The 56,395-nt window shown below is 50.2% G+C and carries 56 protein-coding genes and 11 tRNA genes (2 of these 67 cut by a window edge); 19 read left to right on the top strand and 48 right to left on the bottom strand.

What is annotated here, in order from left to right:
* On the bottom strand, window positions 1-254 hold the 5' portion of the coding sequence (locus KD147_RS14155; RefSeq protein ID WP_212548282.1) for a TlpA family protein disulfide reductase. 238 nt of this gene lie to the left of the window's left edge; only the first 254 of its 492 coding nucleotides appear in the window; the start codon lies at window positions 252-254; its stop codon lies off the left edge, out of view.
* A 219-nt stretch (window positions 255-473) separates the two neighbouring features.
* Here KD147_RS14155 and KD147_RS14160 point away from each other — a divergent pair, with 219 nt between their 5' ends.
* The 3 genes from KD147_RS14160 to KD147_RS14170 all read left to right on the top strand — a co-directional run bounded on the left by KD147_RS14160 (window position 474) and on the right by KD147_RS14170 (window position 1,929).
* Entirely contained in the window at window positions 474-920 is a 447-nt protein-coding gene (locus tag KD147_RS14160) for an Hsp20 family protein (RefSeq protein WP_105255005.1), read from the top strand.
* 164 nt (window positions 921-1,084) lie between these two features.
* Window positions 1,085-1,426, top strand: a complete 342-nt coding sequence (locus KD147_RS14165) for a Fis family transcriptional regulator (RefSeq protein WP_212548283.1) — start codon at window positions 1,085-1,087, stop codon at window positions 1,424-1,426.
* A gap of 11 nt (window positions 1,427-1,437) precedes the next feature.
* Window positions 1,438-1,929 carry a LabA-like NYN domain-containing protein gene (locus KD147_RS14170; RefSeq protein ID WP_212548284.1) on the top strand — a complete coding sequence of 164 codons (492 nt, stop codon included), beginning with the start codon at window positions 1,438-1,440 and terminating at the stop codon, window positions 1,927-1,929.
* A gap of 6 nt (window positions 1,930-1,935) precedes the next feature.
* Here KD147_RS14170 and KD147_RS14175 read toward each other — a convergent pair whose 3' ends face one another.
* From KD147_RS14175 to leuS, 21 genes are all read right to left on the bottom strand, one after another.
* Window positions 1,936-2,451, bottom strand: a complete 516-nt coding sequence (locus KD147_RS14175; RefSeq protein ID WP_212548285.1) for a hypothetical protein — start codon at window positions 2,449-2,451, stop codon at window positions 1,936-1,938.
* On the bottom strand, window positions 2,448-3,632 hold the full coding sequence (locus KD147_RS14180; protein WP_212548286.1) for a peptidylprolyl isomerase: 1,185 nt from the start codon (window positions 3,630-3,632) through the stop codon (window positions 2,448-2,450). Before KD147_RS14180 ends, KD147_RS14175 begins: the two co-directional genes overlap by 4 nt.
* Window positions 3,632-4,645, bottom strand: a complete 1,014-nt coding sequence (locus KD147_RS14185; protein WP_105255010.1) for a phospholipase C/P1 nuclease family protein — start codon at window positions 4,643-4,645, stop codon at window positions 3,632-3,634. The genes KD147_RS14180 and KD147_RS14185 overlap by 1 nt, the downstream gene beginning before the upstream one ends.
* Window positions 4,646-4,743: 98 nt before the next feature.
* A complete protein-coding gene (locus KD147_RS14190) occupies window positions 4,744-6,300 on the bottom strand; it encodes a cryptochrome/photolyase family protein (protein WP_212548287.1) in 1,557 nt (518 codons plus the stop codon).
* Window positions 6,301-6,313: 13 nt separating this feature from the next.
* Window positions 6,314-7,663, bottom strand: a complete 1,350-nt coding sequence (locus tag KD147_RS14195; protein ID WP_212548288.1) for a DASH family cryptochrome — start codon at window positions 7,661-7,663, stop codon at window positions 6,314-6,316.
* Between the two features lie 44 nt (window positions 7,664-7,707).
* Window positions 7,708-8,880 carry a type III PLP-dependent enzyme gene (locus tag KD147_RS14200; RefSeq protein ID WP_212548289.1) on the bottom strand — a complete coding sequence of 391 codons (1,173 nt, stop codon included), beginning with the start codon at window positions 8,878-8,880 and terminating at the stop codon, window positions 7,708-7,710.
* Window positions 8,881-9,037: 157 nt separating this feature from the next.
* Entirely contained in the window at window positions 9,038-10,012 is a 975-nt protein-coding gene (locus tag KD147_RS14205) for a DUF4382 domain-containing protein (protein WP_105255013.1), read from the bottom strand.
* 61 nt (window positions 10,013-10,073) lie between these two features.
* Window positions 10,074-10,667, bottom strand: a complete 594-nt coding sequence (locus KD147_RS14210; RefSeq protein ID WP_212548290.1) for a hypothetical protein — start codon at window positions 10,665-10,667, stop codon at window positions 10,074-10,076.
* A gap of 215 nt (window positions 10,668-10,882) precedes the next feature.
* Window positions 10,883-11,851 (bottom strand): lipoyl synthase, encoded by a 969-nt coding sequence (gene lipA, locus KD147_RS14215; protein ID WP_212548291.1) that lies wholly within the window; start codon window positions 11,849-11,851, stop codon window positions 10,883-10,885.
* Window positions 11,851-12,540 (bottom strand): lipoyl(octanoyl) transferase LipB, encoded by a 690-nt coding sequence (gene lipB / locus KD147_RS14220; RefSeq protein WP_105255016.1) that lies wholly within the window; start codon window positions 12,538-12,540, stop codon window positions 11,851-11,853. Before lipB ends, lipA begins: the two co-directional genes overlap by 1 nt.
* Window positions 12,521-12,799 (bottom strand): DUF493 family protein YbeD, encoded by a 279-nt coding sequence (gene ybeD / locus KD147_RS14225; protein WP_105190444.1) that lies wholly within the window; start codon window positions 12,797-12,799, stop codon window positions 12,521-12,523. Before ybeD ends, lipB begins: the two co-directional genes overlap by 20 nt.
* Window positions 12,800-12,953: 154 nt before the next feature.
* Complete coding sequence (locus tag KD147_RS14230) at window positions 12,954-14,117, bottom strand: serine hydrolase (protein WP_105255017.1); 1,164 nt, start codon at window positions 14,115-14,117, stop codon at window positions 12,954-12,956.
* Window positions 14,118-14,165: 48 nt separating this feature from the next.
* On the bottom strand, window positions 14,166-14,957 hold the full coding sequence (locus KD147_RS14235) for a septal ring lytic transglycosylase RlpA family protein (protein WP_212548292.1): 792 nt from the start codon (window positions 14,955-14,957) through the stop codon (window positions 14,166-14,168).
* Complete coding sequence (gene rodA, locus KD147_RS14240; RefSeq protein WP_105255019.1) at window positions 14,957-16,060, bottom strand: rod shape-determining protein RodA; 1,104 nt, start codon at window positions 16,058-16,060, stop codon at window positions 14,957-14,959. The genes KD147_RS14235 and rodA overlap by 1 nt, the downstream gene beginning before the upstream one ends.
* Entirely contained in the window at window positions 16,057-17,940 is a 1,884-nt protein-coding gene (mrdA, locus tag KD147_RS14245) for a penicillin-binding protein 2 (RefSeq protein WP_212548293.1), read from the bottom strand. The genes rodA and mrdA overlap by 4 nt, the downstream gene beginning before the upstream one ends.
* 9 nt (window positions 17,941-17,949) lie before the next feature.
* Entirely contained in the window at window positions 17,950-18,420 is a 471-nt protein-coding gene (gene rlmH, locus KD147_RS14250) for a 23S rRNA (pseudouridine(1915)-N(3))-methyltransferase RlmH (RefSeq protein ID WP_105200671.1), read from the bottom strand.
* A gap of 3 nt (window positions 18,421-18,423) precedes the next feature.
* Window positions 18,424-18,741, bottom strand: a complete 318-nt coding sequence (rsfS, locus tag KD147_RS14255) for a ribosome silencing factor (protein WP_105255021.1) — start codon at window positions 18,739-18,741, stop codon at window positions 18,424-18,426.
* A gap of 51 nt (window positions 18,742-18,792) precedes the next feature.
* Window positions 18,793-19,437, bottom strand: coding sequence for a nicotinate-nucleotide adenylyltransferase (gene nadD / locus KD147_RS14260; protein ID WP_212548294.1), 645 nt, complete (start codon window positions 19,435-19,437; stop codon window positions 18,793-18,795).
* A 2-nt stretch (window positions 19,438-19,439) separates the two neighbouring features.
* Complete coding sequence (gene holA / locus KD147_RS14265; RefSeq protein ID WP_105255023.1) at window positions 19,440-20,474, bottom strand: DNA polymerase III subunit delta; 1,035 nt, start codon at window positions 20,472-20,474, stop codon at window positions 19,440-19,442.
* Complete coding sequence (locus KD147_RS14270) at window positions 20,474-20,968, bottom strand: LPS-assembly lipoprotein LptE (protein WP_212548295.1); 495 nt, start codon at window positions 20,966-20,968, stop codon at window positions 20,474-20,476. Before KD147_RS14270 ends, holA begins: the two co-directional genes overlap by 1 nt.
* A gap of 1 nt (window position 20,969) precedes the next feature.
* Window positions 20,970-23,552, bottom strand: a complete 2,583-nt coding sequence (leuS, locus tag KD147_RS14275; protein ID WP_212548296.1) for a leucine--tRNA ligase — start codon at window positions 23,550-23,552, stop codon at window positions 20,970-20,972.
* 166 nt (window positions 23,553-23,718) lie between these two features.
* Here leuS and KD147_RS14280 point away from each other — a divergent pair, with 166 nt between their 5' ends.
* The 4 genes from KD147_RS14280 (at window position 23,719) to KD147_RS14295 (ending at window position 28,577) form a co-directional block, all read left to right on the top strand.
* Entirely contained in the window at window positions 23,719-24,177 is a 459-nt protein-coding gene (locus tag KD147_RS14280) for a zinc ribbon-containing protein (RefSeq protein ID WP_105255026.1), read from the top strand.
* Window positions 24,178-24,240: 63 nt separating this feature from the next.
* Window positions 24,241-26,649: a Lon protease family protein gene (locus KD147_RS14285; protein WP_105255027.1), complete on the top strand. Its 2,409-nt coding sequence runs from the start codon at window positions 24,241-24,243 to the stop codon at window positions 26,647-26,649.
* On the top strand, window positions 26,642-27,115 hold the full coding sequence (bamJ, locus tag KD147_RS14290) for a BamJ family beta-barrel-assembly machinery protein (RefSeq protein WP_105255028.1): 474 nt from the start codon (window positions 26,642-26,644) through the stop codon (window positions 27,113-27,115). Before KD147_RS14285 ends, bamJ begins: the two co-directional genes overlap by 8 nt.
* Before the next feature lie 157 nt (window positions 27,116-27,272).
* The gene (locus KD147_RS14295; protein ID WP_105255029.1) at window positions 27,273-28,577 is read left to right on the top strand and encodes an amidohydrolase; all 1,305 of its coding nucleotides are present in this window, start codon (window positions 27,273-27,275) and stop codon (window positions 28,575-28,577) included.
* 28 nt (window positions 28,578-28,605) lie between these two features.
* Here the strand turns inward: KD147_RS14295 and lnt are convergent, their stop codons facing one another.
* Genes lnt through miaB form a run of 5 tightly spaced genes read right to left on the bottom strand, consistent with a single transcriptional unit; the run spans window position 28,606 to window position 34,052 of the window.
* A complete protein-coding gene (gene lnt, locus KD147_RS14300; protein WP_105255030.1) occupies window positions 28,606-30,156 on the bottom strand; it encodes an apolipoprotein N-acyltransferase in 1,551 nt (516 codons plus the stop codon).
* On the bottom strand, window positions 30,131-31,012 hold the full coding sequence (gene corC, locus KD147_RS14305) for a CNNM family magnesium/cobalt transport protein CorC (RefSeq protein ID WP_105255031.1): 882 nt from the start codon (window positions 31,010-31,012) through the stop codon (window positions 30,131-30,133). The genes lnt and corC overlap by 26 nt, the downstream gene beginning before the upstream one ends.
* A gap of 60 nt (window positions 31,013-31,072) precedes the next feature.
* Window positions 31,073-31,534 (bottom strand): rRNA maturation RNase YbeY, encoded by a 462-nt coding sequence (gene ybeY / locus KD147_RS14310; RefSeq protein ID WP_105255032.1) that lies wholly within the window; start codon window positions 31,532-31,534, stop codon window positions 31,073-31,075.
* The gene (locus KD147_RS14315; RefSeq protein ID WP_105255198.1) at window positions 31,531-32,562 is read right to left on the bottom strand and encodes a PhoH family protein; all 1,032 of its coding nucleotides are present in this window, start codon (window positions 32,560-32,562) and stop codon (window positions 31,531-31,533) included. Before KD147_RS14315 ends, ybeY begins: the two co-directional genes overlap by 4 nt.
* Before the next feature lie 53 nt (window positions 32,563-32,615).
* A complete protein-coding gene (gene miaB / locus KD147_RS14320) occupies window positions 32,616-34,052 on the bottom strand; it encodes a tRNA (N6-isopentenyl adenosine(37)-C2)-methylthiotransferase MiaB (RefSeq protein ID WP_212548297.1) in 1,437 nt (478 codons plus the stop codon).
* A gap of 267 nt (window positions 34,053-34,319) precedes the next feature.
* Here miaB and KD147_RS14325 point away from each other — a divergent pair, with 267 nt between their 5' ends.
* A complete protein-coding gene (locus tag KD147_RS14325) occupies window positions 34,320-35,480 on the top strand; it encodes an FAD-dependent oxidoreductase (RefSeq protein ID WP_212548298.1) in 1,161 nt (386 codons plus the stop codon).
* A 164-nt stretch (window positions 35,481-35,644) separates the two neighbouring features.
* Here the strand turns inward: KD147_RS14325 and KD147_RS14330 are convergent.
* From KD147_RS14330 to lolB, 17 genes are all read right to left on the bottom strand, one after another.
* Window positions 35,645-35,729, bottom strand: a tRNA-Leu gene (locus KD147_RS14330).
* Between the two features lie 49 nt (window positions 35,730-35,778).
* Window positions 35,779-35,853: transfer RNA gene (locus KD147_RS14335), tRNA-Gln, on the bottom strand.
* A 46-nt stretch (window positions 35,854-35,899) separates the two neighbouring features.
* Window positions 35,900-35,984 (bottom strand) — tRNA-Leu (locus tag KD147_RS14340).
* 84 nt (window positions 35,985-36,068) lie between these two features.
* A tRNA-Gln gene (locus KD147_RS14345) sits at window positions 36,069-36,143 on the bottom strand.
* A 38-nt stretch (window positions 36,144-36,181) separates the two neighbouring features.
* A tRNA-Leu gene (locus KD147_RS14350) sits at window positions 36,182-36,266 on the bottom strand.
* 38 nt (window positions 36,267-36,304) lie between these two features.
* Window positions 36,305-36,381 (bottom strand) — tRNA-Met (locus KD147_RS14355).
* 1 nt (window position 36,382) lies between these two features.
* Window positions 36,383-36,457: transfer RNA gene (locus KD147_RS14360), tRNA-Gln, on the bottom strand.
* 38 nt (window positions 36,458-36,495) lie between these two features.
* A tRNA-Leu gene (locus tag KD147_RS14365) sits at window positions 36,496-36,580 on the bottom strand.
* Between the two features lie 18 nt (window positions 36,581-36,598).
* Window positions 36,599-36,673 (bottom strand) — tRNA-Gln (locus tag KD147_RS14370).
* A gap of 38 nt (window positions 36,674-36,711) precedes the next feature.
* A tRNA-Leu gene (locus KD147_RS14375) sits at window positions 36,712-36,796 on the bottom strand.
* A gap of 112 nt (window positions 36,797-36,908) precedes the next feature.
* A tRNA-Met gene (locus KD147_RS14380) sits at window positions 36,909-36,985 on the bottom strand.
* A 200-nt stretch (window positions 36,986-37,185) separates the two neighbouring features.
* On the bottom strand, window positions 37,186-38,277 hold the full coding sequence (ychF, locus tag KD147_RS14385) for a redox-regulated ATPase YchF (RefSeq protein WP_105255034.1): 1,092 nt from the start codon (window positions 38,275-38,277) through the stop codon (window positions 37,186-37,188).
* Window positions 38,278-38,305: 28 nt separating this feature from the next.
* Window positions 38,306-38,890, bottom strand: coding sequence for an aminoacyl-tRNA hydrolase (gene pth, locus KD147_RS14390; protein ID WP_105190424.1), 585 nt, complete (start codon window positions 38,888-38,890; stop codon window positions 38,306-38,308).
* A 19-nt stretch (window positions 38,891-38,909) separates the two neighbouring features.
* Window positions 38,910-39,533, bottom strand: a complete 624-nt coding sequence (locus KD147_RS14395; RefSeq protein ID WP_105255035.1) for a 50S ribosomal protein L25/general stress protein Ctc — start codon at window positions 39,531-39,533, stop codon at window positions 38,910-38,912.
* A gap of 245 nt (window positions 39,534-39,778) precedes the next feature.
* Window positions 39,779-40,726: a ribose-phosphate pyrophosphokinase gene (locus KD147_RS14400; RefSeq protein ID WP_105190422.1), complete on the bottom strand. Its 948-nt coding sequence runs from the start codon at window positions 40,724-40,726 to the stop codon at window positions 39,779-39,781.
* A gap of 123 nt (window positions 40,727-40,849) precedes the next feature.
* Complete coding sequence (gene ispE / locus KD147_RS14405) at window positions 40,850-41,707, bottom strand: 4-(cytidine 5'-diphospho)-2-C-methyl-D-erythritol kinase (RefSeq protein ID WP_212548299.1); 858 nt, start codon at window positions 41,705-41,707, stop codon at window positions 40,850-40,852.
* Window positions 41,704-42,288, bottom strand: coding sequence for a lipoprotein insertase outer membrane protein LolB (gene lolB / locus KD147_RS14410; protein WP_105255037.1), 585 nt, complete (start codon window positions 42,286-42,288; stop codon window positions 41,704-41,706). Before lolB ends, ispE begins: the two co-directional genes overlap by 4 nt.
* A 218-nt stretch (window positions 42,289-42,506) precedes the next feature.
* On the opposite strand from lolB, the gene hemA reads away from it, so the two are divergent.
* The 7 genes from hemA to kdsA all read left to right on the top strand — a co-directional run bounded on the left by hemA (window position 42,507) and on the right by kdsA (window position 49,155).
* Window positions 42,507-43,763, top strand: coding sequence for a glutamyl-tRNA reductase (gene hemA, locus KD147_RS14415; protein ID WP_212548300.1), 1,257 nt, complete (start codon window positions 42,507-42,509; stop codon window positions 43,761-43,763).
* Between the two features lie 7 nt (window positions 43,764-43,770).
* A complete protein-coding gene (gene prfA / locus KD147_RS14420) occupies window positions 43,771-44,856 on the top strand; it encodes a peptide chain release factor 1 (RefSeq protein ID WP_105255039.1) in 1,086 nt (361 codons plus the stop codon).
* Window position 44,857: 1 nt separating this feature from the next.
* Complete coding sequence (gene prmC / locus KD147_RS14425; RefSeq protein ID WP_502710231.1) at window positions 44,858-45,712, top strand: peptide chain release factor N(5)-glutamine methyltransferase; 855 nt, start codon at window positions 44,858-44,860, stop codon at window positions 45,710-45,712.
* Window positions 45,713-45,757: 45 nt separating this feature from the next.
* Entirely contained in the window at window positions 45,758-46,129 is a 372-nt protein-coding gene (locus KD147_RS14430; RefSeq protein ID WP_105255040.1) for a SirB2 family protein, read from the top strand.
* A gap of 94 nt (window positions 46,130-46,223) precedes the next feature.
* On the top strand, window positions 46,224-47,024 hold the full coding sequence (locus tag KD147_RS14435) for a tetratricopeptide repeat protein (RefSeq protein ID WP_212548301.1): 801 nt from the start codon (window positions 46,224-46,226) through the stop codon (window positions 47,022-47,024).
* Window positions 47,025-47,036: 12 nt separating this feature from the next.
* Window positions 47,037-48,290 (top strand): DUF819 family protein, encoded by a 1,254-nt coding sequence (locus tag KD147_RS14440; RefSeq protein ID WP_105255042.1) that lies wholly within the window; start codon window positions 47,037-47,039, stop codon window positions 48,288-48,290.
* A gap of 10 nt (window positions 48,291-48,300) precedes the next feature.
* Window positions 48,301-49,155: a 3-deoxy-8-phosphooctulonate synthase gene (gene kdsA / locus KD147_RS14445; protein ID WP_105190414.1), complete on the top strand. Its 855-nt coding sequence runs from the start codon at window positions 48,301-48,303 to the stop codon at window positions 49,153-49,155.
* A gap of 11 nt (window positions 49,156-49,166) precedes the next feature.
* On the opposite strand, the gene KD147_RS14450 is transcribed toward kdsA, so the two are convergent.
* The gene (locus KD147_RS14450; protein ID WP_212548302.1) at window positions 49,167-50,051 is read right to left on the bottom strand and encodes a hypothetical protein; all 885 of its coding nucleotides are present in this window, start codon (window positions 50,049-50,051) and stop codon (window positions 49,167-49,169) included.
* Window positions 50,052-50,195: 144 nt separating this feature from the next.
* Between KD147_RS14450 and KD147_RS14455 the strand changes: the two genes are divergently transcribed.
* The 4 genes from KD147_RS14455 to rlmM are packed head-to-tail and all read left to right on the top strand — an operon-like array spanning window position 50,196 to window position 53,179.
* Window positions 50,196-51,095: a transcriptional regulator GcvA gene (locus KD147_RS14455; RefSeq protein WP_105255044.1), complete on the top strand. Its 900-nt coding sequence runs from the start codon at window positions 50,196-50,198 to the stop codon at window positions 51,093-51,095.
* Window positions 51,096-51,722: an alpha/beta family hydrolase gene (locus KD147_RS14460; RefSeq protein WP_212548303.1), complete on the top strand. Its 627-nt coding sequence runs from the start codon at window positions 51,096-51,098 to the stop codon at window positions 51,720-51,722. It begins immediately after the preceding gene.
* On the top strand, window positions 51,719-52,084 hold the full coding sequence (locus tag KD147_RS14465; protein ID WP_105255046.1) for a DUF423 domain-containing protein: 366 nt from the start codon (window positions 51,719-51,721) through the stop codon (window positions 52,082-52,084). Before KD147_RS14460 ends, KD147_RS14465 begins: the two co-directional genes overlap by 4 nt.
* A 9-nt stretch (window positions 52,085-52,093) precedes the next feature.
* On the top strand, window positions 52,094-53,179 hold the full coding sequence (gene rlmM, locus KD147_RS14470; RefSeq protein ID WP_105255047.1) for a 23S rRNA (cytidine(2498)-2'-O)-methyltransferase RlmM: 1,086 nt from the start codon (window positions 52,094-52,096) through the stop codon (window positions 53,177-53,179).
* 19 nt (window positions 53,180-53,198) lie between these two features.
* Here the strand turns inward: rlmM and KD147_RS14475 are convergent, their stop codons facing one another.
* The 3 genes from KD147_RS14475 to KD147_RS14485 form a co-directional block, all read right to left on the bottom strand.
* On the bottom strand, window positions 53,199-53,606 hold the full coding sequence (locus KD147_RS14475) for a VanZ family protein (RefSeq protein WP_249319325.1): 408 nt from the start codon (window positions 53,604-53,606) through the stop codon (window positions 53,199-53,201).
* A complete protein-coding gene (gene cysZ / locus KD147_RS14480; protein ID WP_105255048.1) occupies window positions 53,606-54,337 on the bottom strand; it encodes a sulfate transporter CysZ in 732 nt (243 codons plus the stop codon). The genes KD147_RS14475 and cysZ overlap by 1 nt, the downstream gene beginning before the upstream one ends.
* Before the next feature lie 150 nt (window positions 54,338-54,487).
* Window positions 54,488-56,395 carry the 3' portion of a hypothetical protein gene (locus KD147_RS14485; RefSeq protein WP_212548304.1) on the bottom strand. Its footprint extends 12 nt past the window's final position, so only the last 1,908 of its 1,920 coding nucleotides appear in the window; its start codon lies off the right edge, out of view — the gene reads right to left on this strand; its stop codon occupies window positions 54,488-54,490.

The raw sequence follows: 56,395 nt of genomic DNA on the forward strand, positions 1-56,395 counted from the left end.
TCGCCCCGATCCATGGCTTTTTGTAGATTTGGCATAGATAACTTACACACGGTGCACCAGGGGGCAAAAAAATACAGCACGGTTTTTTGCCCTTGCAACTCCTTAATACTAAAGCGAGCGTCACTATGCAGTTGGGGCAGGGAAAAATACGGAGCCGGGCTGTGGTCGGCAGACAAAAGGTGGCGCTCCTGATAGGCACTCACCGCGAAAAATACCACCGCTATGACCACGAGTTGGAAAAAAAACTTTTTCATTAAAATCCTTTAATTTCAATTTGATACTTATTTTAGACCGGCTTTTCTAAGAAAAATGTGAAATTATTATCTTGAAATTAAAAGCACCGTCCATACATCAGATTATGAGGACGCCATAAAGGGTCCTAACCAAACTAAAGTTATTGATATTTATACATAAAGGTTGTTTGTTCAGCAGAAAAACAACCGCCAAATATTGCTTAAATTGAGGATATTATTATGCGTACAGTAGACCTTTCTCCACTATATCGTTCATTTATCGGTTTTGACCACCTGGCATCACTTATGGATGCGGCGGCACGCACCGATAAACAACCAAGTTACCCGCCTTATAACATTGAGGCTCTGGGTAAAGATCAGTACAGAATTACCATGGCCGTGGCCGGTTTCAGCGACAATGAGCTGACCATTGAGTCGGAGAATAACACGCTCAAGGTGACCGGAACAAAGGCCGATAAAGAATCTCAAGAAGAGCGCAAATTTATCCATCAGGGTATTGCCGAGCGCAACTTCGAGCGCAAGTTCCAACTTGGCGATCACGTCAAAGTATTGGCCGCAAGTTTGGAAAATGGCCTGCTGGTTATAGATCTAGAGCGTGAAATTCCAGAAGCCTTAAAGCCACGCAAAATTGAAATTGGCAAAGGCAACTTACTAGAAAGTAAGTAATCAGTTAAGATATCTCCCTGTGATGCGCCGCCCTTTTTGGGCGGCTTTTTTGTGTTTAATACCAATTCACTTAAATAGCTAATTATTCTAGCGGGCTAAATATTATGCTCTCAGCGCTATATCTGATCACATACTTAACAGAATTGGTATAAAAGGTGTTAACAATGACGAAAACAGACAAAAAACGCGATAAGCAATTGCGCGAGTTATTAACTGGGCTGTGTGAACAGCACTGTAAAATAATCAAGGGTTTTAGTTGGTTAACTCATCACATTGACTGGAAAAACCCGCAAGCAAGCGTCACACTCACGGTGGTTTTCGATAATGACACCAAGCGTGATGCATTTATCAGCTCAGGCGAGCGAGCACGACTTGAGCGCGTTATTCAAATTAGTTTAAAGTCGGTGGGGCTGAACCTGAAAAATGCCGCTAAACAACTCAGATATGACACCGAAGAGCAGTGCCAGTTACAGCACCAGGGTAATTGGGCCAAACGATTAAATTAGGGATATAACCGATGGACACCTCAAAACCCAGTGCTGCTATTTTTGTGGACGTGCAGAACATCTATTACACCTGCAGAGAAAGCCAAGGGCGTAATTTTGATTACAATGCATTTTGGCGTGAAGTGAGCAGCCAGTACGATATTCAGCATGCATTTGCCTACGCTATTGACCGGGGTGATGCAAAGCAGCGGGAGTTTCAAAATATCCTTCGCGCGATAGGATTTGAGGTCAAGCTAAAGCCCTTTATCCAACGCGCCGACGGCTCAGCCAAGGGTGATTGGGATGTGGGGATCACTCTGGATGCCATAGAGTATGGCTGCCAGACCGACACCATCATTTTACTTTCCGGCGATGGCGATTTTGACCTGTTAGCGATAAAGCTACGCGACGAAAAAAACAAGCGTGTGGAAGTGTATAGCTGTGAAAAGCTCACCGCTGCATCGTTAATAAATGCCGCCAGTTACTTTCGCGCCATTGACTCCAGTTTGTTGCTAGGCCGATAGGCTCGCCTATTTGTGGCCTGCCAGCTCTGCTTCGAGTTGTTGCTGCATCTGCTCTAAGGCATCTATCTTATTGCGTGCAAACTCAAGTTGCTCCGCGCTTATGCCTTCGCGCTCACCTCGTGCCAACAGGCTTTTTAACCCCGCGACCTTGTCCTGAGCAGCGTTTACATAAGCTCGTTTGAGGGCAAGCTGCTGTGCGCCCTGGTATTGCTGATAGGCTTGATGATCGTCGAGATCTCCTTGATAACCCGGTGTTTGCGTATTGTTTTTTGCAATTGGCGGCAGGTACTCGGGCGCCGAGTATTGAGCACTAACCGCTTCTACTTTGTTATCTGGAAGTGTCGTGCTCGGCTCTGCAGGTGCCATTGTCTTAGTGGGGGCCAAAGGTTTGCCTTTGGGTGTTTCGGATGGCGAACCAATAGCGGTTTTAACCTGGGGATCAGGCATCTGGTGCTCTGGGTAAAGGCAATAGAGTGCGATAGTCGCGGTGATTAATAGGGTGCTAAACAAGGTTTTCTTCATTCTTGTAACCCCAGATCTTTACGCCAGGCTAGGTATTGTCGCCGGTAGTTAGCCTGTGCTTGCTCCTTGGCGATGGCATTCATCGCTTGATAGCGCACGGTTTGTGACTGTGCTGGATAAAGGCCATACTCCTTATCCTGACAGTGAATAACCAGCCAGCGGCCTTTTGGTGTGCGTACCGGGCGAGAGATTGTCTGTGCCGGTAAGGTAAAAGCCAGTTGATAGGCAAACCCCTTAGCCTTGTCATCACGGCTAAGCTCGCCCTGGTGTTGGGTAAATATATCTTCATGCGTAGCCAAGGCCGCGGCAAATCCCACTTTCATGGCTTGCTCGTAGAATGCATGCGCCGCTTGTGCATCCTTAAAACGCACGCCTTGCGCGCTAACGCGCTCAATGTAGCGAAAGCTCTGTTGATGGCGCTCATAGTAGCGGGCGATTTGTGTATCACTGATTTCACCTTTAAGGCGCTCAAGCTCGGGGCTTTGCCCATGCAAGGTCTGTTGGACGCCAAGCTGGCCCAGTATGCTGGGTCGTAAAATATCCGCTAAGGCCATCTCTTCGAGTCGTGACAGCGTCAGTTGCTGCTGCTTCAACTTGGCCGCAAGCTGCTTGCTTGCCTCTCGGTACTTATGCCAGCGCGTTAGTTCGGCGATGAAGACGTCTAGGTCAGCGCGATGCAGGCGAAATTTAATTTGCATCGACATACTTTGATAAAAATCACCTAAGTTAAGCGCTGGCCAAGGGCCGTTTTCCGGCAGCAGTTCGACGCTGTTTAGCTGTGCAAGTCTGTCGGTGCTTAGCCGGCCATCGCTTGGGTAGCTGCCAAGGGTTTGGCTTAGCCACTGGGCTGTCCAAAAAGGAGTTTGCGGCAGTGCCGGCAGGGTGCTGGGGTCAAGCCAAGCATGCACTTGCCAGGCGTTTAGCAGGTAGCGGCGGACATGGTACTGATTATCAAACCCCACCTCGGCCTGGCGCAACAGGAGGTGAGGAAAGGTGTGCTGCGCCTGCACTAACAAAAACGCATTCTCAATAAGGCGCTCCCTGCTTTGCGCGGCTAACTCCTGGCTTTGTTGTTGGTAAAGCGTGCGCATAAAGGAGACTTCCTGAGGCGTGGGCAGTTGTGCATAAGCCCAAGAAGATAGGCCAAAAAGGCCTATCAAAATAATGGCTCGCAGTCGCATTAATGCTGCTCCATCGCGTGATTTAGCAGGTGCACCACCATGGCGATGGCATGGGGGATCACCATACGGCCAATTTGTACACGATCATAATGATCTTCAGAATTCAGCACTATGCCGCCCTGGGCATAGCTGAATGCCCCGCCTTGGGTTAGCAGTGGGCGGATGTCCTGACTTTGCGGGTCAAGGGCAGCGAATGAGGCCATGGCGTTGGAGACCAAAGTAAAGTCATTAAGCTGCTCTTGATCATAGTAGTCATTGACCCAGCTTTCCCAACTTGAGTGATTGAGGGCCGAGGTGGTCCAGGTATGATGCGGTTGCAGTAGATCTGTGGTGTGAAATACAAACCCTAATACCTGAGGGTTACCGCTTTGCAGGTAGCTTTGATACCAGTACTGACCCAAGTTATCTATGGGCTGGAACGGCATTTCCTCAAAGTCATCATACATGCTGTAGCTGGAGTAGCTATCGATGCGATAGTGTGCTTCGGTGATCCCATAGGTGTTGTACTGGCTGCTGTCGCCAAACCAGCCGCTGGCGCCGCCCTGACCGTCATCCAGGTAGTCGCCCTGCAACCAGGTAGCCGCCATATTGTCGATGTCGCCCCATACGGTGAGCTTTTCATAGTTATAGCCACCAAAGTCATTACCGTGCACATCCGCACCCTGGGTGTGGTTTTGGAAGTGCCAATAACTGGTGTATTTTACGATGCTCTCGGCGACTCCCCAGGCTGGAGCCTGAACACACGAGCCCGACATGGCACCGCAAAAAAAGGTGTCTTCGAAATCATCCACATCGTATGCCGCCTGGCCCAGCAGCTCGGCCAGGGCGGCCACCGACATATTGTGCTGTTGTGCGTATTGTTGCAATTTTGCATAGGCGGTGCTGTTTTGGTTTTGTTGCATATAGGCAATGGCATCAAGCACGATGCGCTTATGGGTTTGCTGACTAAATGCTTGGGCATCGGTGGTAATAGCGGCGATGAATAGGGCGCCGAAAATAAGGGGCTGCTTCATTTTGTTTCCATTTTAGTGTTAAAACAGCCTGTATTTAAATGGGTGCGCCTTACAATCTGGTTACTAAATTGTTAATTTTTAGTTCCTGTTTTGTGTCTTTATAAATCATCGACGTTGTCTAGGCACCACTGGGCTCTATCAAGCACAGCCTGACGGGCTTCATCACTTTGCTTATCCCAGTTTCGATAAATCATGCCAATGCGGTGGTTATTGCCAAAACGTGCTCTGTGCCGGTGTAAAAAGTGCCAATAGAGACTATTGAGTGGGCAGGCGAGGTCGCTGGTTTTTTCCTTGACCTTATAATGGCAGCCTTGGCAGTAATCGCTCATCTTATTGACGTAGTTGCCGCCGGCGCAGTAGGGCTTGGTGGCAATAATGCCGCCATCGGCGAACTGACTCATGCCCCGGGTATTGGGCATTTCCACCCATTCAATGGCATCGACATAAATACCCAGGTACCAGGCATCTACCTGGTCTGGGTCAACGCCCAGCAATAAACAGAAGTTGCCGGTGATCATCAGGCGTTGGATATGATGGGCATACCCATAGTCCAGGCTTTGGCCAATGGCGTGTTGCAGGCAGTTCATTTTTGTTTTGCCGTTCCAGAAAAATTGAGGCAGGGCATGGTGCGCCTCAAGGGCATTGCTGTGTGCGTACTTGGGCATATTGAGCCAATAGATGCCTCTGACATATTCACGCCAGCCGAGGATCTGGCGCACAAAGCCCTCAACCTGCGCCAGGGCGATCTCGCCTTGGGCTTGATGATAGGCGTCAACGGCCGCCTGAATGACTTGCAGGGGATGCAGTATTTTTGCGTTGAGCGCAAACGACAGGCGGCTGTGATATAAGGACCATTTGGCGTCGCTTTGGCAGGTCATGGCGTCTTGAAAGGTGCCAAATAGAGGTAGCAGGTGATTACAAAAGTGCTCAAGCAACTGCAATGCCTGTTTGCGTGTCACCGGCCACAGCGGGCTGACACCGCCTTTGCCTATGGTCTTTATTTGATGGCGAGCAAGGCGCTCGGCAATTGCCTTAACGTCGTTATCAAAGCTCAAGGGAGGGGGAAGCTGTTTAATATCCTCGGCCTTGAGCTTGTTACGATTTTCTTTGTCGAAGTTCCATTGGCCGCCAAGGGGTTTACCCTGGTCCATCAAGATATCGAAGCGCGTGCGCATCTTGCGATAGAATTGCTCCATGGTGTGGTGGGTATCCACCTGGAAATAGTCGCCTAGTTCTTCAAATCCGAGCATAAAATGCTCACTGTCATAGCGCCTTATCTCAACGCCGCTTAATGTCATCTGCTCCAGCTGCCGGCGCAGCCGATATTCATCCGGGAGCTGATAGCTAAAACGGTCGGCTTGATGCTCGGTGACACAGTGGGCAATTAACTCATTGAGCTGTGCAAACTCTTGGGTGTCGTCCAGAGTAAGGTGTAAAACCTGATGCCCCGCCTGGCTAAGGGCAGACGCAAAACGCTCCATAGCGGCAAAAAAAGCGAGCACCTTTTGGATATGGTGTCGGGTGTAATGCATCTCCTGATGGAGCTCGGCGATTAGGTAGAGCACATCGCTATGCTTGGTTTTAAACCAAGAGTGATTGGCATTGAGTTGGTCGCCTAAAATCAGGCGAACCTCTTTGTATTGTTGCTTGCTCATGCTCGCTCTCTTACTAGTGCCGTGGCCAGCCATTGTGGTCCCGCTCGTATACTTCGATACTGGCACCACCGTAGCGTTTAGTAAACTGGCCATCGGGGTCGAATAACTCGGATTGCTTGGCTATGTTGAAATGCCGTCCGCCGCGGGGGTCGGCTCCAACCCCGGCAATGTACTGCCAGTTGCCATAATTGCTGGCGACGTCGTAATCAATCAAGTGATGCTCGAAGTAGGCGGCGCCATAACGCCAATCAAGTTCCAATTCATTGACAAAACAACTGGCGACGATTTGCCTGCCTCTGTTGGACATCCATCCGCTGGTATTGAGCTGATGCATGAGCGCATTGACCAGCTCAAACTCGGTATTGCCATGACACCAGGCCTGATAGCGCTCGGGGTAAAAGCTCGTATTGGGTGCCGTGTCGCTCATGCCCTTAAAGAGAAACAGGGTGCGCCCTTGTTTTAAGGCCAGCCATTGAAAATACTCCCGCCACAAGAGTTCGAAGTAGATCCAGTAAGTCGATTCATTGGCGCCGCAGCGCTGCTCATAAGCAAGTAGGGCGCTATAGACCTGGCGAGCGCTAAGAGAGCCATTGGCCAGCCAGGGAGAGAGCCCGGTTGAGAACTTGTCGCCATGCAAAGCGTTGCGGGTTTGCTTATAAGAGCTGGCCGCTCGCGTGTGGAAATAGTCATTCAGTGCCTGGGGAGCGCTGTTATTAAACCAAGGCTCTACAAGTTCTTCACGTGAAGGCTCAAGGGGACTGGTCGGTAAATCGCAATGCATTGGTTTAGGTAAGGCGATGGGTTTTTGCAAAGTGGGTTCGATTGCCACCGAGTTTTCGGTTTTCTTGCGAAATTGGCTAAATGTCGCCGGTATATCAGACACAGAAAAGGGTAATTGCTCGGCGCTGAACAAGGTATGGTTATGGGCGTGCCAGAAGGTGAGGTGCTCCATGCGTTGCTTGAGTGTGCGCACCCTATTTATTTCCTCCCAGCCGTGCTGGAAAGCAATGCCGATATCCGTAACTCCCTGCGTTTTTATCAGTTGGGTGAGTTGTTCAAAGCGTTCGATGTGATAAAGGGAGTGGTCGTATGCCGCCAGCTGCTTGGCTAGGTTGGCGAGTGTCGCCTGAGTGAAGATACGCACGGGCTTGGAGTAGTGCTGGTGTGGATAGGCGCCGTGTGCAGATGGAATAAACGTTCTCAGTGGGCAGTAAACAAAAAGAATCTGTCCGCAACGCGCACTCATTAGTCGCAACAGGGCATTATCTTCTACTCTGAGGTCATTGCTAAAGAGATAAAGGCCGATTCGCATACCGATCACAAACAAGGAATTGGAGTCGATAGATACGTATGCGAATAGCATGTGGATCTCTGCCGATGCCTCGGCAGAGATTTAATGAGTCGGGATTAACCGACCTGGGCAACCATAAGTGAGGGCTGCAAGCTGATCAGGGTCGCCTTGGCGAAGAAGTTAAACTCGGTGCTGGTGGTCCAGGTATAGGCACCCATGTTTTCGGTAAACACCAAATCCCCATCCGCTAAGGCCGGCATTAAACAGTTATCGCTGATCACATCGATGCTGTCACAGGTCGGCCCGGTTAAAACACAGGGTTGCACATCTTCGTGTGCCAGGCTGTAAAAGCGCTGCTCGGGCTCACCATAAACTCGGCCACTAAAGGCGCCGTAGACACCATCGTCCATGTAGTACCAGGTAGTGCCACCACGCTGACTTTGGCCCATGACGCTCATTACATGGGTCATAGCCGAAGCAACGATAAAGCGTCCTGGCTCGGCGATAAATTGCACCGTGTCTGGCCAGTTTGCCAGCGCATCACGAATTGGCGCGCAATACTCCTTGATATCGATGGGCTGTCCCGAGTAGCTTACGGGGAAACCACCGCCAATATCCAAGGTATTCATGGCCCCTAGGCCTTCGGCAACAGCAGCTTCAAATACTTTTTTGCACTGTTCAATAGCATGAACATACTTGCCAGCATCCATGGTTTGCGAGCCAACATGAAACGACAAACCGCGCACCCGAATTCCCAACTCTTTTGCACGGGTCAGAAGTGGCAATGCAGCTTCGACCGTGACCCCGAATTTCTTCGACAAGTCGGCGGCCGCGTCTTTATTAGGGAAGCTTAGGCGCAGAAAAAGTTCGACTTGGTCGCGATAGGGCACAAACTTATGCAGCTCATTTTCACTGTCGAACACGAAAGTCGTGCAGCCAAAGTGAAGGGCATGCTCTATGTCACTGATGCGTTTGATCGGATGCGTGTGTATTACCTGTGTAGGTGATACGCCGGCCTGAGCTACCAGGTCCACTTCGCCATTGGTGGCCAAATCAAAACAGCCTCCAAGCTCATTTAATGTGTGTACCACATCAACATGAGGTAAGGGCTTAAGGGCGTAATGTAAGGCTACATTGGGTAACGCACTGGCTAGCTGCAAATAGTTTTCACGCACCTGGTTTAGGTCAAGTACCAGTAACGGGGTGCCGTGCTGCTTAGCAAGCGCAGCGCATAAGGAAAGGTGCTCGTTGTTTGTAGCAAAAGGCTGAGCAAGGGTAGAAACCGACATCATAACTCCAAAAGTTAATTTGGATAGTTACTCTTTCGCCTTGGCAAGAAATGCTGTACTAGGATTGGCTATCTAATAAAAAGTGGCGCAATAATAGCCAAATTATTGCGCCACGCAAGCTAAATTTTAAAAAAATTTATCGCTTTATTTCAGCTGCTTATTCAGCGATATCAAAAGTAACGTTGGCGTCTTCACCCGCTACTACAGTGACGTCCTGAATAGAGTACAGAGTAACCTCTTCATTTAGTACTTCTGCGTCATCAAGGTGTGCCGCACAGGTGTAAGCAAGCTTGTAGTTGCCCGCTGCAACGAAGCCGATCTCGAACTCGTTCATACCGGTTTCTTCGTTCATTACCACGCTAGCCGTAGCAATCGGCGCGTCGGCAGGTGAGGTTTCACCGTCTACGTAAAGGTCTTTAGGCTCAACAACGTCACCGCTGTACAGGTAAACCGCATGACCAAAGGTACCCGTTTCTGGAGCAAGAGCGATGTTGTCTGCCTCACAGGTCTCCATCATGGCGCTTGATACTGTGCCTTCAATGTCTTCAACTTCGGCAAGGTTTTCAAGACGGATACCGGTAGGTTTAAGGTTCACAACTTCGCTGTTGCTAGGATCAACCAGTGATTTTTTCAGGTCGAACTCAAGAACAAATTGGTTTTCGCCTACCGCTAGGGTGAAGTCGTTGATTTGGATCTCGCCGATACCGTCGCTGTTTTTACGGTTAACGACTAAAGGAGCCACGGTATCATCGTTGTATACGATGTGAGAAGTCATTTCGATATTGGCTTCATCACCGTTAATGATGTTGGCACGTAGCCACGCGTATTCACCCGGTGCTACAACTTCATCGTTGATAAGACCGAATACATCGCTACCTGTGAACTCCAACAGGTTAACCATTACCGGCTCACCATCTGCAGTGCGGGTTTCGAACGTTGGGCGCTCGCCGTCTGCGGCGTTGATAATGATGCTATCGAAAGCAACCCATACTTCTTTTGCATTACTGACCGGCGCATCCGATACACCTAGGGTAAACTGAGCCGTCATTGGCTCATTGTTATCATCACTTGAACCACCACAACCTGTTAGTAAGGTAGCTGAGATGGCCGTTGCTAGTAATAGTTTGTTCATAGTTATTGATTCCCTTTGTTTGCAGTATCTTCGAGCTTAACAAACTTGCCTGAACAGACATTTAACAAGCATTGGTCAATGATTGATAGATATGCTGAAAATGCCGTTTGTGCTGCTCAAAAAGGTACTGTCTCAGTTGTCTTTTATTCTCATTGGCGACAAAAGTGACGGCAACGAAGTTATCTTGCTGCCGGGTCTTTTTAAGCTTTATCGGTAGAGCATCATACTGAGGCAAAATAAGCTTCGCTATCGCACTTTGAGGTGGATTTTCAAGGGAAGTGATGTCTATTACGGCACCGGTTGAGGATAAAGAGCGTACCGGCCAAAGCTGGCCTTTTTGGTCTTTCAGTGTAATATCGCTGGGGTTATCGAAGCGCCAACTACGGTGGATCCCCTGAGCTTCAAAGATCTCTGGGGCACCGAGCTGTGGCTGAATGTCGTTATTCTCGGTGAGGTTGAGACTAAGGGGAAACCAAAGCTCAAAATGACCGACTTCTGCGAGCATATACAAGCCCGGGTTATCAAATAAGGGCGCGACATAGTCGGGGAGCGTGGAGCGCAAAGACAGGCCAGCCCCGCCTAGGTTGTCATTATCTAATGGCTTCTCACTGAACAACTGTTGAAAGAAGGCCACTTCTTGATCCGTAAACTCCATGGATTTTCCTCTGCGCACCGATTACGACTGTTAACAAAAAGATGCAAATGCTGGCGCAATGTAGCAAAATAGTACCAATGTTTAAAGATTAAACAAGCATATAGCCGCACTAAAGTGCGCGGTTGAAATAAGTGTAGGGGGTCGTAGGGATTGTGACAACTGTGTGTCTATAATAGGCACGGCACTTGCATTGCACAAGGCCGTGCTGCAATGGATTACTTAACTTCTTTACCCGCCGCTTGCTGGTCGGCATGGTAGCTGGAGCGGACGAAAGGTCCGCAGGCAGCATGAGAAAAGCCAATCTCGTCGGCATATTCTTTCAGGGCATCGAACTCTTCGGGTGGCACATAGCGCTTAACCGCAAGGTGGTGCTTCGAAGGCTGCAGATACTGACCCACGGTCAACATGTCGACATTGTGCTCACGTAAATCGCGTAACACTTCTTCGATTTCACTCATTTCTTCGCCCAAGCCCACCATTAGGCCTGACTTAGTGCGCACTTCTGGGTGAGCTTCTTTAAAGCGACGTAGTAGCTCCAAAGACCATTTATAATCGGCCCCCGGACGCGCGAGTTTATACAAACGCGGTGCGGTTTCCAGGTTGTGGTTAAATACGTCCGGTGGTGTTTCGCTTAGAATTTCAAGCGCACGTTCCATGCGGCCACGGAAGTCCGGCACCAGGATCTCAATGGTAATGCCTGGATTGTGTTTACGAATTTCACGAATACAGTCGGCAAAGTGCTGTGCACCACCGTCACGCAAGTCATCGCGGTCAACCGAGGTGATCACCACATAGCTTAACTTCATGTCTTTAATGGTGAGCGCCAGTTTTTCTGGCTCTGCGGCATCGGGCTTGAGTGGACGACCGTGCGCCACATCGCAAAACGGGCAACGGCGGGTACAAATTGCACCCAAGATCATAAAGGTCGCCGTACCATGGTTAAAACACTCGGATAGGTTAGGGCAGCTCGCCTCTTCACAGACCGAATGCAGGCCATGTTTACGCATAGCTTGTTTAATGCCATCAATGCGTTCGTTTGACTTAGGCAAACGGATTTTCAGCCATTGTGGCTTGCGCAGCATTTCTTCTTTTTCCGTCGGCAAAACCTTTACCGGGATCAATGCCATTTTTTCCGCGTCACGAAGCTTGACGCCTGGCTCCATACGTACAGATGATTTTGTCATTATTTCGCTAAACCTTGTTGGTACTCAACCTCTGCCGGGTTGAGTCGTTTAATTAATTGCTGCACCAGCCCTTGTCCGGCGCTCTCTACGCTTTGTGGACCGCCTAAGTCTTTACATTGCACCATTTGCAGGCCGGCGTAACCACAGGGGTTAATGCGCAGAAACGGGCCTAAATCCATATCGACATTTAAGGCGAGACCGTGGAAGGAACAGCCGCGGCGTACGCGCAGGCCTAACGAGGCAACTTTTGCTTCATTCACGTAGACACCCGGGGCATCTTTTTTGGCATAGGCTTCGACGCCATATTCTTTCAGGCTATCGATAATGCTTTCTTCTAGCCAGGTTACCAGCTCACGAACGCCAATTTTTAGACGACGTAAGTTAAACAGGACATAGAGCATTTGTTGACCTGGGCCGTGATAGGTTACCTGACCACCGCGGTCGACCTGAACCACAGGAATATCACCTGGCATCAGCAGGTGTTCTTCTTTACCGGCCTGACCTTGGGTAAAAACGGGATCGTGTTCTACCAGCCAAATTTCATCGGCGCTTTGCTCATCGCGCTGGTCGGTATAGTCCTGCATGGCATGCCAAATGGGCATGTATTCCTGGCGTCCTAGCTGGCGAACAATTAGATTACTCACTATCTGGGTGTCCTCGGTAGTGCCATTAGAGCACGTAGCGGACATGCTCAAGGCTGCCCAGCTCAGTGTAGATAATTTCGATATGTTCTTTCGATGTTACGGTTGCAATCAAGGTGACCGACTCGTAGTTACCCTTGCTACTAGGCTTGGTTCTTGGCGCGTAGTCGCCCGGAGCATGTTCTTGCATAACTGTAAGTACTTGCTCAGTTAATTCTACGTTAGCAAGGCCCATTACCTTAAAGGTAAATGGACAAGGAAACTCTAGAAATTCATCAAACTTGGTGTTTTTAACCGGCTTGACCATAATGCTTGACCCTCATTAACAACACAGGACGCAGACAAACTAATGGGTTCATTAGTTCTTAATGGGGCATATTCTAGCATTTTTTAGCGCAAAAAAAACGCCCCTCAATAGGGGCGCTTATTCTGGATTAGGCCAGCTGTAAGTATATTTCTACTTACTCAATGATTTGCAAGCGTAAGTAATCGTAGATCTTGCTGAAAAAACCACCTTCTTCAACGCTTTCCAGCGTTACCAGTGGGTAGCTGGCAATGTCTTCACCGGCCAGCTGCAGGTATAAGGTACCTACCTTAGTGCCTTTAGCCAGAGGCGCTTCCAATGTGCTATCTAGCTCAAAATTCGCTTCCAGGTTCTTTTGCTGACCACGAGGGATGGTGATCGGCGTATCTTCTAAAATACCCAGAGAAACCATTTCCTTATCGCCCATCCAAATACGCTGGTCGGCAAATTTATCACCGGCTTGGTACGGAGTAATGGTTTCAAAAAAGCGGAAGCCATAGTTAAGTAGTTTTTTGCTTTCTACCTTACGGGCACGCTCTGAGCTGGTACCCATGACCACGGCGATTAAGCGCATATCGCCCTTGGTTGCAGAAGACACCAGGCTGTATCCGGCATCATCGGTGTGACCGGTTTTAATACCGTCAACGTCCAGGCCCTGATCCCAAAGCAAGCTGTTACGGTTGAACTGCTTGATGCCGTTATAGGTAAAGTCTTTTTCTTTATAGAGTGCGTATTCTTCAGGTACGTCACGAATCAACGCGGCACCTAAGGTCGCCATATCGCGCGGTGTGGTGTAGTGCTCGTTGGTATCTAGGCCGTGGCTGTTAATAAAGTGACTGTTGCTCATGCCTAGCTTCTGCGCGTGCGCATTCATTAAATCGGCAAACGCCGATTCGCTGCCGGCAATGTGCTCGGCCATGGCCACACAGGCATCGTTACCCGATTGGATAATGATACCGCGGTTTAGGTCTTCAACGCTGACCTGTTTACCCACCTCGATAAACATTTTCGATGATTCGGGGAAGTTCTTCGCCCAGGCATTTTCACTCACCGTCACCATGTCGGTGGGGGCGATGTTACCCGCAGCGATTTCTGTACCAATCACATAGCTGGTCATCATTTTGGTTAAACTGGCCGGTGCCAGTTTGGTATCGGCTTCGCCCTCGGCGATCACCTTGCCCGTGGTGAAGTCCACCAGGAAATAACCCTTGGCATTAACCTCAGGAGGGGCGGGAATAATTTGGGCATTAGCAGTAAAAACGGCGCTAGCACATAGCAGTCCACTTAAGCCTTTTAGAAGAGAGTGTTTAATTGATTTCATTATGCTTGTTTAATCTGTTTTGGGTGAAAATGCGATTAGGGTGTTATCTTAAAGGGCTTGGTCGTCATAAAGCAAGAAAGCTTGGGCAAACCGACTGCTTTTTAATTGCTCTAATAACGTTTTAGCCTGTTGCTCGTCGCTTATAGGACCTAAGCGGAGGCGAAAAATTCCATCTTTTTGCTGTTTTATATGGGTCGGGACGTGATAATCCTGCTCTAGCTGTAGTGCCAGCGCCTGAATATTTGCCAATTTTGACCCGGCAGCAACCTGTATGTATTTAGTGCGAGGCTTAGCGTCGGCTAGGGTAACGGCTTCGAGCTTAACCTTGGCTGTACCCTTTAAATGATAACCTAGTTTATACGCGGCAGCGTAGGATAAATCTATGATGCGGTCTGCGTGGAAGGGGCCGCGATCGTTAACCCGCACCACCACGCTTTGGCCGTTGTCGACATTAGTGACGCGCACAAAGCTGGGTAAGGGCAGGGTTTTATGGGCTGCGGTCATGGCAAACATATCGTACACCTCGCCGTTGGAAGTGTGATAGCCGTGAAACTTGCGTCCGTACCAGGAGGCGATACCAGTTTGGGTGAAGCCGGTTTCATCAAAAATGGGCACATACTGCTTGCCTCTGACCTGATAGGGACGATTTGCCGCAGCACTTTTTGCTTCATCGGTCACCACCGCATCTTGTAGTTCCATATCGGTGGGGTGGCGCAGAGGCGCGGCATCATGCTCCATCTGGTAGCGACCCGCCTGGCCATTGCCTGGGGTTCCTTTGGGTGAACTACAGGCGGTAACAATAAGACTGATTAAAACGATAAAAAGCGCGCGCAAGGCCATTATTTATTTAACATCCGTTTTTCGGTGGCGATACTCATTATGATGCCAAAGCCTGCGAGCAGTGTCACCATAGATGTGCCCCCGTAGCTGATCAATGGCAGGGGAACACCCACCACGGGCAATAAGCCAGATACCATGCCGATATTCACAAAGACATAGACGAAGAAGGTCAGGGTGAGGGCGCCGGCCAATAACTTTCCGAAAGCTTCTTGAGCATTTACAGCGATATAGAGACCGCGAGCGATAATAAAGAGGTAGACACCGAGCAGGAATAACACCCCAATCAGGCCAAATTCTTCGCTCAGCACCGAGAAAATAAAGTCGGTGTGGCGCTCGGGTAAGAACTCCAACTGTGACTGCGTACCCTGCAACCAGCCCTTGCCTTCAATGCCACCGGAGCCGATGGCGATTTTCGATTGAATAATATGGTAACCGGAGCCTAAGGGGTCGCTTTCCGGATTGAGGAAGGTAAGCACCCGCTGTTTTTGATAGGCGTGCATGCCGTAGTGCCAAAACAGTGGCGCACCGGCACCCACCAATACGGCTAATGAGCCGATCAGGCGCCAACTGACGCCGGCTAAAAACAGCACAAAGATGCCGGAGCTGGCGATCAGAATCGAGGTCCCTAAATCCGGTTGCTCCTTGATAAGCAAGGTGGGCACCATAACAATCACTAAGCCGATAAAGAGGTTGCTTAATTTTGGTGGTAAATGGTTGCGGCCTATATACCAGGCAACACACATGGGCACGGCTAACTTCATGATTTCCGAGGGTTGAAAGCGAATGCCTATGTTAAGCCAGCGTTGCGCGCCTTTGGAGCTGACCCCGACAAAGAGCACGGCGACCAACATTAACGTGCCCACCAGATACACAGGGATCACCACGCGTTTTAGGGTGCTCGGCGAGACCTGGGCACAGAGCAACATCGCAATAATGGCGCCACCCATGCGCGTACTGTGGCGCATCATCATACCCGTATCCTGGCCACTGGCGCTGTACACTATGGCCAGACTGCCAATCATCATGGCCAGCAGTGCTAAAAAGAGTGGCAGGTCAATATGCACACGTTGCCAAATTGACACCTTGCTGGTTACCGGAGTCATGACTGCGGCTCCTTCTTACCTTGGCTAATGGGGTTAGCGAGGAAATAATAATCCATTACCTGGCGGGCAATAGGTGCCGCAACCGAGGCGCCCCCACCGGTGTTTTCAACGATAATGGTGACTACAATTTGTGGGTCGTTAAAAGGGGCAAAACCCACATAAATGGCGTTATCGCGATGACGCTCTTTGAGTTTATCGGCCTCGTAGCGTTCGCCCTGGGCAATGCTGACCACCTGTGCCGTCCCCGTTTTACCGGCCGGATCGTAGGTGGCTCCTTTAAAAGCCTTGTGCGCGGTACCGCTGACCTTGGTCACGGTGTTGTGCATGGCATCTAGGGCGATTTGCCAATGTCTTGGGTTGTTTAATACTACTGGTGGCTTTTCATCACTGTTGACGTCTTCCACTTCCTCATCACGGCGTAACTGCTGTACCAGGTGCGGTGGATGGTGTTTGCCCTTATTAACCAGGATATTGATGGAGTTGGCGATTTGAATCGGCGTTGCAGTCCAATAGCCCTGACCTATACCCACGGAAATGGTGTCGCCGCGCCACCAGGGCTCGCGGAAACGTCCTTCTTTCCACTCCCGCGAAGGTAAAATGGCGGTGGTTTCTTCTTTGATATCTATGCCGGAGAGATCGCCAAAACCAAACTGAGCCATGAAATCACTGATCTTAGTGATGCCGGCGCGGTAGGCGATATCGTAAAAATAGGTGTCGCAGGACTGTTCAATGGCCTTGTACACATCCACGTGGCCATGTCCCCAGCGGCGCCAGTCACGCCATTTATGTTCAACATTGGGAATTTGGAAAAAACCCGGGTCGAACATCTTGGTTTGCTCGGTAACCAGACCCTCTTCCAAGCCGAAAATCGCCATATGCGGTTTGATGGTCGAGGCCGGGGCGTAACGCCCTTGCGTGGTTCGATTGATAAGCGGTCTGTCTGGATTCAACAAGGCCTTGTAGTCCGCTGAGCTGATGCCGTGGACAAACAGGTTGGGGTCATAGCTGGGGTTGGAATACAGGGCAAGGATGCCACCGGTTTTGGCATCAAGGGCGATAACCGCGCCGCGTTTATCCTCTAAACTTAATTGTGCGATTTGCTGCAGGCCAATGTCCAAAGTAAGCACCAGGTCTTTACCCGGCACCGGTGCGGTCTCCTCCAGACTGCGCAGCACTCGGCCACGGTTATTGATCTCCACCGATTGCGAGCCCACTTCGCCATGCAATTCGGTTTCATAAAACTTTTCTAAGCCCAATTTACCGAAATCCCGCGTGGCCCGGTAGTTGGTTGCCAGATCCTCTGCCTCAAGCTGAGCCAGCTCCTTTTTATTAAGCTTGGCCACATAACCCAAGGCATGAGTCAGGGTATCGCCATAGGGATAATAACGTGCCAGACGGGCCTCTATACTAAAGCCTGGGAACTTATGCTGATTAACGGAAAACAGCGCCACTTCCTTTTCATCCAGACGACTTTTAAGCACCTGACTCTTAAAGCGGCGGTTATGACGGATGTCGTCTAAAAACTCTTCCTTTTGTTGCTCACTGATGTCGATCAGTTTGCCAATGTCACTGAGTGCGGTGTCAAGGTCGTCTACTTCCTCGGGGATCACCTCAAGGTTATAGACGGGTTTGTTTTCCGCCAACAGATTGCCGTTACGATCATAAATAAGACCGCGGTTGGGCGCGATGGGGATCACCTTAATGCGGTTATCGTTCGAGCGAGTTTGATAGCTCTTGTGAGCAACTATCTGTAAATTATAAAGATTTGAAATAAGTACCGCGACCAGGAGCAACACAAAAACAAAGGCGGTAAAGGCCCGCCGCGCAAACAAATTGGCCTCGGCAGAATGGTCGCGGATCGGAGTGCGTTTGCGCAGCATGGGTTCTTATTATTCTCGGTGATAAGGGTGGTTGTTGTTTAAGCTCCAGCCTCGGTACAGGCTTTCAGCTACAATAATGCGGACCAAGGGGTGTGGCAAGGTCAAATTCGATAATGACCATTTTTGTTCCGAGCGGGCGATACATTCGGGCGCCAAACCTTCCGGGCCACCAATCAATAAACTGACATCACGGCCATCAAGTTGCCACTTTTCCATGGCTTTGGCCAATTGATGGGTGTCCATGGCCTTGCCCGTCACTTCTAGAGTGACGATGCGATTGCCTTTGGGAATGGCGGCCAGGGTACGTTCGCCTTCTTGCTGCAAGATGCGTTTGATATCGGCATTCTTGCCGCGCTTACCGGCGGGGATCTCTACCAGCTCTAAAGCCATGTCCTTAGGAAAGCGGCGCTGATATTCGCTAAAGCCCGCTTCAACCCAAGCGGGCATCTTGGTGCCCACGGCGACCAATTGGATTTTCACCGCTTAACCCCAGAGCTTTTCTAACTGATAGAAGTCACGGGTTTCGTCTTGCATAACATGGACGATCACATCGCCAAGGTCAACCAAGACCCACTCACCAACGTCTTGACCTTCTTGGCCGATCACGTCGAGGTTGTGGTCTTTGGCTTCTTTGGCAAGATGGTGAGCGATAGATTGTACCTGGCGTTTGGAGTTACCAGAGCACACCACCATGTAGTCGGTAATGTCTGAGCTCTCGCGTACGTCTAAGGTGATCACGTCGCGGGCTTTCATGTCGTCAATTTTGTCTAATGCAAAGTCAAGGAGTTCGTTGGTTTGCAAAATACACTCTCTGTTTAATCAAATTCATTTAAGCGGGTGATAGTACCATTTTTAACTGGCCATATACAGGCGCTTATCGCGTATATACTGACTCACCGCCGCGGGTATTAAATCTTCACATGGCTCTCCGCGCTGCAAGCGCTCGCGCACCAAGGTAGAGGATACCGCCCGTTGCGGCCCGGCTAAAAAGTACACCAGTCCCGCTTGTTTAGACTCCAGTTCAGCCCCTTGGTTGCATTGGTGCTGGTTTAAATAGGCCTGCAATTGAGGCGAGGGAGAGAGGCGCTCGTCCGGGCGCTGATACACTACCAAGTGACATAACTCGAGAATATCGCGCCATTGATACCAGGAATCAAAGCCGTTAAATGAGTCCATGCCCAATAAAAACAGGATTGGCTCCTGCTGACGACCGCTGGCATCAAGCTCGCTGCGCAATTCCTGCAGGCTTAGCAAGGAATAAGAGGGGCCGCTGCGGTGTAACTCGCGCTCATCTATGGCAAAGCGGGGCTCGGCGGCGGTGGCGAGCTTCAGCATCGCCAGCTTATCGGCATTGTCGATGCCGCTTGCCTGTTTATGCGCAGGAACCCGATTGGGCATAAAAAATAAGGTGTCGCCGCCAAAATGCTCTAGGCATTGTTCGGCCATATTCAGATGGGCAAAATGCACCGGATCAAAGGTGCCGCCAAATAACAACATGCTTACTCCACAAAGCTAGGTGCGGCAAAAGGCAGTGAACGGCAAAAGCTGACGCTAATATGGGCCAACATGGGATAGGGAGAGCCTAGCTTGCCACTTTTGTAGGCGCTATCGAAATCGGCCAGTAAGTCCAGTAATTCGCTGAGGTGTTCGCTGCGCAGGCGTTGCAAGGCCTGGCTGTACATACCTTGCTGGTTTTTCCAAATGGCCAGCTGTTTGCAGGCGCTGTTAAAGTCTTGCCCGCTTTGTTGCAAGCTCAGCAGCTTTTGTAATTGCTGCGCTTCCTTAGTCAGGGCCCAAGCGATGGCAGTGGGTTCGGTATTGTCGTTTTGCAACCGGGTTAATACCTGGATGGCCTTAGTGCTGTCGCCCAGCAAGATGGCATTGGCTAAATCAAAGATATCGAACTTATTTTGATTCAGTAAGGTTCCCAGCAGGGTGTGACCATTAATGGCGCGCTGCCCATAGAGAAGGGAGAGTTTTTCCAGCTCCTGATAGCAGGCCAGCAGGTTGCCTTCTGTGGTGTCGAGCAATACCTGCTTGGCATCGCCTTCGAGATTTAACTGCAGACGGCGGCAATGGCCGTCGAGCCAGCGTCGCAGGTGGTTGCCGGTCAAGGGGTAGCAGGGAATAAAGAGGCCCTGTTGATCTAGGGCCTTAAACCAGGCGCTGCGCTGGATTTCCTGCGAGGCCTTCATGCCGTGCAGGACAATAACGCAATCCGGGTTAGGGGATTGCACATAGCTTTTGAGGTGTTCGGCTCCGGTTTTCCCCGGCTTTTGCCCCGCCATATCCACTTCAATTAGGGTGCGGGCGCTAAAGAGCGACATACTTTGATAATGACCGTCTAGCTCTTGCCAATCGAATTGCGCTCCGGCGCTCAGCTTAATGACTTCATCGAAGCCCTGTTGCTTAGCACTGTGGCGAATTTGCTGCACGCATTCACTAACCTGAAAAGGTTCTTCACCGAAGACCATATAAAATGGTGCTAACCCTTTTTGTAGCTGTTGCGGCAGTTGATTAGCGTAAACGCGCATTAGAGTTGAGCCAGCTCACGTACGATGCGACGACTGGCCTGCTTGCGCAGTTCGCCAAGCAAAATGGTCATCTCATTGGCCTTGGCCAAAGCATTATCTGGGTCGTCCTGATAATTGCGATAGAGCTCAAAGAATTGCTCAATCGGCTCGGCATTGGCGCGCTCAAGGCGATAGGAGACCGAATAAATCAGTTCATATTCTGCCACCTGACCGTTTTTAAACAGCGACAGTACGCGTCTATCGAGTGTGTCTGCTTTGAGGGTGAGCGTCGGCGAGTCGGCGCTGAGGTTTTGATTTACCTGAACGTTACCGCGCTCAAGCTCCTGCAAGACTTCGGCGTACAGGGCCGAATTAGGGTCCTGTGCCGTGACTTCCAGGGTCATCAAATCCGCGGGTAGGTCTGAAGCTCGTTTTAGATGAAAGCCGCAGCCGCTTAGCATAAGCACTAAGCAGCCGAGCATCATAAAGTTGAGCAAACGCGATGGGGCGAACATCTTAGTTCGCCACCACGTTAAGCACTTTACCTTTGATATAAATCACTTTGCGCACTGTGAGGCCTTCGGTGAATTTCTGCACATTGGCATCGGCAAAGGCGGCTTGCTCTACCGCTTCTTGATCGGCATCCGCCGCAAGCGTCAGTTTCGCACGTACCTTACCATTGATCTGAACAACAACCAGTTTTTCACTCTCAACCATAGCCGCTTCATCGGCAATCGGCCAGCTTGCGTCAAGCACGTCGCCTTCTTTGCCCAGGTCTTGCCATAGCTGGTGCGAAAGGTGCGGGGTGATAGGTGCAAGCATGATCAACATGGCTTCAAGTGCTTCATTAGCAACAGCTATGTCGCCTTCGCTCTCAAGTGGCGCCTTGATCAGCTTATTCGATAGCTCCATCACGGCGGCAATGGCGGTGTTGAAGGTTTGACGGCGTTCCAGATCATCGGTGATCTTGGCAATGGCCTTGTGTAGTTCACGACGCAGTTCTTTTTGCTCTTTCGACAGCGAAGCAACATCTAACGCCACAAAGCCGGCATTTTTCACATCAACAGCGTACTTGTAAACACGCTTGATAAAGCGGTGTGCACCTTCAACGCCCGAATCTGACCATTCAAGCGTTTGCTCTGGTGGCGCAGTGAACATCATAAACAGGCGTACTGTATCGGCACCGTATTGGTCGATTACTTGTTGTGGGTCGATACCGTTGTTTTTCGACTTCGACATCTTACTCATACCGGCGCTTTCTACCGGCTGGCCGTCGTCTTTGTGCCAGGCCTTGATAATGCGACCCTTGTCGTCTTTTTCGGTTTCGACGTCAGTGGGTGAAATCCAGATATCGCCGCCTTTTTCATCCTTACGGAAGTAGGTTTCAGCAAGTACCATGCCCTGGCAAAGCAGGCGCTCGAATGGCTCATCTGAGTTAACTAGGCCGAAGTCACGTAATAGCTTGTGGAAGAAGCGCGCATACAACAAGTGCAAAATAGCGTGTTCAATACCACCGATATACTGGTTTACCGGTAGCCAGTAGTTTGCCGCACCCGGCTCAAGCATGCCTTCATCGTAGCGTGGGCTACAGTAGCGGGCATAGTACCAAGACGACTCCATAAAGGTGTCGAAAGTGTCGGTTTCGTGGAATACGGTTTCGCCGTTGATGGTTGCTTTGGCCCATTCGGGATCGGATTTGATCGGCGAAGTTACACCGTCCATGACCACGTCTTCAGGCAGACGTACCGGTAGCATGTCCTCAGGTGCAGCCAGCTCAGAACCATCTTCTTTGTTCAGCATAGGGATAGGTGAACCCCAGTAACGCTGACGGCTCACACCCCAATCGCGCAGGCGGAAGTTTACCTTGCGCTCACCCACGCCAAGCTCGGTGAGCTTGTCGGCGATAGCATTAAAGGCGCCATCGAAATCAAGGCCGTCAAATTCGCCTGAATTAACCAGCGTGCCTTTTTCCGTGTAGGCGGCTTTTGAAAGGTCACACTCATCGCCTTCGTTTGCTGCGATAACCTGTTTGATCTCAAGCCCGTAAGCCGTTGCAAATTCAAAGTCGCGCTGATCGTGTGCCGGTACGGCCATCACCGCGCCTGAACCGTAATCCATCAATACGAAGTTGGCGATCCAAATAGGGACTTCTTCGCCTGTAAGCGGGTGCACAGCTGTTAAACCAGTGGCAATACCCTTTTTCTCCATGGTGGCAACATCGGCTTCGGCCACCTTGGTGTTTTTGCATTCTTCAACGAAGGCGGCTACCTCGGCATTGACTGCCGCTGCTTCCTGGGCAATCGGGTGCGCTGCGGCCACGGCCACATAGCTCACGCCCATAAAGGTATCCGGACGGGTAGTATAAACGCTGAATTCACCTTTGCCATCGGCACGTTTAAAGGTGATATCCACGCCTTCAGAGCGGCCAATCCAGTTACGCTGCATGGTGCGTACTTGCTCAGGCCAGTGCTCTAGCTTGTCTAAGTCATCCAGCAACTCTTGTGCATAATCGGTGATTTTAATAAACCACTGCGGAATTTCTTTTTGTTCAACTACGGCACCTGAACGCCAGCCTTTACCGTCGATAACCTGCTCATTGGCAAGTACGGTTTGGTCCACTGGGTCCCAGTTAACCGTTGACATCTTCTTGTATACCAAGCCTTTTTCATAAAGCTTAGTGAAGAACCACTGTTCCCACTTGTAGTATCCAGGGTGACAGGTGGCGATTTCGCGGTCCCAGTCATAACCGAAGCCAAGTAGTTTTAGCTGGTTACGCATGTAATCGATATTTTGATAGGTCCAGTTAGCTGGCGCCGTGTTGTTTTTAATCGCGGCGTTTTCAGCGGGTAGACCAAAAGCATCCCAACCCATAGGCTGCATGACGTTTTTACCTTGCAGGCGCTGGAAGCGAGAAACTACGTCACCAATGGTGTAGTTACGCACATGACCCATGTGCAGTCGACCACTGGGGTAGGGGAACATGGAGAGACAGTAAAACTTCTCTTTTGAGTCGTCTTCTGTGACCTTAAATACCTTGTTTTCTTCCCAGTATGACTGGGCTTTCGCTTCAATTTCCTGCGGGTTATATTGCTCTTGCATCTACTCTTCCAGACTTCTTGCAAAATGATGACAAATTTGCCCGATAGCATACCCCAAATCTATGGTTAATCACAGCAAGGGACAGGCTTTTTTGTCGCCATTATTGAATTGTGTGCAGGCGGACTATAGTTAACTAGTAGGGGTAAAATTTATGCAAGGAGTCAATATGGCAGATTATCGTCAATGGTTATCCGAATTTAGCGATTGGCTAAAGGATGTTAACGACCATGAAGTCAAAGATATGGTGGCCACCTTTTTAGAGTCTAAACAGGCGCTTAAGGATTTAAGCAAGGATAAGTACGAAGAATATAAGCGTTACCTGGCCCGGGATATCGACCACTTTATCGAGCACGAGAACTATTATAATTCTCTGGCTTGGCAGGAGCTCAAAGAGAGCCTCTGGTATGAGTTGGCCCATATCGAAGACAAGTCGCAATTAGAGTGGCAGGCCTTGAGCCAAGACTTTAAACATAAAGGGGTTTATCATAGCGGAGAATGGATAGCCATGGGCACCTTAGTGTGCCAAAATTGCCATCAGAAGGTAGATGTATACCACCCCAGTGAAATTTTGCCCTGCACCGAGTGTGGTGGTATTCACTTTAATCGTCAGGCGCTGCAGCCATAGTCAGTCTTAGCGGCGTTAAAAATAACAAGGGCCCGGCAGTGGGCCCAGCAAAAGACGTGTTGTATGAAACATAAGACATCAGGCGTTGTTAGCACCTTAAGTGCTTGCGCTCTTGCGCCGCAAATTTCCGAAAATCATATTCGTACTTGCCTCACTCATCCATACCCAGAAGAGCTGCCTTTTATCGGCCAAAAGCGAGCCGACAGCGCCCTTGATTTTGCTTTGGGCATGCAATTGCCAGGCTACAATGCCTATGTGATGGGCGAGCCTGCACTGGGCCGTTATACCCTGGTGCAACACAAGCTACAGCAGTACGCCAAGGACAGAGAAACGCCCAGAGAGTGGTTGTATGTAAACAACTACCAGGATCACCGCGAACCCATCGCCTTGTTGATGAATCCAGGCGAAGGGCAAGTCCTGGTGGACGATATCGATGCCGTGCTTGAGGAAATACTCGACACCTTTCCAGCCGCTTTCGATAACCCCGGTTATCAGCGCAAGAAAAAGTCCATCGACCGTGAATTTGAAGACAAATACGAAGATGCGCTGGCTCATGTCGAAGAGCTGGCCAATGAGCACAGCGTTGAGTTGATAGAAGATCAAAACAACGTCGGCTTTGTGCCCATAGTGAACAATCAGCGTTTAAGCGATGAGCAATTTAGCGCTCTCGACGAGCACACTCAGGAGCGTTTTATCAACGCCATTACCGAGCTAGAAGACGCCTTGATCGATGCCCTCATTGAGTTGCCGAAATGGAAGCGTGAGTCCAGCGAAGCGCTGCGTAAGCTGAAAAAGGCCACCGCTGAGGCGGCCATTAAGCCCTTGTTGCGCGAGTTGGAGCACAAATATGCCACCCATATCGGCGTATTACGCTATTTAAAAGACCTGCGCTCGGAGCTGGTTGATACCGTGCTGGAATGGCTTGACGAAGAGCAGAGCAATGACAAGAGCGAAGAAGAGTATGACCGTAAGGAAATGCTCACCGAGTTCTTCGCCCCCAACCTGCTGGTACCCTACAAGGAAAACGATGCCGCGCCGGTCATTTATGAGCCCAATCCGACCTTCGGTAACCTTTTCGGTAAGATTGAGTATTCCACCTCGCAGGGCTCCCTGGTCACCAGTTATCGCAGTATTCAGCCCGGCGCCTTGCATCGCGCCAATGGTGGTTATCTGATTATGGATGCCGAGAAGGTCATGGCCAATGCCCAGGTATGGGATGGCTTAAAGCTGTCATTAAAAACTCACCAGATCAAAAACGACTTACCCTATCAGGACAGCTCGGTGGGCAGCAGCTTCACCCTGCGCCCGCAGCTTATTCCTTTGGATGTGAAGGTTATTTTCCTCGGCTCTCGCGAGCTTTACTACACACTTAACGAATATGATGAAGAGTTTGCCGAGCATTTTCGGGTGCTGGCCGATTTCGATTTCTACCTGCCGGGTACGGATAAATACCAGTACCAGTTTATTACCAAGGTGCAGGAGTATTGTCGCGAGACCTTAAAAACCGAGGTCAACTGTGACGCCATGGCACTCTTGTTGCGTTTTAGCCATCGCCAGGCCGAGCATCAGCAAAAGCTTTCGGCACGCTTTGCCGATTTAATGGAGCTGGTCGCAGAAGCCAGTTATTACGCTCGTCAAGATCGCAGCGAGCAGATCCACGCCACCCATGTGCACGAAGCCTTGGCCGGTAAGGAATACCGCACCGGGCAAATGAGTGAACACATGCTTAGTGATATTCGAGAAGGCCATATCCTCATTGCCACCGAAGGCAAAGCCGTCGGCATGGTGAACGGCCTAACCGTATTGCATGTGGGTGACACCTCTTTTGGTACCCCGGCGCGCATCAGTGCCTCTGTCTATGCCGGCAGCGACGGCGTTATCGATATCGAGCGCGAGGCCGAGCTGGGTAAGGCGATTCACTCCAAAGGGGTGATGCTGCTGACCGGTTACCTGGGCAGCAAGTATGCCCAGGATTTTAGCCTGACGCTCAGTGCCAATATCGCAATCGAGCAAAGCTATGGTTATATTGACGGTGACAGTGCATCCTTGGCGGAATTGTGCGCCCTGGTCTCCAGTATTACCCAGGTGCCTATAGATCAAGGGATCGCCATGACCGGCTCGATCAACCAGCGCGGTGAAGTTCAGGCCATCGGTGGTGTGAATGAAAAAATAGAAGGTTTCTTTAAACTGTGTCAGATGCGTGGCTTAAGTGGTGATCAGGGGGTGATCATCCCTAAATCGAACTGCTTAAACCTGGTGCTGAACCAAGATGTGATCGATGCGGTGGAGCAAGGCCGCTTCCATATTTATCCGGTCGCCAATGTCGATGAAGCACTTAGCCTGTTAACGGGCAAGGAGTGCGGCGAGCTTAAAGAGGGCACCTATCCCAAAGGCAGTATTCACGACCTGGCCATGAACAGACTGCGCGAAATTGCCGCCATCGTCGGTGGGGAGGACGAAGACGATGCTTAATCTTATTTTGTCTGCGATCATCCTGGTGTTACTGGTTTTGACCATACGCGGGCACCTGCGTAATCGCAAGGTCGCGGCGGTTAACAAGCAAAAGGAAGCCGATTTCTTTGCCAAAAACAAAGAGCAGGATGGCCTGGAAGAGCTGCCAAGTGGGGTGCAAATCCTGTGGCAGAGCCGTAGCGATGAAGGAGCACAGCCAGAAGCAACATCCAAGGTCTGTGTACACTATCGTGGCACCCTGATCGATGGCCGTGAGTTTGATAGCTCCTATAAGCGTGACCAGCCCATAGATTTTAAATTGAATCAGGTGATCAAGGGCTGGCAGCTGGGCCTGCAACAAATGCGTGTAGGCGATAAGGCGACGCTATATATCCCTGCCCATTTGGCCTATGGTGACCGCCGCGTGGGAATTATCGAGCCTGCCAGCCCGTTGATTTTTGAGGTTGAGCTGCTGCGCCTTGGCTGAGTGCCTGACGAAACGTGAAACCACCGCTTCTGCGGTGGTTTTTTATACCTGCCTTTTGTCGCATTGCGTTTTTGATTGCTCCCCTGATAGCCTACTTTTAGTACAGCTGTGCCGTTCACAGAGCCAGCAGCCTAATGCAATCAACAGGGGATGAAATATGAAACTAGGTAAACCTTTATGCCAGGCGTTGCTTTTTAGCGCCCTCACTGGCCTAAGTGCTCACACCTATGGTGCATCGTTAGCGGCCCAAATCGATACCGCCAATGCCGAGGTGGGGAATAAGCTGATTGAGTGGCGTCGTCACTTACATCAATACCCAGAGCTTAGTAACCGCGAGTTTGCAACCGCCAAATATGTGGCCGAGCACCTAAAAGCCTTAGGCTTAGAGGTGCAAACGGGCGTCGCCCATACTGGGGTGGTAGCGAAAATCAAGGGTGGCAAAAGTGGTCCTCTGATCGCCCTGCGCGCCGATATGGATGCTCTACCGGTGACCGAGCAGGTGGACTTGCCCTTTGCCTCAAAGCAAACGGCGAGCTATCGTGGTGAAGACGTTGGCGTGATGCATGCCTGCGGCCATGACGCTCACGTGGCCATTCTGATGGCGGTGGCACAGTCGTTGGTGGCCTTAAAGGATCAACTTGCCGGCGATGTGCTATTGATATTTCAACCCGCCGAAGAAGGGGCACCCAAAGGCGAGGAGGGCGGTGCCGAGCTGATGCTGAAAGAGGGCTTGTTCGCTGAAAAACCCGAAGCGGTATTCGGCTTGCATGTTACGTCTTCGCTTAACAGCGGCCAGATAGGCTTACGCTCGGGGCCGTTAATGGCCAGCTCGGATGCCTTTAGTATCAAGGTCAGTGGCCGTCAGACCCATGGTTCAAGGCCGTGGAATGGCGTTGATCCAATCGTAGCGTCCAGTCAAATCATTATGGCCACCCAGACCATAGCTTCGCGTCAGGTGGATGTGACCAAGGCGCCTTCGGTTATTTCCTATGGGGCCATCAAAGGCGGTGTGCGCAATAACATTATTCCCGATGAGGTGGAGATGGTCGGCACCATTCGCACCTTTGATCAGGATATGCGCGCCGACATTAAAAAACGCTTAAAACATACGGCCGAATTAACTGCACAAGCCGCGGGCGCCAAAGCCGAGGTGCATATAGACCATGGTTATCCGGTGACGGTCAATAACCCCGAGTTAACGGCGCAGATGATGCCTACCCTGGAGCAGGCGGCGGGTAAGGATAATGTCATTATCACCGATTTGATCACCGGTGCCGAGGACTTTTCCTACTATGCCTTGGAAACGCCGGGAATGTTCTTTTTCTTAGGGATCACCCCAGCCGATCAGAACGCCAAAACTGCGCCGAGTAACCATTCCCCACACTTCTATATTGATGAGCAGGGCTTGCCTCTGGGCGTCAAGGCCTTAACTAATCTGGTGTTTGATTATCTGGATAAGTAACGCAGAGCAAGAAAGTGAAAAGGCGCTATTAAGCGCCTTTTTTACGTCGGTAGCTGATACCCACGCTAACGAGGGCAAAGCCAATCAGCAATAGCCACACCGGCCATGTACCGTGGCGGGCATAAAAGCTGTCACCGGCAATAAGGTGAACATCGGTGAGCAGGACATCATCAACAAACTGAGGCAGGCTCTGTTGTTTTTGCGACAGCGGATCATAAACTCCGGTCACCCCGGTGTTGGTAACGCGAACCAGGGGACGCATTAGCTCCAATGCGCGCATGCGTGATATTTGCATATGCTGATGGGGGCCATGGGAGTTACCAAACCAGGCGTCGTTGCTGACCGTAAAGAGTATATCCGAGTCACTGCGATAGTTGGCGCGCACTAAATCGGGAAAGGCGATTTCATAACAGATGGCCGGTAAAATATGATAGCCATTGGCCAACAGGTTATTTTGCACTCGCTCTCCGCGACTAAAGCTCGACATGGGCAAGTCAAACAGGGGGGCAATGGGGCGCAGTAAATCCTCAAAAGGCACAAATTCGCCTATGGGCAATAACTGGTGCTTGCGATAGCGATTCCTGTGCAGGTAATTATATTGCCCTTCACTGCTGTCGGCCTCTTGCTTGCCCACCACCACAAGCGTGTTGTAGGCCTTTCGTGTGTCATACTGATAATCCACTATGCCGGTGATCAGGGCGCTGTCGTTGAAGACCGCGGCCTTATCTACAGAGCGGAGAAAATCGCCTGCCAGGGATTCCAGCTCGGGTACGGCCGCCTCGGGCCAAACTACCAGATCCGCCTGCCAGTGAGTGCGGGTCATATCCTGATATTTCAGCATGGTCGGCCAGAAGTTTTCTGGCTCCCAGCGCATGCTTTGTTTGATATTGCCCTGCACTAAAGCCACGGACAGGTGCTTGTTCGCGTATTGATTGCTCGGCGCAAAGTGCGCGCTAAGCACTATGGCGGCCAGCAAGGCACTGGTGCCAACCAGGGGTTGCCAGGCACGGTCCAAGACTAAACGAAACAGGCCATAGCCCAGCGCCAACACGACACAAGCGAGGCCAAATTCGCCGACTATGGGCGCTAGCAGGTTAAGCGGTGAGTCGGTTTGACTATAGCCAAAGGAAAGCCAGGGGAAACCGGTCAACAGGGTGCCGCGCAGCCATTCCGCAAACGCAAAGCTTATGATGAGCGGCGCAAACCAGCTGCCGCTTCGGCGGTAACACCAAGCGGTAGTTGCCAGTGCCAGGGCCGGATACAGGGCTAAATAACACACCAGCAGGGCCATAACGGCCAGGGATGCGATAATGGGTAAGCCACCAAACTCGGCAATGGAAACATGAACCCAGCTAACCCCGGCTCCAAACCAGCCAAGACCGAAGGCAAAGCCGTACCAAGCCGCTTTTTTGGGGGGCTGTTGATAGCCGCACCAGCTCAAGACCGCGGTGCTGATAAAGGCGATGGGCCAAAGCGAAAAGGGGGCGTAGGCGAGTGTTAAAACAAGGCCGGCCAAGAAGGCCAGCCAGGTTTTACTATCTCTAACAGCGCCCTTAAGCCGCGTCAGAATCTTCGCCATCGTTCGATTTTGGCAGAGTGACTTGCAGCTGCAAAATACGACGACTGTCGGAGCTTGTTACCTTAAACTGCAAAGGGTCAATGTCGATGATTTCGCCACGCCCTGGCATATGGCCAAAGGCATGAAGAACAATACCGCCTATGGTATCGGCTTCATTGGTATCGAAATCGGTGTTGAATTTATCGTTAAATTCATCGATAGGAGTGAGGGCTTGCACCGAAAATACATGCTTGGAAATTTGCTTAATTTGCAGATTTTCTTCCTCATCATCGTGCTCATCTTCGATTTCGCCGACAATAATTTCCAAAATGTCTTCAATGGTTACCAAACCGGATACACCACCATATTCGTCAATCACTATGGCCATATGGTAGCGTTGCTGGCGGAACTCGTTAAGCAAGGTGTCAACACGCTTACTTTCGGGCACAACCACAACCGGGCGCAATACTTCGCGTAAGGTGGGTAGATCGGCTTCCTTATCCATCAGCAGGGGGAGCAAATCTTTCGCCAGCAGGATCCCTTCAATATGATCTTTATCCTCACACACCACAGGGAAGCGCGAGTGTGATGACTCGATCATCTGCGGTAGTTGGTCGAACAAGGGTTTGTCGACGTCTAAGGTGATCATCTGTGAGCGGGGGATCATGATATCTCGTACTTTGAGTTCAGAGACACCCAAAACACCTTCAATCATTTCCTTGGTTTCCGGATCGATCAGATCGCGCTCTTGTGCGTCTGAGATCACTTCTGCCAGCTCTTCCTTATTTTGGGGCTCTCCTTGAAACATCTGGGTGATACGATCTAACCAGGATTTTCCAGAAGAACCCTCTCTACTATGCGAGTTTTCGTCGCTCATTAGCTTTATGCGCTCCAAGTTGAATTAATTCCGATAATGAGACCTAGCTCACTATTGGGATTAACACTCATCATCCCTGTATGGGTCGCTAATATTGATGCTGGCCAGCAAACGTTTTTCCAACGCTTCCATAATCTCGGCATCTGCTTCATTTATATGGTCATAGCCAAGTAAATGCAAGCAGCCATGCACCACCATGTGGGCAAAATGATCATGAAACGCTTTCTGCTGTTCCTGGGCTTCACCATATACCACTTGCGGGCAAATAATCAAATCGCCCACCAAGGGTAATTCGATTCCTGCCGGGGCGTCAAACTCGAATGATAAGACATTGGTCGGCTTGTCTTTACCTCGGTAGCTGTGGTTAAGGCTTTGGCTTTCCTGTTCGTCGGCAATGCGAATGGTGACCTCTGAGTCGGGCTTAAGCTCATCTAGTACCAGTGCCGCCCAGCGCTGAAACTGGGCCTCGCTTGGTAAGTCATCAAACTCACAGGCTATTTGCAGATCGACTGTGGTGCTCATTGGTCAGACTCTTTTTTGGCTTGCTCTTTTTGCTGGCGCTTAACGCGTTCTGTCTCTTCGTGATGCTCATAGGCCTCAACGATGCGCGCGACCACGGGGTGGCGAACAACATCATGGGATTGGAAGAAGTTCATGCTTATTTCATCAACCTCACCCAGGACTTCGATGGCATGACGCAGGCCGGAGCGAGCGCCACGAGGTAAGTCGACCTGGGTGATATCACCTGTGATCACCGCCTTAGAGTTAAAGCCAATCCGGGTCAGGAACATCTTCATTTGCTCCACCGTGGTGTTCTGGCTTTCATCGAGAATGATAAAGGCGTCATTCAAGGTACGACCACGCATATAGGCAAGTGGCGCAACCTCAATGACGTTTTTCTCTATTAGGCGTTCGACCTTTTCAAAGCCCAGCATCTCAAACAGTGCATCGTAAAGCGGGCGCAGATAGGGGTCGATCTTCTGGGTTAAATCACCCGGTAAAAAGCCCAGTTTTTCACCGGCTTCTACCGCAGGGCGGGTAAGCAAAATACGGCGAATTTCCTGACGTTCCAGGGCATCAACGGCGGCTGCAACGGCAAGATAGGTTTTACCCGTACCGGCAGGACCAATACCAAAACAAATGTCATGGTTGAGAATGTTGGCCACATATTGGCTTTGATTCGGGTTACGGGGCTTTACCACGCCTCGGCGGGTTTTAATAAAGACTTCTTTACCCCATACGCTGGGGGCTTCTTGCTCCAGCACATCGGCTTCGATGATGGCCAGATGCACATGCTCGGGCTCGATTTCTTTTTGTTTGCCTTTGACCGGCGCGGTTTCAAGGTACAGGCTTTTGATGATCTCGCCCGCAGCCTTAGCGGTATGTGGTTTGCCGGTTATTTTAAAGAGGTTTTCGCGGTGCGCAATTTCAACTCCCAGGCGACGCTCGATGTGTTTTATGTTCTCGTCAAAAGGACCGCATAAAGAAGAAAGGCGGGCATTGTCTGACGGTTCTAAATAAATATCGATGTTCTTCAGCTGGCTACTCAAAGTTGCTTCCTGTTGATTGGCGCCGTGGCCTAGGCCACAGCGCATTATTCTTATTAATTAGGGGTAAAGGTACCCACGCCAATCTCATTGGCTTGCTCTTCGTTCGGTGCCTTGGCGAGAATATCGCTTGGGGCCACGTCACGACGCAGGTTCATATCTGCTTCGGTACGGATAAGTTCACCGCGCAGCGAGTTTGGCAGCGCTTCGGTAATACGTACATCCACGAATTGACCGATCACTGAGTGTGGACCTTCAAAGTTTACCACACGGTTATTCTCGGTACGGCCGCGCAGTTCCATCGGGTTCTTCTTCGAAGGACCTTCAACCAAAATACGCTGCTCGGTACCAAACATATCACGGCTGATTTTCTGTGCCATTTGGTTAATGCGATCTTGGAGTATGTACAGGCGCTGCTTTTTCTCATCTTCGCTTACGTCATCCGGTAAATCGGCCGCCGGCGTACCCGGACGGGCGCTGTAGATAAAGCTGAAGCTCATATCGAAGCCGATGTCGTTGATCAGCTTCATGGTGGCTTCAAAGTCTTCGGTGGTTTCACCTGGGAAGCCGATAATAAAGTCAGAGCTCATGCTGATGTTCGGGCGCACCTTGCGCAGGGCACGAATTGTTGACTTGTATTCCATGGCCATATGGCCGCGTTTCATCAGGTTTAGGATACGATCAGAGCCACTTTGCACCGGCAAGTGTAAGTGATCTACAAGTTCAGGCACATCGGCATAGGCTTCGATGATATCCGGAGTGAATTCAACCGGGTGCGATGTGGTGTAACGAATACGGTCGATACCATCGATGGCGGCAACATAGCGCAGCAGGTCTGAGAAATAACAGATCTCGCCGTCGTGGGTGGCACCACGGTAGGCGTTTACGTTTTGACCTAGTAAGTTCACTTCACGCACGCCTTGCTCGGCCAACTGGGCCACTTCTAGCAAAACATCGTCAAGAGGGCGGCTTACTTCTTCACCACGGGTGTAAGGCACCACGCAGAAAGTACAATACTTAGAGCAGCCTTCCATAATTGAAACGAATGCACTTGGGCCTTCTGCTTTAGGCTCTGGCAAACGGTCGAACTTTTCGATTTCCGGGAAGGTAATATCGACGACCGAGCCTTCTTTGTCTTGTACTTGCTTGATCATTTCCGGCAGGCGGTGCAAGGTTTGCGGGCCAAATACGATATCAACAAAAGGCGCACGCTGACGAATGGTGTCGCCTTCTTGCGAGGCCACACAGCCACCCACACCAATTACCAAGTCTGGGTTTTTATCTTTTAATGGCTTCCAGCGACCTAACTGGTGGAATACTTTCTCTTGTGCTTTTTCACGGATTGAGCAGGTGTTAAGCAAAATCACATCCGCATCTTCGGCCTCTTCGGTCAGTTGATAACCATTGGTATCATCTAGAAGATCCGCCATTTTCTGGGAGTCATATTCATTCATCTGACAACCCCAGGTTTTAATATGCAGCTTTTTGCTCATTGAAATATTGCCTCGTTTTCAATCCGGTACTGACTATGCACGACTAGGTCAAGTTAATGCTATGGACCTGCGGTCATTGACTTAGCTTAGCCTAAAGGACGCGTATTTTATATGCTATCGCGCTATGAGCCAAGTATAGTTTTGATATTTGCCCAACCACAGTGCAGTAAATCAAAGATGCTTGACATCTTGAGGTCAACAACTGCCATTTGCCCAAAGAACTGGGTTACAATCGTGCCAGCGAAACAAGAATAAGAGACAGGGCCAATGAGTGTAAAACAGGTGCTGATTGTCGGTGGCGGTATGGTGGGCGCAGCCTGTGCCATCAAGCTTGCCAAGCAGGGCATGCAGGTATGCGTAATCGAGCAGCAGGTCATAGACCCGCAGGCGATATTACAAAGCGAGCAGGTTGATATTCGCGTATCCGCCATTAACCGTTTCTCCGAACAGCTGTTGGACGAATTGGGAGCCATGCCGGCGTTGCGTCAAAACCGGATTGCCCCATACACCCAGTTGGAAGCGTATGAAGATAAGCCTGAACAGCTGCTTTTCGACTGTCAGGAACTCGGTGCCAGTCATTTAGGGCATCTGGTAGAAAATAAGCTTATTCAGGCGGCCTTATGGGCCCAGTTCGACCAGTACGACATTAAGGTATGCTCACCCGAGGGGCAGGCTCAGCAATTGCTGCAAACGCCTCAAGGGGCAACTTTGGTCTATGAGCACGAGCAGTTTGTGTGCGATTTGATTATTGCCGCCGACGGTGGCCGTTCTCGTATTCGTCAATTGGCGGGTATTGGTGTGACCGGTTGGCAATATCAGCAACAATGTATGGGCATACTGATAAAGCTTGATGCGCCGCAGCAAACGAAAACCTGGCAACAATTTAAACCCTCTGGCCCCATTGCATTTCTGCCTATGCAATATCCTTACGCCAACCTGATTTGGTATGACGAAGGCATCAAGCTCAAGGCCATGCAGCAACTTGATAAAGATGCCCTTAAGGCGAAAGTCATTGAGCACTTCTTTGCCTTGCCTGGCGAGTTTGAGCTGGTGTCATCTGCCGTATTTCCTTTGGCGCGTCAGCACGCAAATACTTACGTCGGGCAAAGGCTTGCTTTGATCGGGGATGCAGCCCACACCATTAATCCGTTAGCCGGGCAGGGCGTCAATTTGGGTTTTAAGGATGTCGTTGCTCTTGCCCAAGCATTTGAAGAAACAGACACGCTTGAGGCTGCGCTGAAGCGTTACCAGGGTCAGAGACGCGGGGAAAACTTACTGATGATGACTATGATGGATGCCTGTTACTTTGGCTTCTCAAACAGTGTAACGCCTCTCAAGCGTTTGCGTAATTTGGCGCTGTCGGCAGCGAATAAAGCGGGTCCGCTGAAACGACAGGTATTAAAACACGCCATGGGTGGCATTACTTGACGATAAAGTGACTGAAAATTTTTCTAAGCTGCTCTATAGGGCGGCTTTTTTTGCGTCAGAAAGAAGCAGACATATAACGAATGGATAGAGAGAAGTTTAAGAGTGTTTAAATGGTGGAGAATCAGGACAAATATTTTTGAAGGATAATTAAGAAGATTAATACATGGTGCGGAAGGTGAGACTTGAACTCACACATCCGAAGATACTGGAACCTAAATCCAGCGCGTCTACCAATTCCGCCACTCCCGCAATGTATTACTTTCGGCATATTCACATAATCTAAATTGACTCTAGAAAATGGCTGGAGTACCAGGATTTGAACCTGGGAATGGCGGGATCAAAACCCGCTGCCTTACCGCTTGGCGATACTCCAACGACACACCAAAAGGAGCTGATTATTTTAGTTCTTATCGAGAACATGGTGCGGAAGGTGAGACTTGAACTCACACATCCGAAGATACTGGAACCTAAATCCAGCGCGTCTACCAATTCCGCCACTCCCGCATCGTGGTACTGTCTGGAGTACTATTGGAACCTAAATCCAGCGTCTAATTCAAGACATCTGCCAATTCCGCAACTTCAGAAAGTTGGCTGGAGTACCAGGATTTGAACCTGGGAATGGCGGGATCAAAACCCGCTGCCTTACCGCTTGGCGATACTCCAACTACAGGGTTGATAATTTTTAGTTCCTATCAAGAACATGGTGCGGAAGGTGAGACTTGAACTCACACATCCGAAGATACTGGAACCTAAATCCAGCGCGTCTACCAATTCCGCCACTCCCGCATATTGCTTTTCCCATTTTCTTATTGGTAGAAAGAAAATGGTGGCTACGCCCTGATTTGAACAGGGGACCCCATCATTATGAGTGATGTGCTCTAACCAACTGAGCTACGTAGCCATGGCTGGAGTACCAGGATTTGAACCTGGGAATGGCGGGATCAAAACCCGCTGCCTTACCGCTTGGCGATACTCCAGCAATAGAGTTTGATAGTTTTAGTTCTTATCAAGAACATGGTGCGGAAGGTGAGACTTGAACTCACACATCCGAAGATACTGGAACCTAAATCCAGCGCGTCTACCAATTCCGCCACTCCCGCATTTATCTCAAGAAGAGATGGCTGGAGTACCAGGATTTGAACCTGGGAATGGCGGGATCAAAACCCGCTGCCTTACCGCTTGGCGATACTCCAGCAATAGAGTTTGATGGTTTTAGTTCTCATCAAGAACATGGTGCGGAAGGTGAGACTTGAACTCACACATCCGAAGATACTGGAACCTAAATCCAGCGCGTCTACCAATTCCGCCACTCCCGCATTTCGCTTAAGTATATTATGGAACCTAAATCCGGCGTCTAATTCAAGACATCGGCCAATTCCACTACTTTCGCATACAAACTAGTTTTTCATTTTCCTTGGTAGTGGAAAATGGTGGCTACGCCCTGATTTGAACAGGGGACCCCATCATTATGAGTGATGTGCTCTAACCAACTGAGCTACGTAGCCAACTTTTGTTTGTCATCATCGCTGATGCGGGGCGTATTATGCTGATATGGTGAAAGCGCGTCAACACCTTTTTGCGAAAAACATATTCAGGATGAATCGTTTGCCTGAAAAACAAACGAAGCGAATAAAAATCGACTTGCTTTGCTTAAAAAGCCTACAAAAAAGCCCGCTAATAGCGGGCTTGTCGGGATAAAAACTTTTTATACGTTAAACAAGAAGTTCATCACATCGCCGTCTTTAACTATGTACTCTTTACCTTCTTGGCGCATTTTACCGGCTTCTTTAGCACCGTTTTCACCTTTAAATGCAATGTAATCATCGAATGCAATAGTTTGCGCACGGATGAAGCCACGTTCAAAGTCGGTGTGAATCTTACCTGCGGCTTGTGGTGCCGTGGCACCCACAGGAATAGTCCAAGCGCGAACCTCTTTAACACCAGCAGTGAAGTAGGTTTGCAGCTTTAATAGCTCATAACCACCACGGATAACGCGGTTCAGGCCTGGCTCTTCCAGGCCTAAATCGGCCATGAACTCATCACGGTCTTCGTCGTCTAGCTCCGAAAGCTCTGCTTCGATGGCTGCACAAACCGGGATCACAACTGCGTCTTCTGCAGCAGCGATTTCACGAACCTTGTCCAAGTGTGGGTTATTTTCAAAGCCATCTTCATTGACGTTGGCAATGTACATGGTTGGCTTGATGGTTAAGAAGTTAAGGTAAGCGATCGCCGCCTTTTCTTCTTTCTCTAGGTCTAATGAGCGCAGCGTTAGGCCTTCATCAAGGTGGGCTTTTACTTTCTCAAGTACCTGAATTTCAAATTTAGCGTCTTTGTCGCCACCTTTGGCTTTTTTGGCTTGACGCTGCATGGCGCGATCGGCGGTGTCCATGTCGGCAAGCACAAGCTCGGTGTTGATAACGTCGATATCGTCAGCGGGGTCGATTGTACCGGCTACGTGCACGATGTTTTCGTTCTCAAAACAACGAACAACGTGACCAATGGCATCGGTTTCACGAATATTGGCAAGGAACTGGTTGCCCAGGCCTTCACCCTTAGAGGCGCCTTTTACCAGGCCGGCGATATCCACAAACTCCATGGTCGTAGGTAGGATGCGTTGTGGGTTTACGATTTCAGCCAGTTGATTTAGGCGCATATCTGGAACAGGCACAACACCTGTGTTCGGTTCAATCGTACAAAACGGGAAGTTTTGTGCTTCAATACCTGCTTTGGTAAGTGCATTAAATAGAGTTGATTTACCGACGTTTGGTAAGCCAACGATGCCACATTTAAAACCCATATTCTTAATACCTATTTAATCTTTAAGCCTAAGGCTTAAATGAATGGAGTCTGTTTTGTGCTTTAAGCACGCCATCTTTCGCCAAAATTTCCATACAACGCACCGCTTCATCCACTGCCGCATCAATCTTTTCTTGATCGGCCGTCGGTGCTTTTCCTAACACCCAACCGGTTACTTTATCTCTGTGCCCGGGATGGCCGATGCCAATGCGTAAGCGCATGAACTCTTTATTATTGGCCATCTTGGCAATGATGTCTTTCAGGCCGTTGTGACCACCATGACCGCCACCTTTTTTCAATTTGGCCGTGCCCGGCTCTAAGTCCATCTCGTCGTGAGCAACAAGAATACTCTCGACCGGAATCTTATAAAAGTTAGCCAAGCTCGAAACGGCTTTGCCACTTAGATTCATATAGGTGGTGGGGATCAATAATTTAAATTCTGTGCCGGCAATGATCACCTTACCGGTTAAACCGTGGTGTTTGCTATCGGGCTTGAGGATGCAGTTGTAACGGGCGGCCAGTTCTTCGATGAACCATGCCCCTGCATTATGGCGAGTTTGTTTGTATTCGGGGCCTGGATTAGCCAGGCCCACTAGCATTTGAATAGTATTCAAGGTGCTAACACCTTAAATCTTATTCTGCGTCGCTTTCAGCAGCTTCTTCTGAATCTTCAGCAGCAGCACCTTTAGGAGCAACAACAGTCACAACCGCTTGGTCGTGGTCAGCACCTTTAGCTAGCTCTACAGAAGTTACACCTGAAGGAAGAGCAATGTCAGATAGGTGTAGTGAATCACCTACTGCTAGTTTCGCTACGTCTACTTCGATGAACTCAGGAAGTACTTTAGGAAGACACGTGATTTCGATCTCAGTTAGCTGGTGAACAACAGTTGCACCTTTCTTCGTTACTACTTCTTCGTTGATGAAGTGAACAGGAACGTTAGTGTGGATCTTTGAGTTAGCGTCAACGCGTTGGAAGTCTAAGTGAGTGATCTTAGGCTTGAACGGGTGACGTTGAACGTCTTTAAGGATCGCTTCAACTGACTCACCGCCGATGTTTAGCGTAAGGATGTGAGTGTAGAAACCTTCGTGTGCTTGCGCTTGAATGATTTTGTTGTGATCAAGCGTTAGTGACACAGCTTCTTTGTCCGCGCCGTAAAGGATTGCAGGAACTTTATCTGCACGACGTAGGCGGCGGCTCGCACCAGTACCTAGCTCAGCACGTACTTCTGCATCAAATGTATAAGAAATGTTAGACATGGATGTCTCCAAAAAATTTTAGTTTAAAGTTTTAAGACCTTCGCGACCAAAAGTCTTAGCCGATTGATGGCCGTTTAACCAACCACCAATCAAAAAAGGCGCGCTATAGTACCACCGCACCTTGATAAAATAAACAAGGGATATAAAAAAACACCGCGTTTTCCTGAGCAATGGCCCTGAAAGATTGCGGTGTTTTTCAACAGGCTGGGAGAAAGACTCCCAACTCTGGCAGGATATGTTCGTGCTTAGTGCTCGAACATCGCCGAGATTGACTCTTCGTTGCTGATACGGCGAATGGTTTCGGCCATCATATCGGCAAGGGTCAATACCTTGATATTGTCCAGCGCTTTTAGCTCGTCAGACAGAGGGATTGAATCAGTTACAATCACTTCATCGATCACTGAGTTGCGCAGGTTTTCTGCTGCTTTACCAGATAGAACCGGGTGAGTGGCGTAAGCAAATACGCGCTTGGCACCATGTTCTTTTAGGGCTTCAGCTGCTTTACATAGTGTGCCGCCGGTGTCGATCATGTCGTCAACGATGATACAGTCACGACCTTTAACATCACCGATGATGTGCATCACTTGCGATACGTTCGCTTGTGGGCGACGCTTGTCGATGATTGCTAGATCTTTGTCATCAAGCAGTTTAGCAATAGCACGGGCACGCACTACACCACCGATATCAGGAGAGACTACGACTACGTCGTCGAAGTCACGCTGCTTCATGTCTTCGATTAGTACCGGGCTACCGAATACGTTGTCTACTGGCACATCGAAGAAGCCTTGAATTTGCTCGGCGTGCAGGTCAACGGTCAATACGCGGTCAACACCTACGCTTGATAGGAAGTCGGCAACAACCTTGGCCGTGATTGGTACACGGGCCGAACGTACGCGACGGTCTTGGCGAGCATAGCCGAAATAAGGAATAACGGCGGTGATACGACCTGCCGAAGCACGGCGCAGCGCATCAACCATAACGATCAATTCCATCAAGTTGTCGTTAGTTGGCGCACAGGTAGACTGGATAATAAAAACGTCCGATCCACGGACGTTCTCATTAATAGACACACTGATTTCACCGTCGCTAAAACGACCAACCTCGGCATCGCCTAGTTCGATATATAAACGTTTTGCAACTTTTTGAGCAAGTTCAGGCGTTGCATTACCAGCAAAGAGCTTCATGTCTGGCACGGTAGGGGTCCTCGGGCACTGAAATTTGGGACTAACTTGTAAGTTGAGCATATCGACTGTGATGACAAACCAAGGTTTGCAAGGGCACAGAATAATGCCTGGTTACAGGCTAACTTAAACACTTTACTTCACTAAACCAAGTGCCATATGAGCGGGCGACTTGTTTAGGTTTTTGGCAACAAAGCCATGCCATTTTTCAGGCAGCTTTTCTAGAGCATCGCGTGCGGCGTGTTCGTTTTCGAACTCGGCAAAGCAACATGCTCCAGTGCCAGTCATTTTCGACGGGGCGTATTTTAACAACCAGAGCAGTGTTTTTTCAACCTCGCCGTACAGCTTTTTGACCAGCGGCTCACAGTCGTTACGCAGTTCGGCCGCTTGCCACTGCTCGGGAAGTTTCTCACTGTCACGTGTTAGGTCGGGGTGAGTGAAAACCTCAGCGGTACTGATATGCACTTGAGGGTGAACCACTAAATACCAGCGTTCAGGCAGCTCCACGGTTTGTAACTGCTCACCTATGCCGCGGGCCAAGGCGCTGTGGCCGTGGATAAACACCGGCACATCGGCGCCCAGCGAGACTCCAAGATCAGCCAGTTCTTTCAAGTTAAGGCGTTGTTGCCACATACGATTGAGCGTCAGCAATGTGGTGGCCGCATCGGATGAGCCGCCGCCGACCCCGCCGCCCATGGGCAGCACCTTGTCTATGCTGATGTCGACGCCACAGGTGGCATAGCCAGATTCTTCATAGCGCTGCTGGAGCATGTGTGCGGCGCGGTAGATAAGGTTATCGGCATTGGCAACGCCGGGCAGAGGGGCGACTACTATTTCCTGGTCCTGGCGTTGACTAAAGTGCAGAGTGTCGCCGTAATCGAGAAAGGTAAACAGGGTTTCCAGTTCATGATAGCCATCGTCGCGGCGCCCGGTGATATGTAAAAAAAGGTTGAGCTTTGCCGGGGCAATCACGCTCAAAGTTTGGGAATTCATTGCACTTGCCATTGGTTAATTAAAAGTTTTACCCGTAGTGAATCATGGCTCAGGGTGATGCGCGTGGGGAGCCAAACGCCCTTGATGGGCTCGTATTGGTCATAGCGAATTTGCCAGCGACGTTGGTCTGGGCTTAGCCAATGGGCGCTGCGCACGCGCTCGAGCTCATCCATATCGGCATCGCTTTCGAGTTGTCCGAGCAACCAGGTATGAGGCTCGCTTAGGGGCAACAGCCAGCCGCTAAGGCGATAAACCAATTGCTGCGCATTCTGATCCCGATAATGTTCATCATCGACTTCCAGGTGTACCTGTTCACCTTGTTTTTGCAAACGCAGCACATTGGTGCCGATAAAGGTGTTGAGGTCGAGCTCATAATCGCCATTTTGCTGCTGCCAAACGAAGTTGGCCGACTGGCGTTTTTGTGGCGAAATAAAAGCCATTTTTCCCTCGGCACTAAAATGAGAGATGGTCGCAAGCTGCTGGCGCCAGTCGTCATCGGGGGTAGTGGATTTTGGGATTTGTTGAGCACAGCCGGTGATAAACAAAAAAAACACCAGCAAAATCAATCGAAAGTTAATCAAATGTCTTTCCTGCCTTTTCTTATTCGCTTGATTTTCGTAAAATTATTCGCTTGTAGCAGGTTTTGACCAATATTAATTGCAAGCGATTTGCATTTAGCGTCGAAGAAAGCGTTTACCGTCATCGTAAAAATCTATTTGCCGGTAAAGGCCTTTGTGTGCGCTAATTTATCAATGAGTAAGTATTTAATCAAATTGGTTGTTAAGCAATAGTTGTCACCATGACCATAGTCGCACTGGGTATTAATCACAAAACGGCCTCCGTTGATTTACGAGAGAAAGTCGCCTTTTCGGCGGAGCAGTTAGATCGTGCACTACAGCAACTCACCATGCAGGATGAATTTGCTGAGTCCGTGATTGTTTCGACCTGTAACCGCACCGAGATTTATTGTTCACTTGAAAGTGGGACACCCGAGCAAGTGTTGCAGTGGCTGGCCGAATTCCATCACCTCGATATCGAGGAGCTGGCCGAGAATGTTTACAGTTACGACCACAACGACGCCATTTATCATTTGATGAAGGTGGCTTGTGGTCTCGACTCCTTGGTGCTGGGTGAGCCGCAAATTCTTGGGCAAATAAAGCAAGCGTATGCCAGCGCCAAGAAAAATGGCGGTGTAGGGGTGCTGTTCGAGCGCTTATTCCAGCGTACCTTCTCGGTGGCTAAGCAGGTGCGTACCGAGACCAATATTGGCGCCAGTGCGGTTTCCGTTGCCTATGCGGCGGTGAATCTGGCCAAGCATATCTACGGTCAACTCAATAACACCAGCGTCTTGCTTATCGGTGCCGGTGAAACGATTGAGCTCGTGGCGCGTCATATTCATCAGCACTCACCCAAGTCCATGACGGTGGCCAACCGAACCCTGGACCGTGCCCGTAACTTGGCGGATGAGTTTGCCGCCGGCGTGATTTCTTTGGCGCAGTTGCCCGAGCAACTGGCCAAGGCGGATATTGTTATTAGCTCCACCGCCAGTACCTTACCCATCATCGGTAAGGGAGTGGTTGAGCAAGCGCTGCGAACCCGTAAAAACAAACCTATGCTCTTTATCGATATCGCCGTGCCGCGGGATATCGAAAGCCAGGTGGCAGAGCTCGACAATGCTTATCTTTATTCCGTTGATGATTTACAAGCCATAGTCAGCGAAAACATGGCGACGCGAGAGCAGGCGGCCCAGCAGGCCCAGGGTATTATCGCCACTAAGGTGGATGAATTCGCCAGTTGGCTGAAATCCCTTGATTCGGTGGATATGATCCGCGATTACCGCAACGAGGTAACGCAAACTAAAGAACAATTATTAGAGCGGGCGTTAAGCCAGCTTGCCAGTGGCAAAGAGCCGGATAAGGTGATGGTTGAGCTGGCCAATAAATTGACCAATCGTTTGATGCACGCCCCCACGAAGGCGATTAAAGACGCTGCCGAGAAAGGCGAGCTGGGGCAGTTGGCACAAATGAAGAAGATGTTAGGAATTAACCAGGAATAACAAACAGATGAAAGAGTCCGTATACCGTAAGTTAGAATCCTTAGTGGAACGCTATGAAGAAGTGCAGGCGTTGCTCAGTGATCCCGAAGTGATCGGCAATCAGGATCGTTTCCGCGCTTTATCTAAAGAGTATTCGGAGCTCGAAGAAGTAGCAAAAACCTTCACCGCTTACCAACAAGCGCAGGAAGATGTTGCCACCGCAGAAGAAATGCTGAAAGACTCAGACCCGGATATGCGCGAGATGGCGCAGGAAGAGTATAAAGAAGCCAAGGGCCAAATCGAGTCACTTGAGGACGACCTTCAGGTGCTGATGCTGCCGAAGGATCCAAAGGATAACAACAACGTGTTCCTTGAAGTACGTGCCGGTACCGGTGGTGATGAAGCGGCAATTTTCGCCGGTGATTTATTCCGTATGTACAGCCGCTACGCCGAGTCGCAAAAATGGCAGGTTGAAGTGGTGAGCGCCAATGAAGGCGAACACGGCGGCTACAAAGAAGTGATCGCCAACATCAAGGGTGACGGCGTATACGGTAAGCTTAAGTTTGAATCCGGTGCCCACCGTGTGCAACGCGTGCCGGAAACCGAATCGCAAGGCCGAGTGCATACCTCTGCCTGTACCGTGGCCGTGATGCCGGAAATTCCAGAGGCGGAAGCCATCGAAATCAACCCAGCGGATATTAAGGTTGATACCTTCCGTGCATCGGGTGCCGGTGGTCAGCACGTTAACAAAACCGACTCGGCCATTCGTATTACTCACTTGCCAACCGGCGTAGTGGTGGAGTGCCAGGACGAACGTTCACAGCACAAAAACCGTGCCAAAGCCATGTCTGTACTGGCCGCTCGTTTGGAGCAGGCTGAAACAGAAAAGCGTCAAGCCGAAGAAGCCAGCCAGCGTCGTAACCTGGTAGGTAGCGGTGACCGCTCCGAGCGTATTCGTACCTATAACTACCCGCAGGGTCGTATCACCGACCATCGTATTAACCTGACCTTGTACCGCCTTAACGAAATCGTTGCCGGCGAACTGGGCGCGGTTATCGACCCACTCCTTCTTGAGCATCAGGCCGACCTGCTTGCGGCGATGGGAGAGGAGTAAGTTGGCATTGCCATCCATTGATGATGCCTTGTCGAGGGCCACACAGCGCCTTCAAGCCCTGAGCGAATCGCCTAAACTTGACGCTCAGGTGCTGATGTTGCATGTCTTGCAACAGCCTCGCAGTTATCTCTTTGCCTGGGGCGACCGCCAGCTCAGTGAGCAACAATATGATGACTTTATACAGCTGCTGGAAAAACGCTGCGCTGGTCACCCCGTTGCTCACCTTACCGGAATACGGGAGTTTTGGTCGCTGCCCATCATGGTGAACAACAGCACTCTGATCCCTCGCCCCGACACCGAAACCCTGGTTGAGCAGGCCCTGGCATTACCCTTGCCGGATAACGCTAAAGTGCTGGATCTTGGCACCGGCACCGGGGCCATAGCCCTGGCGCTGGCCTCGGAGCGCCCAAACTGGCAGATTGATGCCGTCGATGCCAGTCAGGATGCCGTGACATTAGCCCTGAGAAACAAGCAAAATCTTGATCTTAGCAATGTGCATGTGATGCACAGCGACTGGTTTAGTGCCCTCGAAGATGGTACATATGATTTAATTGTCAGCAATCCGCCCTATATCGATGCGGCGGACCCCCATTTGCAGCAAGGCGATGTGCGCTTCGAACCACTCAGTGCCTTGGTTGCCGCGCAGCAGGGATTGGCCGACATAGCGCATATTATTATTCATGCGAAGGCGTTTTTAGCGCGACCCGGTGTATTGATGTTTGAGCACGGTTACGAACAAGGCGCCGCGGTGCGTCAATTATTCATAGACCATGGCTACATAGATGCTCGCACCGAGCGCGATTTAGGTGACAATGATCGTATTACCCTGGCCAAGTTGGTGCCTGGGTGTGCGTAGAATACAGATAGAATAACAACAAAGGCATAAGACCTAAGGAAGAACATGGATTATATCGCCCTCAAACATACCCATGTGTTATTTGTGGTGCTCAGTGTAGTGCTTTTTTACACCCGCGCCTTTTCGCGCCTTGGCAGTGGTAAAATTGCCGCGAATAAGGGGGTGTTTATCACCAGTCATGTAGTCGACACCCTGTTACTATTAAGTGCAGTGGCGCTGTTGATTGTGGCTAGCCTCAACCCGCTTACCGTGCCCTGGTTATGGCAAAAAATCATTCTGGTTGTGGCCTATATTGTGATTGGCTTTAAGCTACTTAAAGCGCAAAGCAAAGGGCAAAAGCTGCTGTGGTTAGGTGTGAACACCGCGGTACTGTTGGCTATTGGCTATCTGGCGGGCAGCAAGTCGGCGTTTTTTTAGCGCCCCTGACGGCGCTAGCGCAGTGAAATTGGTATCTTAGGGCGATCCTAGGTAAACTAGTGGCCATTTTATTGCCTGTGAGATATCCCTATCTATGTCTGATGTTTGGTTAGATGACCAATTTGATTTAGAGCACAGCTACAGTGTTAGCGCCATAAACCGTTGCATTGCCGCCGAATCACGCTGGCAGGCCCAGGCTCAGTCCGAGCAAGCCTATACGCAATTGCAGCAACTAGAGCAGCAAGCGCAAGAGATAGTTGCGCGCCATGAAGATGATAAACACCAGGCCCTGAACGAAGTGGTCGATAGTTTTTATAGCGAGTGGGGCTTTAGCGGCACTCAGCAAAACGTGCCCGAGTATCGCCTCAATAGCGTGTATTTCACCTTGCTTTATCGTACCGGAAACAGCCTGGCGCTGGGCATTATTTTGCACGGTATTTTAGAGGATGCCGGCTTTAGTGCGGATCTGGTCTTGGTTGATCAAAGCGTGATGGTGCAGGTGCACTTTAGCGATCAGGAGCATTACCTGATCGAGCCTGCCTCGGGCCAGCAAATGTGGCATCTGCAGCCGGAAAACGCCGAGCCAGAGCAAAGCCCCGAGCTGCTTATCGACGAAGAAATTTATAAGTTGTATCTGGCCCATCAAAAGTGGGCATTTATTGCCGCCGAGCGTTTTGGTAGCGCCTTTGCCTGTGCCGAGCTGCTGTTGGAGCTGATGGGAGATGACCCTTACGAGCGTCGCGACCGTGGTTATTTACTCAATCAGATTAATCGCCCGGAGCTGGCCAAAGAAGACCTTCGTTTCTTTGTCGAAGAATGTCCAGACGACCCCGGCATTGAGATAGTGCGCCATCAAATTGATGAGCTCGACAACAATAACAACACACTACATTAGTAAGGAATCATTATGGATCAACCTGCTGAGGCTATGATCAGCAACCCCGCCGTGGTGATGGGATTGCTAGCCATTATTCTCGGGGTCATTTTTAAAACTGCCCACAGCCAAAATCGTCAGTGGAAAAAGTTTTATAAATACGTACCGGCCTTGCTGCTGTGCTACTTCCTGCCATCTTTACTCAACACCTTTGGCGTGGTCGACGAAAAAAGTGCGAAGAGCGTGTATCACGTGGCATCGCGCTATCTACTGCCGGCCTGTTTGATCTTGCTGACCATCAGTATCGATTTAAAGGCCATTATCAACCTCGGTCCCAAGGCATTGATCATGTTCTTAACCGGTACCATAGGCATAGTTATCGGTGGCCCCTTGGCCATTTTGGTCATGAGTGCGATTAACCCTGAGGTGGTTGGTGGCCATGGCCCTGATGCGGTGTGGCGCGGCATGACCACCATTGCCGGGAGCTGGATAGGCGGCGGTGCCAACCAGGCTTCGATGAAGGAAATGTTTGAAGTCGGTGGAGATATCTTCTCCGCCATGGTGACCGTGGATGTTATCGTTGCCAACATCTGGATGGCTGTGCTGTTACTTATGGCCGGTAACCATAAGGCCATCGATGCCAAAACCGGTGCCGATACCACAGCGATTGAAGATCTTAAGCAGCGCGTCGAGGCTTACCATGCCGAGCATGCACGCCTGCCGACCCTGAACGACTATATGACCATCATCGCCATCGCCTTTGGTATTACCGGCTTTGCTCATTTCTGTGGCGATATTCTGGCGCCTTATTTCGACCAGTTTGCCTGGGCGCAAGAGTACAGTTTGAACAGTACCTTCTTCTGGTTAATCGTTATTTCAACCACCATAGGTATTAGTCTGTCATTTACCCGAGTGCGCCATATCGAAGCCTTTGGCGCATCAAAAGTGGCCTCGAGCTTCCTGTATATTCTGGTGGCCTCCATCGGCTTGCATATGAACGTTATGGCCATTTTAGATACCCCCTGGTTCTTTGTCCTTGGCGCCATTTGGATGTTGACTCACGCGGCCTTGATGTTGATCGTTGCCAAGGCCATTAAGGCGCCGCTGTTTTATATGGCGGTGGGCTCGCAGGCCAACGTTGGTGGCGCAGCCTCGGCTCCTGTTGTGGCTTCGGCGTTTCACCCCTCGCTAGCACCTGTGGGTGTGCTGCTGGCGGTGTTGGGTTACGGCGTAGGTACGTATATGGCTTATATTTGCGGCTTGATTATGCAGTCGGTCGCCCCTTAAGGAATTTAAAATGACCATAAAACAAATTAATATTGGCGCCATTGAACTGGCCAACGACAAACCCTTTGTACTGTTCGGTGGTATGAATGTGTTGGAATCTCGCGATCTCGCCATGCGCATCGCCGAGCACTATGTGGAAGTGACCAACAAATTAAATATTCCTTATGTGTTTAAAGCTTCTTTCGATAAGGCCAATCGTTCGTCGATCAATTCCTACCGCGGTCCGGGCATGGAAGAAGGTTTGAAAATCTTTGAGGAAATCAAAAACACCTTTAACGTACCCTTGATCACCGACGTGCATGAACCCTATCAGGCCGCCCCCGTGGCCGAGGTGGTTGACGTTATTCAGTTGCCGGCCTTCTTGGCACGCCAAACCGACTTGGTTATGGCCATGGCCAAAACCGGCAATGTAATCAACGTGAAAAAGCCGCAGTTTTTAGCACCGCACGAAATGCGCCATATCATCAACAAGTTTGCCGAGGCCGGCAATGAGCAGGTCGCTTTATGTGAGCGCGGCACCAGCTTTGGTTACAACAACCTGGTGGTTGATATGCTAGGCATGGATGACATGAAGGCCATGGCACCGGTTATTTTTGATGCCACGCACGCCTTGCAGCGCCCTGGCGGACGCAGCGACAGCGCCGATGGTCGTCGTGCCCAGGCCGCAGAGCTGGCACGCAGCGGTATGGCACTGGGTATTGCCGGTCTATTTATCGAAGCGCACCCGAACCCCAATGAAGCCAAATGTGATGGTCCCTGTGCTTTGCCATTGGCGAAACTAGAGGGTTATTTAACGCAAATGAAGGCCATCGATGATTTGGTCAAAAGCTTTGCGCCCCTAGATACCAGCGCCAGCGACCTGTAAGTAGCTTAGGGTTATTTGAGTACTTTAGAGCCAGCCATTGTTGCTGGCTTTTTTGTCAGTATATGTTGCTCATAACTGGCGTTAAAATTTTCGAAGTAGTGGCCCAGCCAGCGCTCCTGATGCTGGCGATAGTCAAGGCTTGGCAAAATCTCCTCAGTGAGGATGGAGTTGATCACCTCGAGGACGTCCTTAGCGAAGTCGTTATTTGCCTTTTCGGCACAGCCGATGGCGCCGTTTACCAGCTCATCCATCACGCCACTGATATTGGTGGTCGCAAGCACCTTGGCTGCACTGATGTCATTGTAATAGTCGGCGACAAAGGGATAGTCGATGCCATAGTCTATGCGCTTATTGTGCAACATGTCGCCGAGGGCGGCGGCCTGATCTTGACCACGATAATTCAGGGTGATGGCCTGTCGGGTTTGAATATTCTCTTTGAGTAGCTCAATGGCATCGCTGTATTTACGTGCCACACTTTGCCCGTAGCGCAATGCCGGGTCGGCAAACAGCGAGTGCAGACTAATCGGGTTACCATGGGCACGCGTTAAGGTTTGTTGTTGCTCCGTGGTAGTGATCACCCTAAGCGGCGGGTAGATTTGCGTTGGCAGCGAGTAACGCACCAGGGCGCTGTTGGCGCGCTTAATCATGCAGGGGTGGCATACAGCCTTGCCGTCTTGCAAAGCTTGGCGAATACGGGCCTGGGGCACACGCTGACGGCGATGTTCGAATTGTGGTGTGCGCTTGATCACTTCATCGACCACGCGATCACACACCCCATCAATCGGGCTGTCATCTGGCATGCTAAAGGGTGGCGCGTCTAACAACAGCCAGGTAATGCTCTGTTTGGCAAGGGCGGCTGGGCTGAGTAGGAATAAGACAACTAACAACAACTTCATAAGCTCAGAGTACGGGGAACTAAGACCATAATCTAGTATTAATTTTCATTTGGTTAACATGAGGGCCTGTGTCGTGCACTAAATTGGCATCTTGAAGGCCTTTGTATATAATCAGTTCAAATTAAAAAAACTAATCTATCAGCAATGGCTCGGCGACTTCCTCCTCTTAATTCACTCAAGGCTTTCGAAGCCGCGGCAAGGCACTTAAGCTTTACCAAGGCCGCGGAAGAACTTTATGTTACCCAGGCTGCGGTGAGTCATCAGATCAAAACCCTAGAAGAGCATCTCGGCTTAAAATTATTTTTACGTAAGAACCGCTCCTTGTTATTGACCGAGGAAGGCCAGGGCTATTTTCTCGACATTAAAGAGATCTTCTCACAGCTGGATGACGCCACCGAAAGACTTCTGGCTCGCGGTGCCAAGGGCTCTTTGACCGTAAGCCTGACCCCGAGCTTTGCGATTCAATGGCTGGTTCCGCGCTTAAGCCTGTTTAACGAGCAGCATCCGGACATCGATGTGCGAATTAAGGCGCAGGATCAGGATGAAAACTCCCTGCAAGATGATGTGGATGTGGCCATTTACTATGGCCGCGGTCATTGGAGCGGGGTGGAAACCCACAAACTGCATACCGAGTATTTGGTGCCGCTGTGCAGCCCCATGTTGCTGACCGGGCCCAAACCCCTGAACGAGCCTCAGGATTTGCAAAATCATACCCTGCTGCATGATACCACCCGTCGTCCCTGGAAGGTGTGGATGAAAACCGCCGGGGTGCGTAATGTGCAGGTGAATCAGGGACCGATTTTTTCCCACTCGTCCATGGCCATGCAAGCGGCCGCCCATGGTCAGGGAGTGGCACTGGGGAACTTGGTGCTGGCGAAACCGGAAATTGATGCCGGACGTTTGATCGTGCCCTTCAATCACAGCTTGGAAAGTAAAAATGCCTATTATCTGGTATTTCGTGAGTCACAATCCGAGCTGGGTAAAATCGTGTCCTTCAAAGAATGGATGTTAGGCTTGGTAGAAAAAGAGCAGGAACAACTATAAATGCAGTGGTTTAATGCAGAGCAGCCGATTGCTCAATTTATTTTTGCCCATGGCGCCGGCGCCGGCATGGACAGTGAGTTTATGCAGGAATTAGCGCGCTTAATGGCGGCGCAGGGCATTAGCGTTGGCTTGTTTGATTTTCCCTATATGCAAAAAGCCAAGGCCGAGAGCAAGCGTCGTCCGCCGGATCGTGCCGATAAGCTGTTGGCCTGTTTTAATGAGCAACTGACACAGCGGCAAGAGGCCTTGCCCGTGTTTATCGGCGGCAAATCCATGGGCGGGCGCATGGCCAGTATGCTGGTGGCCCAAGCCGAGGGGGCCAATGCTGAGGTACGTGGAGTGATTGCCTTTGGCTATCCGTTTCATCCTCCAGGTAAGAAAGACAAACTCAGGGTTGCCCACTTTGGCGATATTAAGGTGCCGTTTTGTGTTATTCAGGGAGAGCGGGATACCTTTGGTAAACAAGATGAGTTGAGTCAGCTGGCCGACACCCGTCCGGCACAAATTCATTGGCTCAGTGACGGCGATCACTCCTTGGTGCCGCGTAAAAAAAGTGGTTATACCCAAGAGGGTAATTGGCAACAGGCGGCAGAGATTGCCGTAAACTTCATTAAGGAGCAGCTATGAGTCAGTTATTTTTGGTGCTGGGCGCGATTTTCGCCGGGCTCGGTGTTATACTCGGCGCCTTTGCCGCTCATGGCCTAAAAAGTCGGCTCTCGGAGTACGCTATTGGCGTCTTTCAAACCGGGGTTGAATACCAGATGTATCATGCACTTGGGCTTATTTTAATCGGTGTGCTGGGTAAACTCGGTATGCATTTTAATATCAGCGGCTACTTTATACTTGCCGGCATCCTATTATTTAGTGGCAGCCTGTACGCTTTGGCCCTCACCGGCATTAAGTGGTTCGGCCCTATTACTCCCTTGGGCGGCCTGTGTTTTATTGTCGCCTGGGCGGCGATGGTTATTAAACTTTTACAAATGAAATAAGTCATTACCATGTCCTGTATCGTTATTTATTGTCGCGCCGGTTTCGAAAACGACGCTGCCGCAGAGATCACTCACCACGCCAGCAACTTAGGTGTGGGCGGTTATGTTAAGACGAAGCCGAATTCGGCCTTGGTGGCATATCATTGCTATAGCCATGATGAAGCCGAATACCTGATCAAGAAGATCCCGTTTAAGGACATGATCTTTGCTCGCCAGTGGTTTATTGGCACGCAAGTGGCAAAAATGCCTATCGATGACCGTGTCGGTAGCATTTGTGAGGTTGCCAAGTCATTCCCACTGTGTGGTGAACTGCGCGTGGAAACCTGTGATACCAACGAGGGCAAAGAGCTTTCTAAGTTTTGTAAAAAGATCAGCAACCCCTTGGCCAAAGCATTAGAGGGTCAGGAAACCCTGCTGCGCCAGCAGGTTAAAAATCGCCCGACTCTGCATGTGCTGTTTATCGCCAGCGATACAGCTTATGTGGGCTATTCATTCAGCTTTAACAACTCGCCTTTATACATGGGTATTCCGCGTCTTCGCCACCCTAAAGATGCGCCGAGTCGTTCAACCCTTAAGCTGGATGAAGCCTTTATGATGTTTGTGCCTGAAGACGAGCGCGAAGAGCGTGTGGCTTCGGGTATGAAGGCTGTGGACCTAGGCGCTTGCCCAGGTGGCTGGACCTATCAATTGGTGCGCCGTGGCATGTTTGTGCAGGCCATAGATAATGGCCCCATGGATCAGGCATTGATGGATAGTGGTCAGGTGAAACACTACCGTGAAGACGGCTTTAAATTCCGTCCGGAGCGTCGTAATATCAACTGGTTGGTGTGCGACATGGTGGAAAAACCAAGCCGCGTTACGGAGCTAATGATTGACTGGGCGGTGAACGGTTTTGCGAAGGAGTTGATTTTCAACCTTAAGCTGCCGATGAAAAAGCGCTTTGATACTGTGTATGAGAACCTCCAGCGCATTCGCGACGAGCTGCATGAGTATGGCGTAAAATACAACCTGCAGGCTAAGCACCTGTATCACGACCGTGAAGAGGTTACGGTACATCTGCAAGTGCTACGTGTACCGCAAAACGTCTTTAGCTAACTGATAAAAAAGCCAGAGATTAACTCTGGCTTTTTTTGTATTGCTTGACCAAGAGGTTAACTAGATAACTGGCCGCGACTATGCCTAAAACGTCGGCGGTTAAATCCACCAGATCAAAGGTACGGCTGGCAATAAAGGCCTGGCTTATCTCCTCGCACAGAGCAAAGACAAAAACGACCAAGGCACCCCAATACACTTTTACTCTACCAAGGCGCCAGCAGGCGGCTTTTAAGGCCAGGCTCACCAGCAAGGTAGCGGTGCCAAAGAGCACGAAGTGGCCCAGCTTATCGCCATAGGGCAGTGCTCTGACCAAATCAAAGAAGACACTCGGCTGTGCGGTGTTGGCAAGGTAGATAATCCATCCCAAAAACGCAAAAAAACCGAGCGCCAACAGCATCAGCGTCCATTGCCAGGTTCTTTGCATCATTATTGCCCGCGATAATTGTTACGGTAATTCTCCACCCACAACTTGGTGGCGCCACACACGGCCACCGGCATCACTATCATGTTGAGGATGGGGATCATGGCACAGAGCATCACACCGGCGCCAAAGCCGTAGGAGAGCCCCCGATGCGCATTTAAGTCGCGCTTCATATCGCCAAAGCTTACCTTGTGGTTATCGAAGGCGTAATCCTTATATTGAATGGCGAACATCCAGCAGGTAAACAGCGCCCAGATGATCTGCCCAATTACCGGCAGGAACCACATAAGGATAAAAAAGCCGATGGCGCGGGGCAGGTAATAACAGAGCTTGGTCCATTCTCGGCCAAGCATGCGTGGCACATCACGCATGGTATCAAGCAGACCATCGTCGTTGATGCGCTGTCCAGTTAAATGTAATTCCACTTTCTCCGCCAAAATGCCGTTAAAGGGGGCGGCGATAAAGTTGGTGATCACGGTGAAAATCATCGAGTAGCTAAACAGCACCACCAATAGCGCCAGCGGCCACAGCAGCCACTCAAGCCAGGACAACCATTCTGGCAGCTGTGTATTAATCCAGGCGAAGGCGTCGGTCAGCCAGCCATAAATAAAAAACAGGGATGTGCCGAAAATCACTAAGTTGATCAACAGGGGGATCAGTACAAAGCGTTTTAGGCCTTTTTCGGTGATCATTGGAAAGCCACTAAAAAAGTATTCGAATCCACGACCTAGCTGCATGCTTTACCTCAAAGTGTTACAGGGTTTAGCCAGCAGTATATCTAAGGCGCCGTGAATTTGCAGCGCAAAGTAGTAAACAATTGTTGCAAAAACAGCAGGCTAGAAGCCATAAAACGGGCAATAAAAAGCCCTGCTAGGCAGGGCGTTTTATTAGTTCTTATCTTCGAGCATATCCGCTTCTTGCTGTTGGCGCTCGCGGTAGGCACCGCCTTGCTCTTCCAGTAGCGTTGGCGTCTCCTGCTGTGAGCGCGACACCTGGTTCATCTTTAAGATGTTCTCGGCGTTTTGCAGATCTGAGGTATTACTGAAGCCAGCGATGTTTTCACGGGCCTTCAAGAAGCTGTGGATTTCATCGACTATGGTATTGAGCTCTTGTTCGTTCTTCTTCATCGCCATGACGTAACGTGGCATTTCAACGTTATCGGCACCGCTGGTGGCGAAGGTGCTTGAGCTGATGCGCGAGCTGATGATCCAGGGCGTGATTGATGACTTGATCACCACGTTTTCGCTGCGTGTTGAATCATGGATAGACATACCGGTAGAGATCTTTGACTCGGTGAAGGTACCTTCGGTTTTCAAATACAGCAGCAAAGAGCTAAATTGCATTTCCGCCCAAAATACATGGCTGAAGTTTTCCAGCATACGACCTATGGTGCTGAAGATTTGCCACATAAAGAAGGTGCTCAGCACGGCCACGATCAGGCCAGAAAGATCGCCTAACCAGTTTTGTAGCAGTTCGATATTACCGCGGTTGGCGGCACGGGTGAACTCAGGTAACAGCTCGCTTTGCTGGCTGATAAAGTGATACAGGCCGATGGCGTCGCCAGCCAGTGAGAAGAATAATAAGGAGCCAATAACCAGACTCAGCTGCGCCGCAAAGGTGCTTACCAAGCGGGTGATATTAAAGCCCTTGTTACCAGGACGCGGGTTAAATTCAGGCTGAGTTTCAATCAGTAATTCACCGCGGAAATCACCCTTGCTGCTGCTTTGTTCGTTCAGCACCGGGTCGAAGTCGATATAGGTTCGGTTCGGAATTTCTTTATAGCGGCGGTTGGCCAGTACGATGCTTTCAATATTGATGAAAATCTCGTTCGGGTGCACCTCTTCTTGCAAGTTAGCACGGTATTCGCTGACCTCGGTGGCCACTTCGTTTTGCTTGCTACGGGCATTGATCAGGTAGAACACCGCCGCACAGCAAATCGCACCTAGGAACAACAGGGTAAACAGGCTAGGCCAGGCCGAGAACAGGCTAACCTTTTCTGTTAACTGTGCCCATTGCTCGAGTTCACCCTTGTGTGGGGCGAAAAACTGATTATAAATCACACCTATTACCACGGGGAAGATCACCGAGAAGGCAATGATTTTAGCCAAAGAGGCGGCGCCTACGTCTTTAAGGCGTTTCACTCGGTTCAGGCTCACCGCATTGGCGGCACTGCGCCAACATAGCAAGAGGTAAACCAGGATCAGGGCCGAGAATACCGGCACAATAATATGACCCGCTTCACCGGCTAAGCCAGAAGATGACACAAAGTAGGTCAGACCGAAAGCAACAAAGGCCAAAATGGTCTGCAGAATAACGCCAATGACTTCTTGCGCCACGTTACGCATGGGGTAAGGCAAGAAGATCAGCTTAGGTAATACCGAGTGAGCAAAACGACCCACCCAGCCTTTAGGCTCGGTGAAGGTGGCGTTTTTACGCCCCATCAGCATGGACTCCAGAGTTTTTGCCGTATAGGCAAGGGAGCCTTTCTTTTGCTCCAGTACCGCGTTTTCCTGTTCGCTCTTGCTTAGATTTGGCGCCAAAGAGCTGGGTACCGAGCGGCCAACGAAAAATTTAAATAGTTGGAAAAGACCGCTACCACAGCGTTTTAAACCTAAGATCATAAGAACTAAGCCCACTGCCGCATAGGTCCAGGCCGAGATCATATCGGTTTGCGTTAAAGAGGTGACTTTAAAAAGGCTAAATAAACCAATCAAGGTAATAATGGCACCGCCGGCGGTGCGCATGGTCCCTTCAATTTTAAATGGGTTAGTTATACCAAGCCCTTTCGAGCCAAA

Origin of the sequence: Pseudoalteromonas sp. BDTF-M6, assembly GCF_018334135.1 — a bacterium.
Lineage (GTDB): Bacteria > Pseudomonadota > Gammaproteobacteria > Enterobacterales > Alteromonadaceae > Pseudoalteromonas.

Bases quoted from the DNA above. Each gene is read 5' to 3' on its own strand.
- KD147_RS14165 (WP_212548283.1), top strand. From the start codon at position 1,085: ATGACGAAAACAGACAAAAAACGCGATAAGCAATTGCGCGAGTTATTA.
- KD147_RS14160 (WP_105255005.1), top strand. From the start codon at position 474: ATGCGTACAGTAGACCTTTCTCCACTATATCGTTCATTTATCGGTTTT.
- corC (WP_105255031.1), bottom strand. From the start codon at position 31,012: ATGAGCGACGAAAACTCGCATAGTAGAGAGGGTTCTTCTGGAAAATCC.
- nadD (WP_212548294.1), bottom strand. From the start codon at position 19,437: ATGTTGTTATTTGGCGGCACCTTTGATCCGGTGCATTTTGCCCATCTG.
- KD147_RS14325 (WP_212548298.1), top strand. From the start codon at position 34,320: ATGAGTGTAAAACAGGTGCTGATTGTCGGTGGCGGTATGGTGGGCGCA.
- KD147_RS14270 (WP_212548295.1), bottom strand. From the start codon at position 20,968: ATGTTCGCCCCATCGCGTTTGCTCAACTTTATGATGCTCGGCTGCTTA.
- KD147_RS14450 (WP_212548302.1), bottom strand. From the start codon at position 50,051: ATGAAGTTGTTGTTAGTTGTCTTATTCCTACTCAGCCCAGCCGCCCTT.
- KD147_RS14235 (WP_212548292.1), bottom strand. From the start codon at position 14,957: ATGGCCTTGCGCGCGCTTTTTATCGTTTTAATCAGTCTTATTGTTACC.
- KD147_RS14455 (WP_105255044.1), top strand. From the start codon at position 50,196: ATGGCTCGGCGACTTCCTCCTCTTAATTCACTCAAGGCTTTCGAAGCC.
- KD147_RS14205 (WP_105255013.1), bottom strand. From the start codon at position 10,012: ATGAACAAACTATTACTAGCAACGGCCATCTCAGCTACCTTACTAACA.
- KD147_RS14185 (WP_105255010.1), bottom strand. From the start codon at position 4,645: ATGAAGCAGCCCCTTATTTTCGGCGCCCTATTCATCGCCGCTATTACC.
- KD147_RS14190 (WP_212548287.1), bottom strand. From the start codon at position 6,300: ATGAGCAAGCAACAATACAAAGAGGTTCGCCTGATTTTAGGCGACCAA.
- ybeD (WP_105190444.1), bottom strand. From the start codon at position 12,799: ATGGTCAAGCCGGTTAAAAACACCAAGTTTGATGAATTTCTAGAGTTT.
- hemA (WP_212548300.1), top strand. From the start codon at position 42,507: ATGACCATAGTCGCACTGGGTATTAATCACAAAACGGCCTCCGTTGAT.
- KD147_RS14170 (WP_212548284.1), top strand. From the start codon at position 1,438: ATGGACACCTCAAAACCCAGTGCTGCTATTTTTGTGGACGTGCAGAAC.
- KD147_RS14280 (WP_105255026.1), top strand. From the start codon at position 23,719: ATGGCAGATTATCGTCAATGGTTATCCGAATTTAGCGATTGGCTAAAG.
- KD147_RS14230 (WP_105255017.1), bottom strand. From the start codon at position 14,117: ATGAAATCAATTAAACACTCTCTTCTAAAAGGCTTAAGTGGACTGCTA.
- rlmM (WP_105255047.1), top strand. From the start codon at position 52,094: ATGTCCTGTATCGTTATTTATTGTCGCGCCGGTTTCGAAAACGACGCT.
- ispE (WP_212548299.1), bottom strand. From the start codon at position 41,707: ATGAATTCCCAAACTTTGAGCGTGATTGCCCCGGCAAAGCTCAACCTT.
- KD147_RS14440 (WP_105255042.1), top strand. From the start codon at position 47,037: ATGGATCAACCTGCTGAGGCTATGATCAGCAACCCCGCCGTGGTGATG.
- prfA (WP_105255039.1), top strand. From the start codon at position 43,771: ATGAAAGAGTCCGTATACCGTAAGTTAGAATCCTTAGTGGAACGCTAT.
- KD147_RS14430 (WP_105255040.1), top strand. From the start codon at position 45,758: ATGGATTATATCGCCCTCAAACATACCCATGTGTTATTTGTGGTGCTC.
- KD147_RS14210 (WP_212548290.1), bottom strand. From the start codon at position 10,667: ATGGAGTTTACGGATCAAGAAGTGGCCTTCTTTCAACAGTTGTTCAGT.
- mrdA (WP_212548293.1), bottom strand. From the start codon at position 17,940: ATGCTGCGCAAACGCACTCCGATCCGCGACCATTCTGCCGAGGCCAAT.
- rodA (WP_105255019.1), bottom strand. From the start codon at position 16,060: ATGACTCCGGTAACCAGCAAGGTGTCAATTTGGCAACGTGTGCATATT.
- holA (WP_105255023.1), bottom strand. From the start codon at position 20,474: ATGCGCGTTTACGCTAATCAACTGCCGCAACAGCTACAAAAAGGGTTA.
- cysZ (WP_105255048.1), bottom strand. From the start codon at position 54,337: ATGCAGCTAGGTCGTGGATTCGAATACTTTTTTAGTGGCTTTCCAATG.
- KD147_RS14475 (WP_249319325.1), bottom strand. From the start codon at position 53,606: ATGATGCAAAGAACCTGGCAATGGACGCTGATGCTGTTGGCGCTCGGT.
- KD147_RS14200 (WP_212548289.1), bottom strand. From the start codon at position 8,880: ATGTCGGTTTCTACCCTTGCTCAGCCTTTTGCTACAAACAACGAGCAC.
- KD147_RS14175 (WP_212548285.1), bottom strand. From the start codon at position 2,451: ATGAAGAAAACCTTGTTTAGCACCCTATTAATCACCGCGACTATCGCA.
- ychF (WP_105255034.1), bottom strand. From the start codon at position 38,277: ATGGGTTTTAAATGTGGCATCGTTGGCTTACCAAACGTCGGTAAATCA.
- leuS (WP_212548296.1), bottom strand. From the start codon at position 23,552: ATGCAAGAGCAATATAACCCGCAGGAAATTGAAGCGAAAGCCCAGTCA.
- KD147_RS14285 (WP_105255027.1), top strand. From the start codon at position 24,241: ATGAAACATAAGACATCAGGCGTTGTTAGCACCTTAAGTGCTTGCGCT.
- lipB (WP_105255016.1), bottom strand. From the start codon at position 12,540: ATGTCCGCTACGTGCTCTAATGGCACTACCGAGGACACCCAGATAGTG.
- KD147_RS14435 (WP_212548301.1), top strand. From the start codon at position 46,224: ATGTCTGATGTTTGGTTAGATGACCAATTTGATTTAGAGCACAGCTAC.
- KD147_RS14465 (WP_105255046.1), top strand. From the start codon at position 51,719: ATGAGTCAGTTATTTTTGGTGCTGGGCGCGATTTTCGCCGGGCTCGGT.
- lnt (WP_105255030.1), bottom strand. From the start codon at position 30,156: ATGGCGAAGATTCTGACGCGGCTTAAGGGCGCTGTTAGAGATAGTAAA.
- KD147_RS14295 (WP_105255029.1), top strand. From the start codon at position 27,273: ATGAAACTAGGTAAACCTTTATGCCAGGCGTTGCTTTTTAGCGCCCTC.
- KD147_RS14180 (WP_212548286.1), bottom strand. From the start codon at position 3,632: ATGCGACTGCGAGCCATTATTTTGATAGGCCTTTTTGGCCTATCTTCT.
- KD147_RS14460 (WP_212548303.1), top strand. From the start codon at position 51,096: ATGCAGTGGTTTAATGCAGAGCAGCCGATTGCTCAATTTATTTTTGCC.
- miaB (WP_212548297.1), bottom strand. From the start codon at position 34,052: ATGAGCAAAAAGCTGCATATTAAAACCTGGGGTTGTCAGATGAATGAA.
- lipA (WP_212548291.1), bottom strand. From the start codon at position 11,851: ATGACAAAATCATCTGTACGTATGGAGCCAGGCGTCAAGCTTCGTGAC.
- KD147_RS14395 (WP_105255035.1), bottom strand. From the start codon at position 39,533: ATGTCTAACATTTCTTATACATTTGATGCAGAAGTACGTGCTGAGCTA.
- KD147_RS14195 (WP_212548288.1), bottom strand. From the start codon at position 7,663: ATGCTATTCGCATACGTATCTATCGACTCCAATTCCTTGTTTGTGATC.
- kdsA (WP_105190414.1), top strand. From the start codon at position 48,301: ATGACCATAAAACAAATTAATATTGGCGCCATTGAACTGGCCAACGAC.
- ybeY (WP_105255032.1), bottom strand. From the start codon at position 31,534: ATGAGCACCACAGTCGATCTGCAAATAGCCTGTGAGTTTGATGACTTA.
- bamJ (WP_105255028.1), top strand. From the start codon at position 26,642: ATGCTTAATCTTATTTTGTCTGCGATCATCCTGGTGTTACTGGTTTTG.